Raw genomic sequence first — 57671 nt, forward strand, 5'->3', positions numbered from 1 at the left:
CCGCCTGCACACCAGACGGGACACGGGACCGAAGCGACCAGTACACGACCGGACCAGCCGGTCAGCACGCCCCGAAAGCGGGGCTGCGCTCGACCGACCGGACCGGTGCGCGGGACGCTCGTTGAACGACCCCGTTCCACCGGAACGGACCGGTGAGAGGGATGGTCTCCGGTGGCGTTTGCTCGGTCGGGACCGACCGGTGGAAGTGATGCCTCCCGATGGGCTGCACCTGGCCGGAACAGACCGGCGCAGACGCGAAGCCCCTCAGAGGAAGGGCACGACCGACAGTCGCGAAGGCCGAGAACCGAGAGCCGAGAGGCCGATGCGTGATGACCGAAGCGGGACACGGGAAGGGAGGCACGACGGCCATGACAGCCATGCCGACCATGACGAACGCGGGCTCGACCACGCCACGCCCCTGCCCCGCCGACACTTCCGCACGGGAGGCCCGGCAGCGCAGGCCACCGGCCCCGGCCAGCGCCACACCGCAGACCGACCCCAGCCTGGCACCTTCCGACCTGGCCCCGGCAACACACCCGGGACCGGTCGGCCACTGCTCGATCGCTGCGAGCCCGAACCTGCACCGACGACCAGCCCCACCCCGGCACACCACCCCAACCGACCTTCCCCGTCCCTCCGTCGCTGCGAGCCTGAACGACAACGGAAAAGCCACCAATCCCCGGCGGCGCACCCCGGACCGGCCCACCACCACTCCATCGCTGAGGGTGGGAGAGGCCGTCGGAATGAATCGGAATGAATAGGCGCGCTTCCCTGGCAGTGGGAAGTGCGCCGGGTCTTTCCGGGCCGGGCGAGCTAGGCGATGTCGCCGGATTTGATTCCGGAGAGCAGGCCGCCGAGGTCGGCGGCGCTTACGCGGAGGTGGGCGTAGCTGTCGGCGACAGGAGTCTTGGTGTCTCCCACGGCGACTTCGCCGCCGAGGACGGCGATAGCGACGCACTGCCCGTTGCTCCCGCTGTCGCTCCGGGAGCTCTCGACCTCACCCCGGCCGATCTCCGCCTCCGGCGCCCGCGCCCGACCCGCCGCTCGCATGTGTCCACGATCGTCACGGAACTCCAGATCAAACCCGCCTAGATCAGCGGCCCCGCAGCAGGTCCGACTTAGGTCGGCCCGCTTTTGCCGCCTCGATACCCGTTGCGGTGCTGAGCCTGTACTGGCGTGCTCGCCGCATGGAGCGACGAGGGAACCGGCCGAGGAGTGCTGAGACAGCGGAGCACCGCGAATTGACGGTGCCTCTGGCAATCCGTGACCTGACACGGGACGACCTGGCCGATTGCGGATGGTCGGGCGGACCGCTCCATCTCGCGGCCGTGGCCGGTGAACTCGAGCGGGCCGAGGCGCGCGAGGTCGACTATCTGGCGGTCTGCGCACCCTCGGGGAGCCCGGTGGCGATCGGTGGGGTCGACTTCGTCCCGTTCGCCGACGCCGGCTACCTGTGGCAGCTGGCCGTGCACCCGCTCTTGCAGCGTTGCGGCATCGGCACGCTGCTGGTCGGCGCGTTGGAAGACCGCATCCGGGCTCGCGGGCGCTTCCGTGCGGAGCTGCGCTATGAGGAGCACGAGGCGGGGAACCGCGCCTTCTACGAACGGCTCGGCTACACCGCCTACGGCACCGTGGCCGACGGTTGGGACCAGCAGCTTCCGGGCGGTCGGATCGAGCGGTACGAGACGACCTGTGTGCAGATGCGACGCGAGCTGCAACCACTGGCGTCAGCCTCATGACCGGCACGTGCTCCCAGACTTGCACATGATTTCGCGAGTCTGGATCGCGGCACGCGTCCGCCTGCTGAAGCGTCCGGATCCTTCCCTTTGATACTGCGAGCGGGGCACGGGTTCTCCACCCGTGCCCCGCTTCGCTCGCGTCCTGTCAGATCAGGTTCTTGAGATCCTTCGCGATCAGGCCCGCCGCCACTCCGGAGTTGGGGCAGCCTCCGAAGTGGTGGAGCGCCACGACTTCATGCGTGTCCCTTGACAGCACCGGGGAGCCGGAGGAGCCGAACTCGGTGTCGCAGTAGTAGGACACGTCGCTGGCGGCCACATAGCCGTCGTAGACGGCGTCCTTGACCACGCAGTTGCCGCCGTCCACCGACGACTCCATGGCGATCTCGGTCGGGCGTCCGGCCGGGTGCTGGGGGATGTAGATCGCCTCGCCGCGGGTCGCCGGTGTGTCGGAGAGCTCCAGGGAGCCGAAGCCCTTGACGGCCTTGAAGTCGTCCACGCTGAAGAGCGTGTAGTCGAGGTCCTTCGACGTCGCCACGACCCGCTTGCCGCCCACCTTCACCGGTTCGGTCTCGCCGCTGCCGTCGCAGGAGGTGCAGCCGTAGCCGAACCAGACCTCGGTGCGCTGGGCCTCCGGAGTCTCGGAGAAGCAATGATGGTTGGTGAGCATCCGGTTCCGGTCGCCGACGCGGAACGCCGTGCACAGGATGGTGCCGTCGATCAAGAGGCGCGCTACGGGCTCGGCATGGTCGACCACGTCCGGATAGGAGTTCTCGTAGCAGGGCGAGGGCTTCTTGTCGTCGTCGGTGCAGATGCTCTCCTCGGGGCGGTCCCGGTCGTGCTTGTCGTCGATGACGGCGTCCAGGACCTCCTCGGGGAAGCCGTACGCAGCCTTGTCGACCACCGCGCCCAGCACCGCCGACGTGGACTGGCGGGCGGTGCGGTGGAGCTCGACGATCGCGGTGTCGCCGTTGATGGACGTGGCCCAGTCGTCGACCATCGACTCCTCGTAGCGGTAGGACTCGGCCCCGTCGGGGCTGGAGACCGTCACATAGTCGGTGTCGGTGAGCAGCAGGCGCTCGAAGTGGACCTTGACGTAGCTGGCCCCGGGCTCGGAGAGCTCCACCGTGTTCGACTCGATCGGGTCGGCGTACGTCAGCGACTCGGCGACGTCCACGGTCTCCCCGACATCGACCAGGCCCAGCAGCGAATCGTCGACGGGCAGTTGCTCGACCGCCTGGCCGAGGCCGCCGTCGGTCTGCTGCTCGGCGAGGGCCCCCGGGACCACCATGGCCGCCCCCGCCACCGCCAGCGTCCCCGCGAAGCCCGCGAGGGCCAGCTTGCGGCGTCCCCGTCCGCTCGCCCGCACCCGTCCCGGTCCTGGTTTCCGCACTCGTGCCGCCACCGCCGGCTCCTTTCGTGAGAGATGTATCGGTGGTTCAACGAATGAATGGGGGAGAAGTTGCGCCTCTCCCCCGTGGGACCGGGAGACTCAGGACACGGGCCTCCTGCGAAGGGCGCGTTGCCGACTCCCTTGCCTGCCTACCGACAGCGGCCCCGGATGTCATTGAGACCCGCCCGGGTCACCAGGACCAGGAGCTTGTCTCCGGCCTTGACTCGGAAGGACGGGGTCGGGTTCCAGCTGACGGCCTTGGAGGTGAGGCCCTTGCGAATCGCCAGCAGTCGGATCGAGCCGAACGCGGTCACGTTCCCGGCGTAAGCGTCGTCCAGTAGGGACCCCTCCTCTACCGTGACCTCCGCGATGTAGGCGTTGTGCTCCCGGACCGGGATCGTCTCCAGGATCTCGTCGTCGGTCAGCGCCCGCGCGAACGAGGCCGCCGCGACCTGTGGCGCGCTGTAGGAGTGGTGCGGTGAGGCGGTGCCGGGCGGGGTGCCCTTGTTCAGGTTCTGGCGCACCAGTTTCGCGAAATCGTCGTTGTAGATCCGCATGACGGTGCGCAGGTCGGAGCGGAGGTCGATCCCGGCCAGCGCGGTCTCGAGGTTCGCCGAATCCTGGCTGGCCATCGTCACCAGCGACCGGCACTTTTCGATCTCCGCTTCCCGCAACGTCTCCGGGCGGCTCGCGTCGCCGATGAGGACCTGCGCTCCGGCTCTGCGAGCGGCCTGGACGCCGGGAGCGTCGCGGTCCTTTTCGATAGCCACCACCTGGATGTTCTGGTCGGGGTCGTTGCGCAGCGTCTCGACCACGCGGGTGCCGAGGTTGCCGAGTCCGACCACGACGACGTGGTCGCGCACGGCCCTGAGCATTCGCCCTTCGGAGAGCGCGTAGCGGCGCTCGACCACGACTTGGACGATCGCACCGGTCAGGACCGGGACGATGAGCGCCCCGCTGAGGACCAGGACCGCGTGGGTGACCTTGAGCCACCGGTGGGCGGCCATCTCGGGGTCGAGGCCGCTGCCGACCAGCATGGACACCAGGTAGACGGCGTCGCCGACGCTGTCGACCGGGTTCGCCTGGCTCTGGTAGTGCATGAGGATCGCGCCGCTGGTGACGAGGGTGACCGCCAGCAGCCCCGCGGCGAGCACGAGCCCCCATTTGCGCTTGAGCGTGGATACCACGGCGTGTCTGCTCTGGCGCCAGAACTGGAGGGCCTTCTCCCACTTGGGGCGGATCCAGCTGCGCCGGCCCGAGGGTTGGAGGCACAGGATCCGCACGGACTCGTCCCGGTCCTCGGGGAGCATCTCCATGCGGCCGTAGCCGTTGGCGACCACCCATTGGGATTCGGCCCGTTCGTGGGGCACACGGGTGAGGTAGAGCCGTCGGCCCCAGATCAGGATGTCGCCGGGAGGGATCTGCTGGAGTGCGGCGGCCGCGTAGGTGCGGGCGACCATGTCGGCGTCGGACTCGACGAAGACGCCCTCGCCGCCGAGGAGGTTCTGGATGTGGTCGCGCAGTCCCTTGTTGTACATGCGGATGATCAGGCGCGCCGGGGTGTCGTCTTCGAGGTCCCGGGAGAGTTCGCGGACGCTGAGCGCGAGGTGGAGGTTCTCGACGTCGTCCTGGTTCATCAGGGCTACCGCGTAGGCGTGGTAGAGGCCGGCCTTGAGAATGGTCTCGGGGGTGACGCGCCGGGCCTTGACGATGTTGAGGCGGCTGTTGTCCTCCGCCTCCCGCTCGATTTCGGCGCGCTGGGTTCCGGGGGTGTCCGAGAGGAGGGCGACGACTCGGAAGGAGAACCGCCCGGTCAGGTTCTTTATGAAGCGCAGGGTCAGGCCGTTGTCGCCGACGACGATGATGAGACGTTCGGACTGCGAGGCCTCGTCGGGGGGAGGACGCCTCAGATCGGGGTACATGAAAGCAGTTTACGGACGATGGGCGAATCGCTCGGTCCCCAGCGTCCCCGCTTGGGGGACAATGGCAGTGCCGGGCATTGAGCGGCTACGGGCAGTCCTCCCCCGCTCGGGGGACAGGGACTCTCAGGCGTCGCGTTCGATGCGTTCGATGAGCTTGTCGACGTCGGCCTCGTAGTCGTACCAGTCGACGTCGTGGACGAAGCCGAGTTCGGAGTTGATCCAGCGGACGTCGTCGGCGGTCTCGATGGTCCAGGTCTGGACGTCGGTGAGCTGCGGTTCGGCGCGGCGCAGCTCGGTGAGCAGCCTGGCCTTCATGGACATGGCGAGGCCGTAGGAGCGGTGCGCCGGGTCGACGACGGTGTCGTACTGGTCGGCGCGGGTGGGCCGCTGGGCGGCGACGACGAGTTCGGTGAGTCCCACGACGTGGCCGAAGGGCTCGGCGAGGGCGACGACGATGTGCGAGCGCATCCCGCGCCGCTCCAGTGTGGCCAGTGAGTCGCGGAGGCGGTCGGCCTGGGCCGAGCCGCGCCATTCGGGGACGACGGCCACGTCGGCGTTGGCGCGCAGGTTCGCCTTGACGCCTGCGTAGGTGTCCAACAGGCGCTCGGGGACGCCACCGGCGTGGTATTCGAGCCGGTATCCGGCGGCCAGGCGCCCGGCGGCCTGCTCGATCTTCTCCCAGTCGACGTCGGCCCAGCGCAGCAGGTGCCGCTGCTCGACCACGGCCCGCTTGAAGCCGACCCGGTCGTAGAAGCCGACGGCCGGGGTGGTGGCGATGACCTCGACCGACAGGGTCCGGCAGCCCTCGGCCTTGGCGCAGGCGGCGACGGCGCGCAGCAAGGCCTTGCCGACGCCGTGGCCGCGGGCGGACGGGCGGGTCGACATCTCGACCACGCCGGTCCCGGCCTGGTCGCCGCCGAACATGATGAGGCTCGCGTGGCCGATGAGGTCGCCGTCGTCGTCGCGGTAGAGGAACGCGAAGCGCCGGTCGTCCGGGAGGGTTCCCACGAGGTAGTCCCGCAGCCGGTCGGTGCGCCACCTGGGCTCGGCGGGCATGTCGGCGGCGGTCATGTCGTTGAGCACCGAGCACCAGTCCCGGATGTCATCGGCTGTCATTTCGCTGGGCACGAGCTGCTTCAGGGGCATCTCTCATCCTTACCCGATATCGGCACCCCGCGGAACCCCAAGCCGGTACCGCGCTCCGGCGGCGCGGCCGTAGTGGCCCGGGCCGGATTGCTGGGGCCGCCGCTCATGCGGTGCTCTGCTTGCCGTATTCGTCGGCTCGGTCGTAGACCTTCTGCACGTAGGTGTCGACGTGGTTGTAGCTGAAAACGGCGTCGTACCAGTCGGCGGGCGTGGTCATGTCGTGCTCGTCGTGGCACAGGTAGTTCGCGGCCGCGACGGTGGCGTCGTCGATATTGTGCGGGTCGGTCTCGCCGTCGCCGTTGCCGTCGGCACCCCAGCGCTCCCAGGTGTCGGGCAGGAACTGCATGGGGCCCATCTCGCCGTAGGTGGAGCCGATGATGTCGGTCAGCGTGGTCCCGTCGGACTGGATCCGGTTGCCGCCGGTGGTCCCGTGGTTGGTCTCGGTCGCGCCGATGCCGGCGAGGGTCGTCCACGAGAGGTTGCAGCCGGGATTGAGGACGGAGGAGACGAGTTCGGCCCGCCCGTACGCGACGAGCGCCCGTTCGGGAATGCCCAGAGTGGTCAGCGACCCGGCCCAGGTGTCGAGGTCGTTGGCCACATCGGAGGGAGTGGAGGCCGAGTCCGAAGGCGACGGCGGCTCGGATCCCGGGGCCTGGTCGGGTTCGGCCGGGAGCCCGGCGGCCGGGGCGTCCTCGGGGGTGAGCACCAGCGGGGCCTCCTCGGCCTCCGGCTCGGGCTCGGACCCGTACGACCAGGCCGGGCCCGCCGTCGGGACGAGGTAGTAGCCGGCCCCCAGCGAGGCGGCGAGGGCCAGCGCGGTCACCGCGCACTGCACGGCCAGGCGGCCGACGTGCGACCGCAGGCCGCGGAATCCGGCCCGGATGCCGCGCCCGGTCGCCTTGAGCGCCTTCCAGGGCAGCGAGGCGAGCCTGCGGGGGAGGTCTGCGAACCGCACGGAAACGGGTGTCCCTTTCTGTTCTTCAACTCTTCACGTCGTGGGCCCGGTCCCGGCGGGCCCGAACTCGAAATCGCCCGGGCGCGGAGGCGGCGGGGCCGAAACGGCAACGGTGGCAAGTATGCACCCGGTGCCGCGGCGGCGGTGCCGGCCGACGCGATCGCCTCCGAATGAATGCTGCACGTGAGTATTCCCTATGTTCGATCGCGGCGGCAACGCCTGCCCTCGAACAATCTTGTTTCTGTCCGAATAAGCCCGCTACCGGCGACGGGGCTCGATCGTTTCCCCACCGGGCCCCGGGGCGGGACCGCGCCGCGCGGGTCCTGGGACCGTCGACCGTCGGGATCGAGCACTGCCACGAGCAGACCACGGGATAGTCCGCCTCACGTTGAGCGCACAGGGCCCCGGGCCGCCCGAAGGCGTCTGATTCCCCGTCACATCCGGTAACCGACTGAGATGGGGGAGACACAGTGAGGCCGCTGGGCTTGTGTCCGCGCATCAGCGCGCCACAGCCCGGCTTACGGGGGCTGAACGAAAGTTGATAGACAACGTGGACACGACTCAGGCAATCCTTACCGACACAGCCTATTCGACCTTGACCACCGCACCGTTTCCCGCCGCCGCCGGCCAGCTCAGGCCACAGGTCGGCGCCTCCCTCCCCGCGGGGGAGGTGACGTTCATGTTCACCGACATCGAGGGCTCCACCCGGCTCGCCTCCGGACTCGGGGCCGAGCACTACCGCATCGTCCTGCACCGGCACCGGGCCCTCATTCGCGAAGTCCTCGCGGCCCACCGCGGCACCGAGATCGAGACCGAGGGCGATTCGTTCTTCGTCGTCTTCGCCGACGCCGCCGACGCCGCCGGTGCGGCCGTTGACATCCAGACCGCCCTGCGCGGCGCCGAATGGCCCGACCTCGGGCGCGGGGCCGGACCGATCCGGCCGCGCGTCCGCATGGGACTGCACACCGGTGAGGCCTGGCCGTCGGCCGGCGGCTACGCCACGCCGGAGGTCCACCGCACCGCCAGGATCTGCTCCGCCGCGCACGGCGACCAGATCCTGGCCTCGTCCCAGCATGTGACCGCCGCCGGGCTCGATCCGCATCGCAGCGTAGAAGTCTTGGGCGCCTTCGAACTGCGGGGTCTGCCCGGCGTCACGGAACTGGTCCAATTGGGAGCCCCGGGATTGCCGGTGGAGTTCCCGCCGCCGCCCATTCAGCCTCTGAAACACCATTTGCCGGCCGACCTCAAGATCCCCATCGACCGGCCTGAGGAGTACCAGGCGCTCGACCGGGCCTTTGACAAGTACCGCCTCGTCACCGTCACCGGCCTCCATGGCTCGGGCAAGTCCACACTGATCACCTCCTGGGCGCGGCGCCGGCTGCGCATCTGCGGTGGCGGCGTCTGGTACTGCCGCCCCGGTGACGACCTGGGGACCGCGATCCTGGAGGCGGTGGGCCGGCGACCCGATCCGCTCCTGCGGCCCCTCGAGTCGGCCATTTGCCACCTCAAGGGACGCTCGGACCTCCTCGTCATCGACGACGTGGAACGCGACCACGCCTGGGCCGTCGAGAAGCTCCTGCGCGAATGCCCCGACCTGAGGATCCTCGCCGCCGGGGTGCGGCCGCTCGAACTGCCCGGCGAGGCCAAGCGGGCGCTGTCGCTCCTGCCCCACGGTCTGGCGGCCGAACTCGTCTCCGGCCTGTGCGAGGACCGGGGAGCGGTGTGGAGCGCGGCCGAATGCCGGGGCCTGGCCGCCGCCGTCGAGGGCTTCGTGCCCGCCCTCAGCGCGCTGGCGGATTACACCGCGTTCGCCTCGCCGGCTGCGGCGCTGCGGCGCCTGCGGGACGACCCGCTCGCGATCCTCGACGCCGGCGGCCGGTTCCGGGCCTCGGTGGACGAGGCCATCGCGCTCATCTCGGGCCCGGCCCGGGAGGTGCTGCTGGAGCTCGCCGAACGCTCCGGCGGTGCGACGGTCGATGAGGTCCTGGACCTGTCGCGGCAGCGGGACGGGAGCCTGGAGGCCCTGGTCGAACTGGTCGACGTCGCGCTGGTCGTGATCGAGCGGCCCGCGATGGAGCAGGCCCTGTACCGGGTTCCCACGCCGGTGCGCTGGCTCCTCGGGGGCCCGGCCGAGGTGCAGCCGGCCCCCGTCCCACCGGTCGCGGCGGCGGTGCGCCTCTCCAGGCGCCTGGTCAACGTGGTCGACATCGGCCGGCTGGTGCGCACGGCCTCGTTAAGGGGGGACGACGCGATCCGGCGCGGGCGCGCTGCTGCCGAGAGCCACGAGTGCGTCCGCGCGGTCGTCTCACGCACCTGCGCGCCGTCATGTTCGCCGATTCCGGCACGAGTGCGTCCGCGCGGTCGTCTCATCCACCTGTGTGCCGTCATGTTCGCCGATTCCGGCACGAGTGCGTCCGTACGGTCGTATTAGTTGCGCAGTCGTATGTGTTGCGCTACCGCAACTCAGCAGAGCTACGGGTACCGGTGGGTGGTATGAGATTCTTGAGCGGTGACTGACTGGCAACCCGCGCCGCTTGAGACCACCACCTCCGCCGCCTATATCGAGCGTGCCGTCCGGGTCATTCCCGGCGGCGTGAACTCGCCGGTCCGCGCCTTCCGGGGCGTCGGCGGCGACCCGCTCTTCATCGCCGACGCGTCCGGCGCCCGCATGAGGGACGTCGACGGCAACGTCTACATCGACCTGGTCGCCTCGTGGGGGCCGCTCATCCTCGGCCACGCCCACCCCGACGTGGTCGCCTCACTCGTCCGCGCCGCCTCCAAGGGCACCTCGTACGGCGCGCCGACGCTCGGCGAGGTCGAACTGGCCGAGGGGATCGCCTGGCGCACCCCCTGCGAGCAGGTCCGGCTCGTCTCCTCGGGTACCGAGGCGACGATGAGCGCCGTGCGGCTCGCCCGCGCCGCGACCGGCCGGGACGCCATCGTCAAGTTCGCCGGCTGCTACCACGGCCACGCCGACTACTTCCTGGCCCAGGCCGGCTCCGGCGTCGCCACGCTCGGCCACCCCGACTCGCCGGGCGTCCCCGCCTCCGCCGCGGCCGACACGATCGTGGTGCCCTACAACGATATCGAGGCCGTCAAGGCGGTCTTCGCTGCCCATCCCGGCCGCATCGCGGCGATCATCACCGAGGCCCAGCCGGGCAATATGGGCGCGATCGAGCCGCAGGACGGCTTCAACGAGAAGCTCTACAAGGTCGCCCACGAAAACGGCGCGCTGCTGATCTCGGACGAGGTCATGACGGGCTTCCGCGTCGCCTACTCGGGCGTGGCCGCCCCCGCCGACCTCTACACCTACGGCAAGGTCATGGGCGGAGGCCTGCCCGCCGCCGCGTTCGGCGGACGCCGCGACCTGATGCAGCAGATCAGCCCCGTCGGGCCCGTCTACCAGGCCGGGACCCTCTCGGGGAACCCCCTCGCGGTCGCCGCCGGGCTCGCCACCCTGCGCAACTGCGACGAGTCCACCTACCGCAGGCTCGACGCCACCGCCGCCGCGATCCAGCAGATGGTGACCGCCGCCCTCACCAAAGCGGGCGTGCCGCATTACGTCTCGGCCCCGTCGAACCTGTTCTCGGTCTTCTTCCGGGAGGGCCCGGTGCGCAACTTCGAGGAGGCGTCGGCCCAGGACCTGGACGCCTACGGGGCGTTCTTCCACGCCATGTTGGAAGGTGGCGTCTACCTGCCGCCGAGTGCCTTCGAATGCTGGTTCGTCTCGACCGCCATCGACGAGGAAGCCCTGTCACACATCGAACAGGCTCTGCCGCGGGCCGCCGAAGCGGCGGCTAGTGTGCGCTCATGAGCGGCTCGAAGACCATCGTCCACCTGCTGAGGCACGGTGAGGTGCACAATCCCACCGGTGTTCTCTACGGACGCATCCCCGGCTTCGGCCTGTCCGACCTGGGCCGCGAGATGGCCCTGGCCGCCGCCGAGCGCCTCGCCGGGCGCGACGTCGTCCACGTCGGCGCCTCCCCGCTCCAGCGGGCCCAGGAGACCGCCGAGCCCATCGCGGCCTCCCACCGCATGGAGACGACCACCTACGACGGCCTCATCGAAGCGGGCAACTCCTTCGAAGGCCTCAAGGTCGGTGTCGGCGACGGCGCGCTCCGCCATCCCAAGTACTGGTGGCGCCTGCGGGACCCCTTCAGGCCCTCCTGGGGCGAGGCGTACATCGAGATCGCCCGGCGCATGATGACCGCGATCGAACAGGCCCGCATCGCCGCCGAGGGCGGCGAGACCGTCCTCGTCTCGCACCAGCTGCCGATCTGGACCGTCCGCCGCTTCATCGAGCGCAAGCGCCTGTGGCACGACCCGCGCCATCGCGAATGCTCGCTGGCGTCGATCACCAGCGTGGTGTTCGAGGGCGACAAGGTCGACCGCGTCGAGTACTCCGAGCCGGCCGCCCACCTAGTCCTCAAGTCCGAGTCCGCCAAGCGGGCCAAGGGGGCCTGACATGGGCGCGCGTCGCAGGACGCTGCTGGCGGCCCTCCCGCTGCTGGCGGTAGCCGCCTGCTCCGGCGAAGACGGCGACACCGCGAACCGCGTCAACGAGATCAACCGCGAACGCTTCGTCTCCGGCGACGGCTCCAACTACCGCTGGGACGACCCCGCCGAGCGTTTCGGCGCCCCCCGCCTGACCGGCACCGCCGTCGACGGCCAGACCGAGATCGACACCGACGAGTGGGCCGACTCGGTCCTGGTCGTCAACTTCTGGGGCTCCTGGTGCCCCCCGTGCGTCGCCGAGGCCCCCTATCTCGTCGAGGCCGCCGCCGAGTTCGTAGGACAGGACGTCCAGTTCCTCGGCGTCAATATCCGCGACACCGACGACGCCGCCACCGCGTACGAGCGGCGCTACGGCATCGAATACCCGTCCCTGTCGGACGCGCCGGGCAAGGTCGCCGACCAGTTCGTGGACTACGGGCTCTCGCCCAACGACATCCCCGCGACCATCGTCATCGACGCCGAGCAGCGCGTGTTCTCCATCTGGCGCGGCGAGATCGACGACGCCGAGACCCTCATCGCCGACATCAACAAGGTGATGGAGGCATGAACTTCGCCGAGACCGCCGCCTCCGGCCCGCTCCTGATCGCCTTCGGCGTCGCCGCCCTCGCCGGACTCGTCTCCTTCGCCTCCCCGTGCACCCTCCCCCTCATGCCCGGCTACGTGTCCTACGTGACCGGACTGTCGGGCACCGACCTCGCCGAAGGCGGACGCAAGGGCCGCATCCTCGCCGGGGCGGCACTGTTCGTCGGCGGCTTCACCGCCGTCTACACCGCCATCACCTTCACCCTCCAGACCCTCGGCCGGTCCATCAACGCGAACTCCGAGACCCTCGAATTCGTCGTCGGCATCCTCATGATCGTCATGGGGCTCATGTTCATCGGCCTCATCGGCGGCAAGCGGGGCTTCGCCCCCAGATGGCGCCCCGCCGTCGGCCTCGCCGGCGCCCCGCTCTTCGGCGCGGTCTTCGCGCTCTCGTGGATCCCCTGCACCTCGCCGGTACTGGCCGCCATCACCGGCCTCGCCTACATCCAGGACGGCACCGCCCGCGGCATCGGCCTCATGATCGCCTACTGCGTCGGCCTCGGAGCGCCCTTCATCCTCTTCGCGCTCGGCATGCACAAGCTCGCGACCACCCTCGACTTCCTCAAACGGCACGGCCGCGCCATCTCCATCGCCGGCGGCGCCATGCTCGTCGTCGTCGGACTCATGCTCGCCACCGGCGAATGGACCACCTTCATCAACTGGCTCCGCGCCACCGTGGGAGCCGGGGAGATCTGGCTGTGAGCACCACCGAAGCCAAACCGCGCCCCACTGGTCCCAATAACCCGGGGCCCAGGAAATCGAGGCCCCTCAAGCGGCTCAAGTCCTTCGGCCGCCGCTGGTGGCACCAGCTCACCTCCATGCGCACCGCGCTGCTCCTCCTGCTCGCCCTCGCGCTCGCCGCCATCCCCGGATCGACCTTCCCGCAGCGCTCCGTCAGCCCCACCGACGTCGACGGCTACTACACCGAGCACCCCGACCTCGCCCCGTTCCTCGACAAGCTGTGGGCCTTCGACGTCTACACCTCGCCCTGGTTCTCCGCGATCTACCTGCTGCTCATGGTCTCGCTCGTCGGCTGCATCATCCCGCGACTGCGCGTCCACCTCAAGGCGCTCCGCGCCGCGCCCCCCCAGGCACCCAAGCGGATGGAGATCCTGCCCTACCACCGCAGCCTCGCAGCGGGCGCCAACCAGGGCCGGGCCCGCGCCGTCCTCAAACAGCGCCGGTGGCGACACGTCGTCCGCGAAGACGACGACGGCACCGTCACCGTCGCCGCCGAGAAGGGCTACCTCCGCGAGAGCGGGAACCTGCTCTTCCACACCAGCATCATCTTCATCCTCGTCGGCGTCGCCGTCGGCAGCCTCTTCAGCTGGTACGGCAACCGGATCCTCTCCGAAGGCGCCGCCTCCGGCTTCTGCAACAACCTCCAGCAGTACGACGACTACGGCCTCGGCGCCTACGTCGACGAGACCGACCTGCCCCGGTTCTGCCTCCAGCTCGACTCCTTCAAGGCCGAGTTCACCGACGGCGGACCCACCGCCTACGACGCCCAGGTCAGCTACGAGAACGAAGACGAGACCGGCAGCTACAACCTGCGCGTCAACCACCCGCTCAGCTTCGACGGCACCGACGTCTTCCTCATCGGCCACGGCTACACCGCCGTCGTCACCTACACCGACCGCTACGGCAACACCCAGACCGCCCGGCAGCCGTTCCTCGCCATGGACGCCGCCCTCAACTCCGAGGGCGCCTTCAAGTTCCCCGACGCGAACTACAACCCCGACACCGGCGAGGTCGACCAGGACGCCGAGACCGGCTTCGACGCGATCCTCGTCCCCACCTACGACGACTCGACCCAGATGCTCATCGGGTCCGAACCCGAACTGAACAACCCCGTCCTCGCCCTCACCGCCTACCAGGGCAACCTCGGCCTCGCCGACGGGCAGCCCGAATCGGTCTACTCCATCAACGAGGACCAGATCGCCTCCGGCAACCTCGACCAGCTCAACGACGAGGTCGAGGTCATCGGCGTCGGCGACACCATGGAACTCGAAGACGGCTCCAGCCTCAGTTTCGACGCCGTCGAGCAGTACGCCGTCCTCCAGGTCCGCCACGACCCGGGCGGCCCCATCGTCCTGGCCGGAGCGGTCATCCTCCTCACCGCCCTCCTGCCGACCCTCGCAGTGCGGCGCAGGCGATACTGGATCCGCTGGAACCCGGACGGCACCGTCGAGACCGCCGGACTGGGACGCAATGACTTCGACGGACTCGACGAGGAATGCGACGAGCTCACCGCCCTGATCGCGCCCGACTTCGAGCCGCCGGGGCAGACCGAATCCGATGCAGACGAACCGATCGGGAGCAAGTCATGACCGGTGCCGAAGCGGCGAACGCCCTGTTCGTCGCCACCATCCTCACCTACGCGGCGGCGATGTTCGCCTACGCGCTCGAATACGCCTTCGACAAGCGGGCCTCCAAGGCCGTGGGCGAGAAGGAACTCGTCGCCGCCGGCAACGCGGTGATCGACCGGGGCACCTCGGCCGACTCCGCCGACTCCGGAGCCGAGTCCGCCCCGATCACCCCCTCCGCCGCGCGCGGCGCGGGCCGGATCGGCCTGGTCCTGACGTTCCTGGGCACCGCCGCGCTGGCCGCCTCGATCATCACCCGCGTCGTCTACACCGGACGGTGGCCGTGGGGCAATATGTTCGAGTACACCGTCGGCGTCGCCCTGGCGGGCATGGTGACCTGGCTGGTCCTCGTCTCGCGCGGTACCGTTCCGCGCCGGCTCGGACTCTTCGCGACCTTCGCGGTCACGATGGTCCTGGGCACCTCGGTGCGCGTCTACACCGAGGCCGGACCGCTGGTCCCGGCCCTGGACTCGTACTGGATCATCATCCACGTCACCGCCGCGATCGCCGCCTCCGGCATCCTCTTGATCGGCTGCGTCTTCGCGATCCTGCACCTGATCAAGCGCCGCTACGACCGCCAGGTCTCCGACGGGAAGCCGATCCGCTTCCCGCTCAACATCGCCGAGCGCCTGCCCGACGCGACCGCGCTGGAGCGACTGACGTTCAAGATCCACGTCTTCGCGTTCCCGCTGCTCACCTTCGGCATCTTCGCCGGCTCGGTGTGGGCCCACTTCGCCTGGGGCCGTTACTGGAACTGGGACCCCAAGGAGGTCTGGGCGTTCATCGCCTGGGTCGTCTACGCCGCCTACCTGCACGCCCGCGTCTCCGGCAAGTCCATGAAGGCCAACGCCCCGTGGATCGCGATCCTCGGCTACGCGGTCATGATCTTCAACCTGACCGCCGTGAACCTGGTCTTCGACGGTCTCCACTCCTACTCCGGGGTGTAGCGGCCGGGGCGCAAGGCCCGAAGCGGTCGGAAGCAACGAAACAGGGCCGGGAGCCTCCCGTTTCGGGGGAGGGCCCGGCCCTTCGTGATCAGTACGCCGTGGACCGCCAGAGTCGCTACTTGGCAGTGGCGAGGAAGGCACGCCAATCGGCGGGGGAGGCATCGAGGATCGGCGAGGCGTCCCCGAGCTTCGTGTCCCGGACCTGGACGACGTCTTCGAGAGCACGGGCCTCAACGCAGTCCCCACCGTTGTTGCCGCTGCGAGATGACTTCTTCCACTCACGGCTCAGGTATCGGGCCTCGACGCAGTTGCCGCCGGTATTGCTGCTGCGGGAGGACTTCTTCCACTCACTTGTCAGCACGTGAATCGCTCCACTCTTCTAGCCCCATCACCACCGAGACGGTGGCAGAGAAAAGCTTACGACACCAGGCCACCTTGTCGCTCTCGGCGTGGTACTGCCCCCCGAAGAGATTCTCCATGTAGACAAGGTCGGGGTCGCGGTCGTCATCGAACGACAAGATCTGATACGACCAGCTCGTAGAAGGATTGATCGCCTCTCGGAGTGCGATATGGATGTCCACGCCCTCGACCCGGTTCCTCTGCACGAGGTTGTCGATCTGGTCCTCGTAGAAGTCGGCACCCTTGAATCTGGTCAGCGCCACCTCGGACATGATGATCCGCATCCGCGGTGGACCGGCCTGCCGACCGAACAGCGAGTCGGCGCGCTGCAATCGGAAGCCCACCGCCTCCCGACGCTTCTCGTCATTGAGGTTGGGATTGGTCGCCAGCACCGCCTCGGCGTAGCCGGGGGTCTGAAGTGGTCCCCACACGTAGGCGTCTTCGTGGATATCGATGGTCGCGGCCAGCAGTTCGATCTGCGTGAACCGCGCGAATCCCTCTGGCGCCGACTCCTGCCAGTTGGCCGGGTTGCCCTGGCGAATCCACTTCGCCTTGGCCGCCGCATCATCGATGACCGCTTGCGGCGCACCGTACTGCGACAGCCAGCCGATGACGATGCCGGGCTCCATGAATTGGAGCTTGCCGCTCTCATAGCTGCCCAGGATGTCCTTCGAAGTCCCGAGGAACCAGATCGCCTCCTCCTTGGTGAGGCCCTTCCTCTCGCGGTACTTGATGAGGGTCCGGGCAAGTTCGCGCTGCAAGAACTTCTCATTCGCCATCGATCCATGATGACGGGTAGGTGCGACATCACGGAAGGTCAACGAGACCGCGACATTTTCGGTCGGAAATCCCGCTGCGGCCATCCCGCACAGGGGATTCCGCGCGGTCCGTCCATGCGGGATAGACGATCTTGTGTCGGTCCTTGAGCAGGCCATACGTTGGGTTTCACTAGCGGTGCGGGTTCCGCACAACGGAAGGAGATCCACCGTGAGCGACACGGATCGAACTGGAGGCCCGAAGCGGGTGTCCTCGGAGCGGGGCCGGTTCAGCGATGGGACACGGGTGTTCAACGTGCATGCGTCGGGTCAATCGGCGCCGGATTCGTTCCAGGTCAGTGTGGACTGCGAGCAGGTCGACATCGTCCTGGTCGTCTCCGGCCTGAACACCGGTCAGCTGCACGCCACCTGGGGCGAGGGGTGGCGGACCGCTTCGGAGGACTGGCGGCGCTGGTTCGAGGACCAGGCGTTCATGGCCTTCTACAACGGCCAGCGCCCACCGAAGGGGAAGGTGCGCTTCTGTAATGGCTAAGACCGCTTTCGATCTCCCGCCCGGCGGTGAGAGGCGCATCGGCACGTTCAAGCGCGGCCCGGCGACCTTCATCGTCTTCCAGATCACCGGTCACCCGGCGCCGAAGCGCTGGCGGGTGGACTGCGATGACGGGAATGGGCCCAATGAGGTCTGCATCTTCTCGAACAAGCCCTGCGAGTCGACCAGATGGCGCGGCGCTTGGAACGGCGACGAATGGTGCACGTGGATTGAGGCGCAGGCCCGCGAACTCATCGCAGGCCACGCCCCCACGCCCCGGTGACCCCGATGGACCGCCTGTTGAGCCCGGCAATGGGAGGGGCGCGCTGGCGGGGTGCGGGAGTGCGGATGGTCGCCGTGCACTGAACTGCATCAGCGATGGAGAGGTGGGTCCATTTCGGGGGTTCGTTGCCGGGGCGGGGCGGGAGTTCGGTTGGGCTTCAGACGGTCAGCGATGGAGGGGTGGGGGGATTGGCGGGGGTCCGAAGCAGGGGCGGGCGGTGTACGGGGGAGGCCGGAGCTTCGCTGATCTCGGTTCCGGTTCCGGTCCCGTCCGCAATGGGTGGTGCGGATGCGTATCCCCGGGTGCGGGTGCGGGCGCCGGTGCGATTGAGGCCGTGGCGGTTCGGGTGTGGCTTGGGCATGGTGGTGGCCCGTTCCCCTTGGTGAAGAACGGGTCGGTGGGGTTCTCTCGCGGTCCCCGGCGGGTGTGCCGGGGCTCGGTAAGAAGGGGGGAGGTCCGAGGTCTTCGGTGCCGGGCAGTGGGCCCGCTGTTCCAGCCCTGGTCCCTGACAGTGCTGGAGCTTTGGCCGGTCCCGGTGGTGACGTTGTGGCGGTGGGTGTCTCGGTGTCGGTGAACCTTTGGCGGGCTTGGGTTCGCGCCGCGAGGGCGGCATCGACTGCCGTCCGCCATTCGGTTTCGGTGGCAATGGCGTTCAGTTCGTGTTCGAAGGCCGGGGCGTATTCGGAGGCGTCGAGTCCTGTCGGCAGCCCCGAGGCGGCGGCGCCGCTGGTGTAGTCGGTTTCCCAGTCGGCATCGGTGTTCCCGGTGGGAGTGTGGGTGATCCTTGCCTGGCCGGGTCCGGTCTTCTCCACTTTCCATTGTCGGGTGTGGATGCGGCCGTGGTGGAAACGGCAGAGCAGGATCAGGTTGTCCGCGTCGGTCTTGCCGCCATCGATCCAGTGGTCGACATGGTGACTCTCGCACCAGGAGACCGGTCGGGTGCATCCGTGCCAAGCGCATCCGTCTGGTTGCTCGGTTTCGAGCTTGCGGCGCAGCGCCGTATTGGGGAGGCGTTCTTCACGGCCGAGCTCGACCGCTTCACCCTTCTCGTAGTCGAAGACAACGGGAATCACTCCGGCTTCGCAGGCCAGGAGGCGGGCTCGGGAGACCGAGACGGCCCGGCCATCCAGGGTCGGGGTCCGCTCAGGCGAGGCGGCGAGGTCGACCTCGCCGCGCAGCACTTCGACGTCGGCGACCAGCGAGAGGGTCGCGGTGTGGCCGTGGCGCCGGGGTGCGGCCGGGTCGGTGCCGTAAGAGGCCAGGACCTGGTGAAGGGCTTCGGCGTTGCGGTTCGCGGCGGCGGGCAGGAGGCCGTCGGCGTCGGCCTGGTCTTGGCTCGGCGGGGGTACAGCGGTCTTGAAGAGGTTGTCCAGCAGCGCCCCGGTGGCTTCGGTGAGTCTGCCTTGGAGGTCCCACATGCGGTCGGGCCTTTGGGTGGCTTCGACCCAGGCGAGGGTCTGCTGCGACGCTTCATCCTTCAACGACTGGTCGTCGAGGAGGTCGGCGCAGAGGCGGTCCAGGTGCTGGACCAGGTCGGCGAAGGGCGCGTGGGTGCAGTACTCGCGGACGAGCTCTTCCGGTGTCGCGCAAGGCACCGAAGCGTCAAAGGGGGATTCGATGGGCCCGGCCGGGTAGAGGGTGCGGGCGTGGCGGGTCAGACCTTCGCGCTCCAAGCGCCGGGCCGCGTAGGCGACCGCGTCGATGCGGGCCGTGCCTTCCCGGGCCGCTTTGGTCAGCACCTTGAACTTGGGGGCGAGGCGGGCGATGGAGGCGATCGCACCGGCGACCGAGCGGTGGAAGTCGAAGCACTCAATGATCCAGTCCCGGATACCGGAGAACCCGTCCCGGCTCCGATGCGTGCCGGAGGAGGTATAGGCGATGACATCACGGAGGACCTCGGCCTCGATCGCGCGGGACTGCGAAGCGAGGGCATCGATCCGGCCGTGAAGCGCGGCAGCGGTCGTCTCGGGGAGTCCGGGGCCCAGAGCGCGTTCGGTGCTGGCTGCCATGTCGTTCACCTCCCCTGAATCCGTACTGGTGTGCTGATTCAAGTATCCGCAAACTGACCCACGGCGGCATCACCCACACGGGTAGAAAACATTCATGTTTCCCCCAAATCCCCAGCGCTGCAAAGGGAAACGCCCCGCCGTCCTCGGCCGGTTGTAGCGGGGCGCCCGCTTCGGCGACGAACCCCGGAGGCGAGCCCACCTCTCCATCGCTGATGCAGTTCAGTGCACAGCAACCATCCACAATCCGCACTCTGCCGATGCGCCAGCGACCATTGCAGGCCTCCCCGGGCTCCACCCCGAACCACTCGTACTCCGAGGTGTAGCAACCGAGCTTTACGTAGCGGGCTCTATATATAAGGCATGGAAACAGCGAGGCCCCGCCGTCCGGCGGGGCCTCGCTCTGCTTGTCGTGCCGCCTACCGGCGCGGGGCTTCCCGGCGGGTCAGGTCGGCTTCGGCGAATGAGCGGGGACGGCGGGTCATCGGCTGGTCGGGGACGATCGGCCCGGTGGCCGAGTTCATTCCCCGCGGTGCGGGGACATCGCCCCGAGGCTGGCCGGCCCGCGGGGCGACCGGGATGGCCGTCGTCATGTCGTCGTCATCCAGCTCGATCCCGAGCTGCTCGCGCTTGGAGATCGTCTTCGGCGTGGTTCCCATGAGCGCGAACAGGAGCACGATGATGCCGATCGTGGCGACGCCGAGGATCGGCAGGATGAGCATGATCGGGTCGATCCCGCTCACCGCGCCTCGGCCCTCGTCGTAGAGGGTGACCCGCACCCCGGCCATGCCGGTGTAGTGCATGCCCGAGATGGCCGAGGCCATCACGACGGCCGCGGCACTCTGCCACTTCCAGCCGTCCAGGTACATGCCGCACGCCAGGGCCGCCGTGGCCGCGACGACCGCGATCACCACCGAGGCCATGAAGTACGTGCGGTCGTAGGTGATCTCGCCGGAGATTGAGATGGCCTTCATGCCGGAGTAGTGCATGACCACGACGCCCAGGCCCGTCAGGGGCCCGGCGATCAGGATCTTCGCGATGGTGTTGCGGCGGCCCATGCCGGCGATGAGCAGGCCGAGGAAGACCGCCCCGGTCGAGGCGACGAGGCTCAGGGCGGTCATGGCGGGGTTGTAGGCGATGTCGGACTCGATGACCTTGAAGCCGATCATCGCGGTGAAGTGCATCATCCAGATGGCGGTGCCGCCCAGAGCGAATGATGCGAGGCCAATCCAGCGCAAGCGCTTCGCCGCCGACTTCACCGACCCGGACTGCTGACGCGCCTGCGTCATGCACATCAGGGCCAGTAGCGAGCCGGCGAACGCGAATCCGAAGCCCATGATGGGGTTGATCCAGCCATAGGTCAGGTGGTCCACGTGTTGCATCCGCGGTTTTCCTCCCCGGGCCGGTGCCCGTTTCTGGAATGTTGCTCATTTGCGATCTGCGCGATTCGAAACGTTATACGACTACAGTCTGGTGACGTTTGCCAGACTGACAGTTGGTTTTCCCTGGTCATCTGAGCTGCCATTGTGTCCGGTTTCCAGGTCGGAGCTCGGTGCGGCCAGGACGCCGAACACCATGCCGATGATCGAAATGGTGGCCAGCAGGAGGATCGGAAGCATGAGGACCAGCGGGTTCATGCCCTCGACCGGGTTGCCGAAGGGTCCTTCGACCGACATGGCCGCCATCCCTGTGTAGTGCATGCCCACCACCGCGATGCTCATGATCAGCGAGGCGATCAGCATGGTGCCCCGCTTGTCTACCACGGTCGTGAACCGCAGCGCCACGACCGAGGCGACGACGGCGATGGCGGCCGAGGCCGCCACGAGAGCCGGATCGTAGGTGATGGTTCCGGTGGTGGAGATCGCATACATGCCCGTGTAGTGCATCCCGACCACGCCCGCGCCGCACACCAGCCCGCCGCCGGCCAAGCGCGGCCAGCCAGCGCGCTTGGCCCCGGCGATGAACACTCCGACTCCGACCGCCAGGACCGCCAGTGCGAACGAGCCGGCGGTCAGCCCCACGTTGTAGGCGATGTCGGAGCCGATGACGGTGAACCCGATCATCGCGATGAAGTGCATCATCCAGATGCCGATTCCGCCGATGGCCAAGGAGGCCAGGAGGATCCAGCGGAATCGGGCGGTGGTGGTGGTGGCGGCGCGGGCGTAGCGGGCTGCCGACAGGCCGAGGTACGACCCGGCTGCGGCGAAGGCGAGGCCCATTACCGGATTGAGCCAGCCGTAAGTGAAGTGGTGGTGTTCGAGGACGGCGGCTAGCAGCTGCGCGTCCGCGGGATTGCCGGTCATGGGGCTACCTCCTGAAAGGCCTGTGGGTCAACGGTGCCTCATTTCGGGCGGAAGTCTGTCGCACAGGTTGTGCGGCTTTGTCGTGGATGGGTATCCGATATGGAAGATCTATCGCACCTGCGCGGCCTGAGGAAGATCGGAGGAATCCTCGGGTAGGGTCGGACGATCCGCTTCACGAAGCGTGATCGAACGGTCGCGCGAACCGGTCGCGGCAGTGGCCCGCGGGTCCGGTGTTGCAGGTGGAGGATGCGGACGCAGGGTGGGAGCGGTATAACGCATCCACATCGTCCGGACGGTGTTCGGTTGCTGGCCTGAACGGTCGGACTTCTTACCCGAACGGCCGAATACCGAGCATGCATGTGTCCGGTAATAGCTGGTTTCTTGGGAATCGCCCGGTAACTCAGTGGGTTACTCGGTCGACTTGGGAACTCCAGTACGCCCCTGGATTTCCCCGCCGGGATTCGTCATGATGGAATCTGCTGGGCTTCACATGCCGCCCCGGCCGCCCCCCGGTGGCGAGGCGGCAGCCGGCGCGCGCCGTCGGCCCGAGACAGCACCGGTCAATGTCCGGCGCCGGTCTGACACAGAGGACCACCCCAGGAGGCTAGACAAGGTGAGCAAGCGCAGCTCGAACCGAGCGGGTTCAGCGGCTCGACGAGGACCGCTCGGCCTGCCCCGCATCGCCGACATGCGAATCAGGTCCAAACTCGGACTGATTCTCCTGGTCCCGCTCGTGGTCCTGGTGGCCGTGGCCGGCCTGCGTCTGTACGACCGGGCAGGCCAGGTGTTCGAATCGGACGACATGGTGGACCTGGTGGAGTTCAACGCCTCCACCGCCGAGCTGCGCTACGAACTGCAGCGCGAGCGGAGCCTGTTGGTCACGTTCCTGCGCAAGGACGACAACCACATCGACGGGCTCGACATGGAGCAGTACGACGAGGAAGCGGTCGCCGAGCAGGAGGACAAGACCGACGCCGCCCTGGAGGACTTCAACGGCTCCTTCGCGAAGGTGCCGGGCCTGTCGGAGGACATCGACACCCGCGTCGCCGCCGTCGGCACCCAGTACACCAGCCTCCAGGTGATCCGCACCGCCGCCGCCGAGAACCCCGAGAACTCGTCGATCGATGCGACTTCCCGTGTGTACCAGCGGCTCATCGGCGAGCTGGTCAATATCACCGACGTGTCCTCGCGCATCGTGAACGACCCCGAGGCCGCCCGGAACCTGCAGGCCATCGCCGCCGCGACGACGATCCTGGAGACGCTCGAAGAGGAGCGGGCCATCGCCATCAACGTCGGCAACGGCCAGAACTTCATCAACAACACCCGTTGGAAGAACTTCGTCGCCTACACCGAGCAGCGCGCCATCGCCGAGGAGCAGTTCAAGACGGTCGCCGACCGCTCGGAGCAGCTGGAGTTCTTCTACCAGGCAGGCGGTCTGAAAACCGAGGAGGCCGCGGCCGCGGTCGAATTCGAGACCGCAGCGGTCGCCGCCGGGACCGAGCAGGACCTGGTGGTGAACGACGCCGTCATCAAGTCCTACGACGCGATCCTCAACAACGGCCTGCAGTACATCGACCAGGAGTCGAAGCAGGTCCTCGACGCCGCCCGGTCCGACCGGGACTCCCAGATCTTCCAGCTGCTGCTGGAGGCCATCCTGATCCTCGCCGCGTTCGTCATCGCGACGGTGATCGCCCTGACGATCGCCCGCAACATGGCCCAGGGCCTGCGGCGCCTGCGCGAGGGCGCGCTGGACGTCGCCCACGTCTCGCTGCCCCAGGCGGTGGCGCAGATGCGGGACGCCGAATCGATCGGCGGCAGAACGCCCGACGAGGTCGCGGCCGATACGGGCGCGGTGATCGACATCGATCAGCGCGACGAGATCGGCAACGTGGCGCACTCGTTCAACATCGTCCACACCGAGGCCATCCGCATCGCGGCCGAGCAGGCCGCCCTGCGCGCCAACGTCTCGCAGATGTTCATCAACCTGGCCCGCCGCTCCCAGAACCTGGTCGACCGGCTCATCGGCCACCTCGACCACCTGGAGCGCGGCGAGGAGAACCCCGACCGCCTGGCCGAGCTGTTCCAGCTCGACCACCTCGCGACCCGCATGCGCCGCAACGACGAGAACCTGCTGGTGCTCGCCGGGGCCGACTCGACCCGACAGGAACGGCACCCGGCTCCGGTCGGCGACATCCTCCAGGCCGCCCAGTCCGAGGTCGAGCAGTACACCCGCATCGAGTTCGGCAACGTCGAGGCGATCCGGGAGATCAAGCCCGCCGCCGTCAACGACCTGGTCCACCTGGTCGCCGAGCTCATGGACAACGCGACCGCGTTCTCCCCGCCGGAGGCGGCCGTCCTGGTCGAGGCGGAGCAGATGAAGACCGCCGAGAGCCCCCACGGGGCGATCCGGGTCCGCATCTCCGACATCGGGATCGGCATGCCGCCGGCCCAGATCGAGGACATCAACCGGCAGCTGTCGGAGTCCGCCGACGTCATCGACCTGGCCTCCTCCCGCATGATGGGCCTGGTCGTGGTCGCCCGACTCGCCAAGCGCCACCACGCGAAGGTGGAGCTGCGGCCGGGCGAGCAGCGGGGCACCGTCGCCGAGGTCGTCCTCGGCGAGGCCGTCCTGACCGAACCGCAGATGCCGCAGCGTTCGCCGCTCGACGGCGGCGAGACCGTGTCGCTGTCCGAGCCGGACCGCGGGCCCCGCGGCGAACTGGTCGCCGGCATGGACGCCTCGACCGGCGCCCTGCCGCGCGTGCCCGAGAGCCCGGCCGGACTGTTCGACACCGTCGCCCCCGCCGGGATGCAGTCGCCGCCGAACCCGACGCGGGAGGTCCCGCCGGCCTGGCGCTCCTCGGAGCCGACCGCGCCGCCGAACATCCCCCCGCAGCAGGGACCGACGCACCCGTCGGCCCCGGGCGCCCCCGCCCAGGCCCCCGAGCCGTACACCGGTGAGCTCCCGCTCCAGCAGCGGACCGCCCAGCCGAGCCAGTTCGAGCCGGCCGGCCAGGCCGCAGAACCGGGCTTCATGTTCCGGCCCGGCGGCCTCGCCGACGAGGAGCGCCCGAACGGCAAGAAGGTCATGGAAGTGACCGGGGAGATCGTCTCCTCCGAGCACGTGGCCCTGCCGAAGATCCAGCTGGAGGCGTGGACCCCGGCCGAGCCCGCGGAGGCGCAGCCGCCGTCGTGGCCCGACACGGCCGCCGGTTCCGGCACCGAGGCGCCCAAGCCGGCCGGATCCGACCGGGTCTCGGCGATCGACGCCACCACCGAGCTGCCGATCTTCCGAGAGGTCGAATCGGCCTGGTTCAAGGCCATCACCCCGGCTCCCAAACCGGTCGAATCGGTCACGGAGACCGCCGCGGAAACCGCTGCGGCCGAAGCGCCTCCGGCGCAGGTCAGCCCCGCTCCGTCCGCCCTGGACGCCCCGGCCCAGGCCGCCCCGGTCGAACCCGCGGAGGTGGCGGAGACATCGCCGCTGCGCTACGGTGAAGACTCAAGTGCGGCCGATACCTCCTCTCGGGCTTGGGAAGCGGCCCCTCCCTCCCCTCCGCAGCCCACGGAAGGCGCGAATATGCAGCGCACGCCCGCCGACGAGCCGTCTTCGACCTCGCCGCTGGAACGACGCCGCCTCCAGACGCCGTCCGAATCCGACTCCGCCGCCTCGTACGCCTGGCGCACCGCCGCCGACGACGGCTGGCAGCGAGTCGACAACGCCTTCGCCGAAACGGTCGATGAGACCACCTCGGCGGGACTTCCGAAGCGCCAGCCGATGGAACGACTCGTTCCCGGCGCCGTGGAGGAAAATCAGGAGACCGTCAGCGCGCAGAAACGCAACCCCGAAGGTATCCGGGGCCTGCTGTCGGCCTATCACCGTGGAGTGCAGCGAGGACGTGGCAACGATGGCAACTGAGTCGCCTGACCGCAACACGGCAGACGCTAAGGAGCGCAAACGATGAGCACTGGTGGAACCTCAGTCCAGGACTTGGGCTGGCTGCTGGCTGGATTCGCCGAACGCGTGCCCGGAGTGGCGCACGCCGTGGCGGTCAGCGCAGACGGGCTGCTGCTGGCGTCCTCGCGGGACCTCCCACGGGACCGCGCCGACCAGCTGTCGGCGGTCACGTCCGGTCTGGTGAGCCTCACGCAGGGGGCCTCGCGCTGCTTCGAAGGCGGCGCGGTGCTCCAGACCGTGGTCGAAATGGACCACGGCTTCCTGTTCCTCATGTCCATCAGCGACGGATCCTCGTTCGCGGTATTGGCTTCGAAGAACTGCGATGTGGGCCAGGTCGGCTATGAGATGGCGCTGCTGGTGGACCGGGTCGGGCAAGCCCTGACCCCTTCCGCCCGAAGCTGACCGAGTCAATGCCTCCCGGCGCCCTTACCTGGGTTTGTCGCATGAGGCGTCGGCACGGTAGGCTCCATTCGAGTGGAATGCAGCACGAGTGGGACGAGCTGAACAAACCCCTCCGTCGCACCCCCAGGCGACGGGACCGCTGGCTCCCCAGGCAGTGGTTTACGGATAACTGACAGGGCTGCCCGGCATGGGATTGTGGGATTCCGGTCCGGACGGTTGGAGGTAGAAATGGTCCTCGGTGGTGATGAGCCGACCGGCTCACTCGTCAGGCCGTACGCGGTCACGCGCGGCCGCACACGACCCCAATTGGAGATTGCTCTCGAAGCGCTGGTGGAGACCACCGCGCGCGGACGTTCAGGACAGTTCCTGGGCGGCAGGGAGCAGAAGGTGATCGTCGACCTGTGCGGCGGCCGACTGCAATCGTTGGCGGAGATCGCCGCGCGCATGGAAGTGCCCTTGGGCGTGGCGCGCGTGCTGGTCGCCGACATGGCGGCGGACGGCCTGCTGGCAGTGCACGCGCCTACCGGATTCTCCGACGACCACGCGGATGAATCCGTCGGAACCGAACTCCTCGAGCGCGTTCTCAGTGGACTCAGGAGGCTATAGACCCTAATGAACTCACCCGCAGACACCTCTCGTGTGACCTCTGCCAAGATCGTCATCGCCGGCGGCTTCGGCGTCGGCAAGACGACCTTGGTCGGCTCGGTCTCCGAGATCACCCCGCTGACGACCGAGGCCATCATGACCTCGGCCTCGGAGGGCGTGGACGACAACAACCTGGTGCCCGACAAGGCGACGACCACGGTGGCGATGGACTTCGGTCGTATCACCATCGACCAGGACCTGATCCTGTACCTGTTCGGCACTCCTGGCCAGACCCGGTTCTGGTTCATGTGGGACGAGCTGGTGCGCGGCGCGATCGGCGCGATCGTGCTGGTCGACACCCGCCGCCTCGCGGACTGCTTCTCGGTCATCGACTTCTTCGAGCACCGCAAACTGCCGTACCTGGTGGCGGTCAACTGCTTCGACGGCAAGCAGCTGCACGACCTCCAGGACATTCGGGACGCGCTCCAGATCTCGCCCGAGGTGCCCCTGCTCTACACCGACGCCCGCAACCGGGAGTCGACCAAGCAGGTCCTCATCAAGCTGGTCGAGTACGTCCTGTCCATGCGGCGCACCCGCACTGTCGGAGTCGGTTAACAGCCCACAATGCCCCGCGGCCCCATCCGCGGGACATGGTTGACCGATCCCGGATCGTCTAGGCTGACCCAAACTACCTGGACCATAAGCCCACAGGGGCCCGAGGCGAAAGCCTTGGGCCCCTGAAGCTTTTCCCGCGGCACCCGCCCCGCCGAAGGAAGCGCGCAGAAAGAGGCCCCGACGCCATCGCGTCGGGGCCTTCGCTATTTGCGGTATAACACGACCTTGGGGATCGATCCGGTGTTGGTCAGCGCCTCGTTGAGCAAGGGTCCCACCTGCATCGTGAACTGCCCGAGTTCGTAGCCGAGTTGTTCGCGGTCGCACTGGGAGACCGCCAGCAGCGTCAGGCAGATCTGCGGGCCTACCGGGGCCGCCAGCAGCACGCCCTCGGCCATCTCGACGATGACCTGCTGGGTGGGGCCGTGGTTCATGGTCCGGCCGGCGCCCTCGCCGATCGACAGGAGCCCGGACCCGATGGAGGCCAACTGGTCCGCGCGCTCCTTGGGGAGACCGGAGGAGACCGCCAGCGGAATGCCGTCGACGCTCACCAGGACCGCATGGGAGAGGCCGGGGGTGCGGGCCACGAGCGAGCCCAGCAGCATGCTCAGCGAGCGCTCGTAGACGCCCAGGTTGCTCATCTGCTGGCCATCCTCTCGGCCTGGCGCGCCGCCGCGGCGGCGCGGCCGCCGCCTCGGGCGCGGCCCCAGCCCTTGAAGTAACCGGCGGTGTTCTGAGCGAGCAGTTCGGGGTCGCGGTCGACCGGTTCGGCGAAGCCGGGGTCGTCGCCGCCGTCGACCACCGAGCCGGGCACCAGGTTCGCCTGCGGCTTGCGCTTGGGCAGACCGGTGGCGGTGGTGGCCTCCTCGGCCGCGGGGGCCTCATTGACGTCGCGGGCGGTGCGCCAGCCCTCGTCGCCGGGGAGGGTCCAGGTCTCGGCGTCGGCCTCCTCCTCGCCCTCGGGGCGCTGGAACCAGGCGCTCTTGGCCTGGCCGAAGATCAACAGGCCGTCGCCCTCGTCGGCGAGCGCCTTCTGGAGGTCGCCGACCGTCTCCTCCTTCGGCTGCCACGGGTGGCGCCGTCCGGTGTCGGCGGGAGGCTGCTGGCCGATGAGAATCTCCGAGGCCTCGCCCTGGGGGAGCTCGGGCGGCTGCGGGCGCCGGCGGCGGATCGACTGGGTGCGGCTGGTGGCCTCGCCGTCGACCGGCTGGGCCTCCGGCATCACCTGCGTCGCCTCGAGCTGGGTCTCTTCAAAAGCTGGGGAGACGATGCCGTGGAGCTGCGAGGCCGGGTCGAGCGCGCGCAGGCTCTGGCGGTCGGGGAGGTCGCCGGGGAGGCGGACCGTATCGTGCGTGCCGGCGCGGCGGCGCCGCCGCGGCTCGGCGGGCGCCTCCTCGGCGGCACCGAACGTAGGCGCCGAGACGGGCGCCGCGGCCGGTACGGTCTCGGGGCGCGGGCGCTTCGCCTGGATCAGGCCGATGAGGCCCTCCAGCGAACGGTCCCAAGCGGATACGGCCTCGGCGGTGGCGGACACCGACGGGGCGACCGCCGGGTCGTCGCCGCCGCCGATCTCACGGATCGCCTCGGTCAGGGCGCCGGCCATCGCGGCCACCTGGCCGGGGTCGGCCACGGTCGCCAGGTCCGCGGCGAGGTCCTCGGTCGAGATCGACTGGAGCGCACCGGGTTGGGGAAGTCTGGTCAAGATCGCGACCGCACTGGCCTCGCTCGGGTCGTCCCAGGCGGCCAGGGCGGCCGGGAAGACGGCGCGCAGCAGGCACGTGAGCGCCTCTGACGCCTCGTGACGTGCTCTGGAGGCCGAGGCCACGGTGTCGAGGATGGGGCGCAGGACGGCGATCTCAGGGCGGGCGGCGAAGGGCTGGCCGCCGACCTCTCCGGTGGCCATGCCGCGGGCGAGGGCGATGGCGTCGTCGAGGGCGTCCTTGGAGCGGGAGGCGGCGGCGTCGGAGCGGATCACGAGGTGTCCGGCGGCCGAGGCGAACTCGGCCAGCTGGTCGACATCGCCGGAGACGGCGACGGACACGGGGGCCGATCCCAGGGCCTGGCGGGCGAGCAGACCATTGAGGCGGACCCATCCGCGCGGATCGTCCCCGAACGTGTCGGTGGCGAGCAGACCGCCGCCGGCGGCGACGAGCGCGACCGCGCACGTGGTGTCGCCCTGGCCCGGAGGGGGGCCGTCGGACTTGTCGGTGGTGATGCCGCAGAAAACTTGCACCCGCGAAGCTCCTCTCGTAGGGCGCGCCCCTGAGGGCAAGGCCCTTTCGGCGTGGACCATCGCCCGGCCCGTATATCAGTCCGTTATCAGTTTTCCGCAGAATACTCGGATCCGCAAGCCGGAGCCTGGTGCGGGTCATCACCGGATTTGCGTCTATAGCACGCAAAACCGTCAATTCTCGGAGTATGCGATTGACCTATTCCAAAGGGGAATAACGGAGCGCAGACAAGTCGATCACAATGGGAGAGAATGGAAATGATCGGTCTATTCGGCCGAGTCGCCACTCGTCTCTTCGGTCGATTCGGCCCTGGCGGTGCCGCGCCATTCGACGGAACGGTTGATCTTGGCGATGACGGCGCGCCAGGCGATGGCGGCCTGCTCGGAGCCGGTCTTGCGGAGGCGGCGGCGGGCGAACGCGCCCCGGAAACCGCCGTCCACAATGAGGCGGAGGGATTCGTCGATGTCGTCGAGCGGGGATCCGGAGGTGAGCGCCTCGACGATCGACTGGTTCCGCAGCGCGAAACCGAGATCGCGGCCGACTTCGGCGGCCTTGATGAGCAGCTCGGGCTCCCAGGCGTCGTGTCCGCCGCGCAGATTCGCGACGACCAGGTCCATTTCGTAGGTGTCGGCTTCGTCACAAACGATGGCTTCGGCGGTGATGCGCTTCTGCAACTCGCCGTATTCCTCGATCACGGCGAGATCGTTGTCGTCCGATTCGGCGACGTACTCGGCGAGCGATTCCGGGTCGCGGAAGACCAGCAGTTTTCCTTTGCGCGTCAGGAATACCGGGACCTCTTCGGGGGCGGCGTCGAGCTCGTCGAGGAAGTCGATCTCGTCGGGGACCTCGTTCTCGTCCTCGTCCTCGGGGTTGTCGCCCACGTCGGGCCCGTCCTCGACGTCGTCCTTGGACTTGGTCGGCTCGACGACTACGTCCTCGCGCGGCAGCGTGTCGGACATCCGATAGGCGCGCAGGGTGTAACCGGAGTCCTTGCCCAGGTGGAGCTCCACCGGGTCGACGTTGGTCTCATTCCAGAGCTTGTCGGACTCGGCCGTGCGTGCCGAGCCGCCGGATTCGGCTGCCATGTCGGGATCCTCACGTAGTCGTCAACTGCGAGACAGCCTACGACCTTACGAAGGACGACATGGCAGCCGGTGCCGGGGTGGGTCAGTATCCGCCGCCCGCAGTGGCGGCCATGCCCGCCGGGTGCCACACGGTCTTGTACTCGATCCATTGGCGCAGCAGGTCAAGCGAGTCCCCGCTCCTGCCGGGGCGGCGCACGACCTTGAGCGTCTCGGCCGCGGCGGCCTCCAGCTCGGTCGCGAGGTCGCTGTCGTGGACGCCGGAGAGGTCCAGGCCGTTGACGTCGGCGTGGCTCGCCAGCGTCGGGGCCAGCTCGGAGGTCTTGCCGCTCAGCAGGTTCACCACGCCGCCGGGCAGGTCCGAGGTCGCCAGGACCTCGCCGAAACTCAAGGCGGGCAGCGGCATCGACTCACTGGTGGCGACGACGACGGTATTGCCGGTGGCGATCGCCGGGGCGATGGCCTCGACCAGCCCCAGCAGCGGGTCCGCCCCCGGCGCCACGACGGCGACGACGCCGAGCGGCTCGGGCGTGGTGTGGTTGAAGTACGGCCCGGCCACCGGGTTCGCGCCCCCGAGGACGGCGGCGACCTTGTCGGTCCAGCCCGCGTAGTGCACGAGCCGGTCGATCGCCTGCTCCACGGTCCCAAGGGCCGCATGGAGTTCGGCGCCGGTGGCGTCGGACAGCTCCTCGGCGTACTGCCCGGCGCGGCCCTCCAGCATCTCGGCGGCCCGGTAGAGGATCTGCCCCCGCAGGTAGGCGGTCTGTCCGGCCCAGGGCTTCTGCGCCTTGCGGGCGGCGGCGACCGCGTCGCGGACGTCCTTGCGGCTGGCCAGCGCGGCATTGGCCAGCTCGGCCCCGTCGGGGGTGGTCACCGGGTAGCTCCTTCCGGACTCCGAGCGGGGGAACTTGCCGCCCACGTACAGCTTGTAGGTCTTCTTGACGCGCAGACGCACGGGCTCAGTGCGCACGGGGTCAATGTGCTTAGACATCGAGGTAAGCCTCCAGTCCCTGGCGGCCGCCCTCGCGGCCGTAACCGGACTCCTTCAGGCCGCCGAACGGGCTGGCGGCGTCGAACTGGTTGAACGTGTTGGCCCAGACCACGCCCGCGCGCAGCCGCTGGGCCGCCCACAGGATCTTCGACCCTTTCTCGGTCCACACCCCGGCCGACAGTCCGTAGGGGGTGTTGTTGGCCTTGGCGATCGCCTCGTCCGGGGTGCGGAAGGTCAGTACCGACAGCACCGGCCCGAAGATCTCCTCCTTGGCGATCCGCATGGACTGCTGGACGCCGGTGAAGATGGTGGGGCGGAACCAGAATCCGGTCTCGGGCAGGTCGCACGACGGCTGCCAGACCTCGGCGCCCTCGCCCTCGCCGGCCTCGGTGAGCGCGGTGATGCGGGCGAGCTGCTCGGCGGAGTTGATGGCGCCGACGTCGGTGTTCTTGTCGAGCGGGTCGCCCACGCGCAGGGTCGCGATGCGGTCCTTGAGCCGCGCGAGCACCTCGTCGGCGATCGACTCCTGGACGAGGAGGCGGGAACCGGCGCAGCACACGTGGCCCTGGTTGAAGAAGATGCCGTTGACGATGCCCTCGACGGCCTGATCGATCGGGGCGTCGTCGAAGACGATGTTCGCGGCCTTGCCGCCCAGTTCGAGCGTGACCTTCTTCTTCGAGCCCGCGACGGCCCCCGCGATCGCGCGGCCCACGGCGGTCGAGCCGGTGAACGCGACTTTATCCACTGGGCTGTTGACGACGGCCGCACCGGCGGCGCCCGCTCCGGGGAGGATATTGACGACGCCCGGAGGCAGGTCGGCCTCCTGGCACAGCTCGGCGAACATCAGCGCGGTCAGCGGCGTGGTCTCGGCGGGCTTGAGCACCACCGTGTTCCCGCAGGCCAGGGCCGGGGCGATCTTCCACGACAGCATCAGGAGCGGGAAGTTCCACGGGATCACCTGCCCGATGACGCCGAGCGACTTCGGGTTCGCTCCGACGCCGGCGTAGGACAGCTTGTCCGCCCAGCCCGCGTGGTAGAAGAAGTGCTGCGCGGCCGTCGGGACGTCGAAGTCGCGCGTCTCCTTGATCGGCTTGCCGTTGTCGAGTGTCTCGGCGACGGCGAATTCGCGCGCCTTCTCCTGCAGGAGCCGGGCGATGCGGAACAGGTACTTGCCCCGCTCGGCGCCGGACATGGGGCCCCACACGGTCTCGTGCGCCTGGCGGGCGGCGGCCACCGCGGCGGCCACGTCGGCCTCCCCGGCCTCCGCGACCGTGAACAGGACCTCCTCATTGGAGGGATTGACCGACTTGAAGACGGCCCCGTCGGCGGCATCGGTGAACTCGCCGCCGATGAACAGGCCGTAGTGCTCCTTGATATCGGGGCGCACCGATTCGGGTGCGGGTGCGTAGTCGAACATGGCTTAGTCCACCGTCACGTAGTCGGGGCCGGAGTAGTGGCCGGTCTTGAGTTTCTGACGCTGCATGAGCAGGTCGTTGAGGAGGCTGGAGGCGCCGAAGCGGAACCAGTGGGCCGAGAGCCAGTCGTCGCCGAGGATCTCGTTCACCGTGACCAGGTACTTGATGGCGTCCTTGGTATTGCGGATCCCGCCGGCGGGCTTGACGCCGACCTGAACGCCCGTCTCGGCGCGGAAGTCGCGCACGGCCTGCATCATCAGCAGCGTGACCGGGAGGGTGGCGTTGACGCCGACCTTGCCGGTCGAGGTCTTGATGAAGTCGGCCCCGGCGTGCATCGCCAGGAACGAGGCGCGGCGGACATTGTCGTAGGTGACCAGCTCGCCGGTCTCCAGGATGACTTTGAGCCGGGCGTCGCCCGCGGCGGCCTTGACAGCCTTGATCTCGTGGTAGACCCGCTCCAGGTCTCCGGCGAGGAAGGCGCCGCGGTTGATGACCATGTCGATCTCGTCGGCCCCCTCGCGCACGGCCGACTCGGTGTCGGCGAGGCGGATCTCCAGCGGGACCTGCCCGGCCGGGAACCCGGTGGCGACGGAGGCGACCTTGACGCCGGAGCCCGCGAGGGCCGCCTTGGCGGTGGCGACCTGGGCCCCGTAGACGCAGATCGCCGCGGTGGACGGCGCGTCCCCGTCCGGCCGCACGGCCTTGGCGCACAGCGACCGGACCTTGCCCGGCGTGTCTGCACCCTCCAATGTGGTGAGGTCGATCATGCCGATGGCCAGGTCGATGGCCTCGGCCTTCGACTCTTTCTTGATCGAGCGGGTGGCCAGGCCAGCCGCTCGCGCCTCAAGGCCGACCGCGTCCACGCCCGGCAGCGACCGAACGAGGGAGGCGGCCTCGACGCCGCTCAGAATTGATCCCATGACCCGATGATATCCGTCTCGTGATGCGGTGCTCAGAGGTAGTTGCGACTGACTCACATTAGCGCGGCTAGCTGGGCGTTAAGGTTGGGAACCGTGGATGTACAGATCATCGAACACCCGCTCGCCGCAGAACGGCTTACCGCCATGCGAGACGAGCGCTCGGACTCCCCGCGATTCCGGGCCGCCCTGCACGAGCTCACGACGATGCTCGTCTACGAGGCCACGCGCGACGTGGCCGTGACCGAATACGAGATCAGGACCCCGGTGGCCCCTGCCAAGGGATTCCGGCTGGGCAACCCGCCGGTCCTGGTCCCGGTGCTGCGGGCGGGCCTGGGCATGGCCGACTCTGCCCAGGCGATGATCCCCGACGCGACGATGGGCTTCGTCGGCCTGGCGCGCGATGAGGAGACCCACCAGCCCTACCCCTACATGGAGTCGCTTCCGGACGACCTGTCCGGACGCCACGTCATCGTTCTCGACCCGATGGTCGCGACCGGCGGCTCGCTCCTGCGCTGCTGCCAGATGATCGCCGAGCGCGGCTGCACCGACATCTCCCTGATCTGCGTCCTGGCCGCGCCCGAGGGCATCGAGGCGCTCCAGGCGTCCGGTCTGGACATGCGCATGACCACCGCCGCGGTCGACCCGGGCCTGAACGAGAAGGCCTACATCGTCCCCGGACTGGGCGACGCCGGAGACCGCCAATTCGGCGCCTACCGCCGCTTCTGAACACGAACAAAAGAGGTGGGCCGGGCGCGAAGCGCCCGGCCGCTTTTTGTGTTGCGTTGTTGGCCTGGGACAGGGACGATTACGGCATGCCTGACAAACCGCCGCATCGACCTAATGGCGCTGCGATAATCGAGTACTACGCGACGAAGGAACCCGACCCTGAGTTCGCCGATATCCTGGAAGCAGTCCACCGGTCGATGAATCGCCCGGTCGACCTGCTACTTCCTGGAGTCGACGATGAAGTCGCGGCCGAGGCCGAGTAGGACTCCGTCTGCGGTCAGCAGCGTCAAACGATGTTGGTATGCCTGCGAAACGATCAGCCGGTCGAACGGGTCGTGGCGCGACAGTTCGGGGAATTCCCTGAGCCCTTCGGCATCGTCTGCGGAGATATCGAGCGGCTCGAATCCCTGAGCGGCCGCTTGCGCGGCGAAGTCGACGGGGATCTTCAGCTTGCCGAGCATCGACTTGATGGTCAACTCCCATACCGAGGCGACCGAGATGTGAGCCGATGCAGTATCGGTGATGAGCTGTTTCGCGGCGGCACCAAGGCGGGGGCTGTCGCTCATGGCCCAGATCGCTGTCTGGCTATCGAGCAGAAGCACCGGTGTCTCCGTAGAACATCTCCTGGATGTCGGGGTCGATGTCGAACACGCTGTCGTCGTACTCGAGTTGGTCCTTGAGCCCGCCGAATATCACCGTCTGCTCGTGGTGCGGGACCAGGTCGACCAGAGGCTTGCCCGACTTTGCGATGACCACGTGCTCGCCGTTCACGGCACGCTCGATCAGCCGAGACAGGTGCGTCTTGGCCTCATGGATGTTCACGACATAGGTCATGCTCCGATTATAGCGGACTAGACTTAGCCAAGTCTAGGTGAATCGGTGGGGGCCGGGCGCGCAGCGCCCGGCCCCCACCGCATCTTGATCGTCTAGTGCGGCACTCCCAGGAGGCCCGCGACCTCGGCCCGCAGGGCCGCCAGGGTCGCGCGGGCCCGCTCACGAGCCTCCCCCAGGTCGCTGCCGGCCTCCTCGCGGACTTCGAGGTAGGCCTTGAGCTTCGGCTCGGTGCCGCTCGGACGGGCCACCACCCGCGCGTTCGCCGTCTCGATGGTGACCACGTCGTTCTCGGGGAGCCGGTCGAGGTAGCCGGTGACCGGCTCGTCCAGCAGCGTGCTCGGGCGGTGGGACCGCAGGCGCTTCATGCACGCGGCGATCTCGCTCAGGTCCTCGACACGGACCGAGAGCTGGCCGGTCTCGTATACGCCGAATTCCTCGGCGAGCTCGTCGAGGCGGTCCTGGAGGGTCGCCATCCGCGCCGCCTGGCCCGCCGCGATCTCGGCGACGACCAGCGAGGCCGAGATGCCGTCCTTGTCGCGCAGGAACTCCGGGGCGACGCAGTAGCCGAGGGCCTCCTCGAAGCCGAACGCCAGGTCGGCGCCGGCCCGGGCCAGCCATTTGAAGCCGGTGAGGGTCTCCTCGTACTTCAGGCCGCGCCGCTCGCACATGGCCTTGAGCTGCGTCGTGGAGACGATCGTGGTCGCGTAGGTCCCGGTGTGGCCCTTGCGCATCCAGTGGTCGGCCAGCAGCACGCCGACCTCGTTGCCGGTGAGCTGGCGCCAGGCGCCGTCGCCCTGGGGGACGGCGACGGAGCAGCGGTCGGCGTCCGGGTCCAGGGCCAGCGCCACGTCCGCGCCCTCTTCGACCGCGAGGGCCTTGAGGAGGTCGATCGCGCCGGGCTCTTCGGGGTTGGGGAAGGCCACGGTCGGGAAGTCGGCGTCGGGCTCGGCCTGTTCGGGGACGAGGACGACGGTGCCGAAGCCGGCCTTGCGCATGGCCTTGACCAGGGTCTCGCCGCCGACGCCGTGCATGGGCGTGGCGACGGAGGCGAGTTTCTTCGGGTCGTCGGGGTCGACGATGGAGCTGATCGCGGCCAGGTAGTCGTCCACGATCGACTCGTCGAGGATCTCGCCGTCGTCGCCGAGCGGGACCTGGGAGAGCGGCCCGAGGTCCTCGATGGCCTGCTCGATCTCGGTGTCGGCGGGCGGCACGATCTGCGCGCCCGCGCCGAGCTCGCCGCCCAGTTCGCGGCCGAGGTAGACCTTGTAGCCGTTGTCCTGCGGCGGATTGTGGCTGGCGGTCACCTGCACCGCCGCCGTGCCCTCGAGCTTGGTCACCGCGTAGGCGGTGATGGGGGTCGGCAGCGGCCCGGGCATGACCAGGGCCCGGCGACCGGAGCCGGTGACGACGCGGGCGGTCTCGGTCGCGAAGTCGCGGCTGCCGTGCCGCGCGTCGTAGCCGATGACGACGGGACCGGTGGCGCCCTTGGCATCGAGCCAGTTCGCCAGGCCGGCGGCGGCGGCGCGGACCACGGCGAGGTTCATGCCGTTGGGGCCGGCGCGGAGCGGGCCGCGCAGTCCGGCGGTGCCGAACTTGAGGCGGGAGTTGAAGCGGTCGGCCAGTTCCTCGGCGGAGCAGGGGAGGGCGTCGAGCAGTCGGTACAGCTCGTCGCGGGCGGCCTTGTCCGGGTCGTCGGTGATCCAGGTGAGCACCTCGGCCCGGAGGGCGTCGAGGTCGGCGGTCTCGCCGTCATGCATGGCGTTGTTGTGCAGGGACTCCATGCTGAAATCCTCGCACATCCGGGCCGAAGCGGCCCGGTATCGGACGCGGTGTGGCCTCAACCTGCCTGGAAGGACCGCACAGCCTCGTCATACACCTCTTGTGATAGATCCCATGTCTCGGCATTGCCCGAGGCGAAGATGCCGTACGCGTTCCCGTCGCCGGCGTCCACGATGGCCCAGATCGAGTGGCGTTCGGCGCCGTCTTCGAGGTTGGTGCCGGTGTACTCCATGACCGAGCCGGAGAACCCGCCGAACTCGGTCTCCCCTAGGTGCTCCTGGTTGAGGTCCTCCATCTCGGCGCCGAGCTCGTCGTAGACGGACTGGAGGTAGCCGCCGGGATCGGAGGCGCCGCGGTCGGACCCGGAGTAGAACCGCACCCACTGGGTGTCGTCCTCGGGGTCGTAGTAGGTCACGAAGTCGTCGCCGGCGAAGCCTTCGGACCAAGTGGACGGATAGTTGACGCTGAAGCCGTCGCCCTCGTGCGTCGCGGTCTCGAAGCTCGGCTCGGTCGTGCCGCCGGAATCGTCGCCGTCGCCGTCGCCGTCGCCGGAGGATTCACCGCCGTCGGTGGGGGCTTCGGACGCGACGGGGTCGTCGCCGCCCGCGTCGCCGCCGTCGTCGCCGGCGAACTGCCACTGGTAGAGCGCGTAACCGAGCGCGAGCACGAGCAGCAGGCACACCGCCCCGATCGCGAGCAGCTTGACGCGGCCGCCTTTCGGTTCGCCGCCGTCGGCCCCGGCCCGGCCCGGCTCGGTCGGCGGGGGCGTGACCTCGCGGTATCCGGCGGAGGGCCCGCGGATGCCCGAGTCGGTGACGTTGGGGGCGACGCCGCCGGTGGGCATGGGGCCGGTGGCGCCGGCCAGTTCGGTGCCGAGCAGCCCGGCCAGCTCCTGGCGGACGGCCGCGAGCGTGTAGCGCTCCTCGGGCTCCTTGGCGAGCATGCCGCCGAGCAGCGGGGTGAGGGCGCCGGCTTGGCGGGGGTTCTCCGGCGGTTCGGTGACGACCGCGCGCATGGTCGAGACGGCGTCGCCGCGGTCGAACGGGGGGCGCCCCTCGACGGCGGCGTACAGGGTGACGCCGAGGCTGAAGACGTCCGAGGCCGGTTCGGCCGGGTGGCCGACGGCGCGCTCGGGTGCGATGTAGTGGGCCGAGCCCAGGACCTTGCCGGGAGTAGTGCCGCCGGAAGCCTGATTCATCTGGGCCGCACCGAAGTCGGACAGGACGCAGCGCCCGTCGGTGGAGATGAGGACGTTGCCGGGCTTGATGTCGCGGTGGACGATGCCCGCCTCGTGGGCGGCCTGGAGCGCCCCGACCAGGGCCAGCCCGATCTTGGCGGCGACGCGCGGGGGGAGCGGGCCGTCGTTGGTGAGGATCTCGGCCAGGCTGCGGGCCTGGAGCAGCTCCATGACGATCCATGGCAGCCCGGAGTGCTCGACCACGTCGAAGACCCGGATGACGGACGGGTGCGAGAGCCCGGCCGCGATCTGGGCCTCGCGGCGGGAGCGCTCGATGAGCTGGGTGCGTTCGGCCGGGTCGATCTCGGAGGGGAGGAACACTTCCTTGAGGGCGACCTCGCGGTGCAGCACCAGGTCGTTCGCCCGCCACACGGAACCGTTGCCGCCCTTGCCGACCAGGTCGATGAGCTGGTAGCGCTCGGCGATCATGTCGCCGGGCCTGGCGTAGTGGCCGGTGCCGGGGGTGTTGTAGCCGAAGGAGGCCTGGCTCTGCTGCCCATTGTCGGGGCCGACCGCGAAGCTCTCGCCGAGCCCGCCGTAGTTGCCGTACGACGCGGAGTGGCGATAGCTGGAGTCCCCGTAGGAGTCGCCGCCGTACGATGCGCGGTTGTAGGAGGACGAATCGGGGAAGCGGGCGCCGAAGCCGGGGTGGGGATCCTGGGCGGCGGGGTTCTGCGTCCCGTAGGATGAAGACCCGTAGTTGCCCGAGACCCCATGGGCCCCAGGGGCATCGTGCGGTCGCCGTTGAGACGGCACGGAACCGGAGCGGGGGTCCTCATAGGAATCGGGACCGCCGCGACCGTAACCTGATGAGTACGTCATTCGGCCACTCCTCGCGAGGCATCCTCACTAGTTTGCCGTGTCGTCACCACGCACCGCACGCCAGGTCACCACTTCTGGCACGAAAGTGTCGAACCCGTGCCGCCCCCCGCCCCCGTGCGCGCCGGGACCCGGGCCCGCAGGGGATCGAGCGTCACACCGAACCCCTCGACGCCATCGAGCACTAGGATCGTGGACATGGAGTCGTCATCGCAAGGCCGCGGCGGGATTGAAATCCGACCCGTCTACGGCCCCGCAGACACCGCACCAGAACTGGAGGAGCGGCTCGGCCAACCCGGGTCCTTCCCCTACACGCGCGGCGTCTACCCCACCATGTACACCTCCCGGCCCTGGACGATGCGCCAGTACGCCGGCTTCGCCACCGCCACCGAGTCCAACCGGCGCTACCGCGACCTGCTCGCGGGCGGCTCCACCGGATTGAGCGTCGCCTTCGACCTGCCCACGCAGATGGGATACGACTCCGACGCCCCCGAGGCCTCCGGAGAAGTCGGCAAGGTCGGCGTCGCCATCGACTCGATCGACGACATGCGGGCCCTGTTCGCCGGGCTCCCCCTCGACGAGGTCTCCACCTCGATGACGATCAACGCCCCCGCCGCGGTCCTGCTGCTGCTCTACCAGCTCGTCGCCGAAGAGCAGGGCGTCAGCCCCGCGGCACTGCGCGGCACGATCCAGAACGACATCCTCAAGGAGTACATCGCCCGCGGCACCTACATCTTCCCGCCCGCGCCGAGCCTGCGCCTGGTGTCCGACACCTTCGCATACTGCGCCAAGGAACTGCCGCAATGGAACACGATCTCCATCTCCGGCTACCACATGGCAGAGGCCGGGGCCACCGCCGCGCAGGAGCTGGCGTTCACCCTCGCCGACGGCATCGAATACGTCCAGTGCGCCCTCGACGCCGGCCTCGACATCGACGCCTTCGCGCCGCGCCTCTCCTTCTTCTTCGTCGCGCGCTCGACGGTCCTGACCGAGGTCGCCAAGTTCCGCGCCGCCCGCCGGCTCTGGGCCCACATCATGCGAGACCGCTTCGGCGCCAAGGACCCCCGCTCGCTCAAGCTCCGCTTCCACACCCAGACCGCCGGGGTCGAACTGACCGCCCAGCAACCCGAAGTGAACCTGGCGCGCGTGACCGTGCAGGCCCTCGCCGCCGTCATGGGCGGCACGCAGTCCTTGCACACCAACGCCTACGACGAGGCCATCGCGCTGCCCACCGACACCTCCGCGAGGCTGGCCCTGCGCACCCAGCAGGTCATCGCCGCCGAGACCGACCTGTGCGAGACCGTCGACCCCTTCGCCGGCTCCTACGCCGTCGAGGCCCTGACCGACGCGGTCGAGGCCGAGGCCTCCGAGCTCATCGACGCCGTATTCGCGCACGGCTCGGTCACCGCCGCGATCGAGGCCGGCTTCCAGAAGGGCGAGATCGAGCGCAGCGCCTACGAGACCGCCAAGCGCATCGACTCCGGCGAGCAGATCGTCGTCGGCGTCAACGCCTACACCGGCAACGGCGGCGACGTGCCCTACAAGCCGCTCAAGGTCGACCCCACTATCGAAGCGGCACAAGTGGAACGACTCCGCGAGCGGCGCTCGGCCCGCGACGGCGCGACAGTCGAGGCGGCCCTTACCGCATTGCGCGAGGCGGCCACCGGGACTGCGAACCTGCTGTACCCGCTGAAGGCGGCGCTGGCCGAGGGCGCGACTGTCGGTGAGGTATGCGCGACGCTCGCGGCCGAATGGGGCCGGTACGTTCCCCCCGACAGTTGGTAGTCCCTTTGTCACCGATAGCGGAAGCGCGCCGAATCATTTCGCGAAAGGAAAAACGCACAATCTGTCTGTCGCCGGATAGCGGTTCCCGATGAAAGATGGGGCGCGGACGCGTCACGAACTCCAAGCGCGTCCGTCTTATGTTTGAAAAGTGACTCAGAGCCCGTAACTCCTCCGGTGGGGCAGACGTTAACCACATGACGGTGTCATGGGACCGACAGGTCCAGACCCGTCGCGCGAAGGCGCGCAGCACCAATCACGCTGCGTGGCAGGCCAACACACGGTTCGTGGACGAATGCAAGGCAGGGTTTCGGCCACGACTCAGAGGGCATACCGCCTCCGAGACCGTTGGCGGCGCATCAATGTCGCTCAACCCGCCGCCCGCCGCGACGGAGAGCGATCGGGTTTAAGCTTGCCGGATCGCCCTCCTTTTGGCTCTGATTCACGAACGCGAATTGAGAGGCGCGAAGGAATGTACACGCTCACTGCGGAGAATGTCGTCGAAATGGGAACCGCCACAAAGTCCAATGAGGCATGTCGGCCCGAGTCGGGGTCAACTGAGGCCCTGGCGTCCGCGCCCGGCCTTATGGCGCCCGCTTTGCTGTCCTCTTTCGGAACTTCGCCCGGTCCCACCGCAACGGAGCCGCCCGCCATGTCGACATCGCTGCCCGAATTCCTTGATGCCTGGCTAGACGCCCATGAGCACGAGATCGTGGCCGCCCGCCGTCACATCCACGCCAATCCGCGTTTGTCCCGTCAGGAGCATGACACGGCCGAGTTCGTGGCCGCCCGCTTGCGCGAGGCCGGACTCAAACCGCAGCTCATCCCCGATGGCACCGGATTGACCTGCGACATCGGCGACGGCGACCACGTCGTGGCGATCCGCGCCGACATGGACGCCCTGCCGATCCATGACCCCAAGCAGGTGCCGTATCGGTCCACCGTGGATGGAGTGTGCCACGCCTGCGGGCACGACGCGCACACCGCGATCGTCCTCGGGGTCGGGCGCGTCCTGGCCGAGCTGTCCCGGCGCGGCGAACTGCCCGGCCGCTTCCGGCTGATCTTCCAGCCTTCGGAGGAGCAGTTCCCCTCCGGCGCGCCGACGATGATCAAGTACGGCGCGCTCACCGACGTGGCCGCGATCTATGCCTTCCACTGCGACCCGCAGTTCCTCGCCGGTCAGATCGGCGTGCGCAACGGCCCGCTGACCGCCGCGTGCGACGTCATGGAGGTCCGCATGTCCGGGCGCGGCGGCCACACCTCGCGCCCGCACCTGACGACCGACCTGGTCAACGCCATCGGCCGAGTGATCGTGGACGTCCCGGCCCTGGTCAACCGCCGCCTCGACCCGCGGCAGTCGGTCGCGATCGTCTTCGGCGCGGTCCAAGCCGGCGAGGCCGCCAACGCGATCCCGCAGCAGGCTCTGGCGCGCGCCACGGTGCGCGTGCACGGCCGCGAGACCTGGGCGATGATCCCCGACCTGGTGCAGGAGGTGACGCGGGCGGTAGCCAAGGCCTCCGGCGTCGAATGCGAGATCAGCTACCAGCGCGGCGTCCCGCCGGTCGTCAATGACCGCCTCGCCTCGGCGGCCTTCGCCGGCGCGACCGCCGCCGCGCTGGGGGAGCAGGCCGTCGCGGAGGCCCCGATGTCGATGGGCGGCGAGGACTTCGCGTACTACCTGGAGCAGGTCCCCGGAGCGATGGCCCGTCTCGGCGTCGGCCGCCCGGGCGAGCGCCTCGACATCCACCAGGGCAGCTTCGACATCGACGAGGCCGCCCTCGCCCACGGAGTGAGGGTCATGACCCACACGGCCCTGGCGGCGGCATCGGGCCCGGGTTTCTAAAGCCCGGCAGCGAACCGCGTTCGGCCCGGGATCCTCAGGGCCGTAACTACATCGGAAGGCGGGGAGGCGCGACGCGCCTCCCTGCCTTCGCGCATGAACGTGAATGGCGAGTCCCGGCAAATCGGACTTCCGGAGCGCCCCCGGTTTCGAGGCTACGCGTCGGGTCCGACGGGGCTCGTCATTCGCGATGGGCCGCCCCGGGCCCGTCACTCTTCGGCGATGGGGCGCTTTCTCAGCGTTTCCACGTAATCCTGCGGGGCGCCGGCTGCTTCCGCGGCTCTGAGGATCTCGTCGAGATACCACTGGCTCGGAAGTCCGCCCTCGAAGCCCTCGAAGACGTACAGCCACACCGGCCGGTTCGCCTCCAGCGTCACCGCCTGGGAGTGCATCTTCCGGTAGAGGCCCGAGTTGAGGCCCTCCAGCTCATCGAGCACGGCCTTGTCGGCCGGGTCCAAGTCGTAGAGCGACACGAAGACCCGTTCGCCGGGCGATTCGACAACCGTCGCCACCACCGACTCCCAGCCCAGGTCCGCCCCTGCGAACGTCAGACGCCAGCCCTCAAGCCAGCCCGTCCCCACCAGCGGCGAGCGCGGGCAAGTCGCCCGCATGCGAGCTGGGTCTAGATTCGATCCATACGCGGCATAGAGATGCACGACTCGAAGATACCCTTAAACCTGCCCGCACTGAAGCATCCCGAACACCGAAAGGCGCGCCAGTGACACGTGTAGCGATCATCGGCGGTGGCCCGGCCGGATACGAAGCCGCGCTAGTGGCCTCCCAACTCGGCGCCGAAGTCACCCTCATCGAGTTCACCGGGGCGGGCGGCTCCTGCGTTCTCTCCGACTGCGTCCCCTCCAAGACCTTCATCGCCGCCTCCAACGTGCTCACCGAGATCCACGAGAGCACCTCGATGGGCATCGGCGCAGTGGACACCACCATCGACGCCACCGCCGTCAACAGCCGGGTGCGTCGCCTCGCCACCCAGCAGTCCGCCGACATCGCCCACAAACTCACCGCCGCCGGCGTCAAGATCGTCTACGGGCGTGGCGCCCTCCGCGTGGACGACCGCGCCAACTACGTGCACGAGCTGCGCGTCATGCCGATCGACGGCGAACCGTACGACACCGACTGCGACATCGTCCTCATCGCCACCGGAGCCACCCCCCGCACCCTCCCCTCCGCCCCCGTCGACGGCGAGCGCATCTTCACCTGGCGCCAGCTCTACGACCTCAAGGAACTGCCCGAGCGCCTGATCGTCGTCGGCTCCGGCGTCACCGGCGCCGAGTTCGCCTCCGCCTACCTGGCGATGGGCTCCGCCGTCACCCTCATCTCCTCCCGCGACCGCGTCATGCCCCACGAGGACGCCGAGGCCGCCGAGACCGTCGGAAAGGTCTTCGCCCAGCGCGGCATGGACATCCGCAACCACTCCCGCGCCGCCGCCGCCCGCCGCACCGACGAGGGCGTCGAGGTCGAACTCGAAGACGGCACCGTCATCGACGGCAGCCACGCCCTCATCTGCGTCGGCTCCATCCCCAACTCCGACGACCTGGGCCTGCACGCCTACGGCATCAAGGTCGACGACCGCGGCTTCATCCCCGTCGACAAGGTCTCACGCACCAACGTGCCCGGCGTCTACGCCGCCGGCGACGTCACCGGCGTCCACGCGCTCGCCTCCGTCGCGGCCATGCAGGGGCGCATCGCGATCTGGCACGCCCTCGGCGAGGCCGTCCGCCCGCTCAAGCTCGCCAACGTCGCCGCCAACGTGTTCACCGACCCCGAACTCGCCTCCGTCGGCGTGTCGCAGTCCGAAATCGACTCGGGCAAGGCCGACTGCCGTGCCGTGCTGCTGCCGTTCGCGTCCAACCCGCGCGCCAAGATGGTCGACCGCACCGAGGGCTTCGTGAAGCTCTTCGCGTGGAACGCCTCCGGCATCGTCGCCGGCGGTGTCATCGTCGGGTCGCGTGCCTCCGAGCTCATCACTCCGCTCGCGCTGGCGGTGGAGCAGCGCCTCACCGTCGAGCAGGTGGCCCGAACGCTCACGATCTACCCGTCCCTGTCGGGCTCGGTAGCCGAGGCCGCCCGCCAGCTAATGGAGTATTAGCCCGGTCCACCCGGTCCACCTGATCCCTCGGGCGCTGCCGCCGGGAAGCGCGCGGCCCGCCGGCCTTAGCCGGCACCACCGCTCACGCCGTCGGAGACAACCGGCGGTCCGCCTGCGTATTGAGTTGTGGCCACCGGTGCATGGAGTACCTCCCTTCAGTTCATTGAGTACTGGCTCGATGCTGACACGCGAAACCTGAAGGGGACCTGAACCGCATCGATTCAGGTCCCCTTCAGGTTCATCGAGCTATTTTTCTATCAAGGGGTCCCCCATGGCTACCTGCTTTGGCGCGTCCTCATTGCGGCCGTTCGCTACCCGAAGGTCTCGACGCGCAGGTGCCGGATCAGGTGGACGTCCGTGGCGCCTCCGGTGGAGGAGGCGAAACCGAGCTTGAAGGTGTCGGGCGCGGCAGTCGGCATAGTGGTCTCCAGGACCCGCTTCCAGCCGCTCGCCTCCTCGCCGCCGAGGAACTTCATGTCGACGCTCACCGTCGGGTGCTCGTCGCCGGTGACCTTGAGCTTGACCACTCGCTTCGCGGAGTCCAGCGAGTCGGCGTTGATCCGCTCGGAGAACGTCGAGCCGTACAGGTCGCCATTGTCGACGGTGCCGATGACCTCGTCGGTCGCGCTGGTGGCCAGCAGGCAGTAGCCTTCGGTGCCCTGGCCGGGACCGCGCAGCGCCACGTTGTCCGGCGCGCGGTTGAAATCGGTGTGGAGATGCTCGGGTGCCTGTTCGTCACCGGTGCAGCCGTTGCCGCGTCCTTCGGTGTCGGCCGAGAAATTGCCCCAGGCGTCCAGGCCCAGGCCGAGGTAGCCGCCGTCGACGCCGTCCTGGTCGCCGAGCTCGTCTCCCTCGAATTTCAGGCGCTGGGCGTAGCCCAGGCTCCCGCCGTACGCCCCGACCTCGGTCAGGTCGGTCTCCCCGTCGGCGATGAAGAACGAGATGCCGTCCGCGCCCGTGCCTCCGTACTGGTACTGGGAGAATGTGACCTCGAAGCCGCCCTGGTTCTCCAGCGCCTTGTTGTAGAGGATGCCACCGCCGGAGTAGGTGGAGGCGTCGGTGAGCTGGAGATAGCCGGGCTGCTTGCCGGCCTCCGGGACCGGCCCCGTTTCGTCATCCGGGGCGCAGGCGGCGACGGCCGAGCCGTCGGCCGAATCGTCGGTGGCCCCGCTCAAGCAGGTCTGGCCCAGCGCGATGAAGTTGTCATCGTCGACGCGGCCGTCGTTGAAACTGGCCTCGATAAGCAATTCCTTCTTCTCGACGGTGGTCTGGGCCCCGGCCGACGCGGGCAGCGCCGCCAGCGCGGCGGCGAGCATGACCGAACCGGCCCCGAACATGGCTGAACGTTTCACAGAAATTCCCTCTCTCGCAGGACCTGAGGCGCCGACCGGGCAGGTCGGTGCCATGGCGACCGTCGACATCGGAACGTGATATCGACTACAGAGTGAAGTTATATGAGAACCGTGCGCAAGTCCGGTCGATTGGTCCATTAGGACGCCGGCCCGGCCATGGAGTCCGCGCCGAGCCGGTGTCCCGATCGGGACCCCCAAGCACCCCTAGGGGGTTCGTGAACACCCCTAGGCGTCTCGCCGCCGCATCGCGAGCCAGCCCGCGCCGAGCGCCGCCGCCGTCCACAACACCAGGATCCCGATGCCCGTCCAGGCCCCGTAGTCGCGCCCGAACGTCGGGTCGCCCGGGATCGTCATGTGCATGATCACCATGCCCACCTGATCGGGGAAGTACTGGATCACCGGCCTGATGGCGTCGAGGTTCCCCAGGCCCTGCCCAGAGAGGAACAGGATCGGCAGCAGGATCGCGAGCGTCCACACCGTACTGCGGGTCAGGACCGTGATCGCGGCCGCGAACACGCACATCAGCGTCAGGCTGATCCAGCCGCCCAACAGGGACTCGATCGTCTCCCAATCGGTCCACCCGGCCGCCTTGTCGCCCGCGAGCCCCTGCACGATCGCGAACGCCGCCAGTTCGACCGGGAGCACCGTGACGGCCACGGCCGCGCCGACCACGGTCATCTTCGCGGCGAAGAGCCGCCCCCGCGAGGGCACCGCCGCCAGCGACGCCCTGATGGTGCCGGTCGAGTACTCCGATCCGACGGACGCGACCGCGAAGGTGACGAGGATCAGCTGGGTGATGAGCAGTCCCATGAACGTGGCCGAGAGCGTGTCGCCGCCGTAGAAGGAATCCTCGAGGGAGCCGCCGACCAGCCGCGCGAATCCGAGCGACAGGACCGCGAACACCGTCAACGTCACCGCGGTCGAGCGCACCGACCGGACCTTCACCCATTCGGCCGAGGCCGCCTGCCCGAGCGCGCTCATCGGGTATTTCCTGTTCGACTCGTGCCGCTTCGATAGTCGACCGATTCGCTCGTCAACGTCATGAACGCCTCCTCCAGGCTCGCGCCGCTGTGCGACGCCAGGAACTTCTCCATCGGCTCGTCCACGAGCAGCCGCCCCCGTCCGATCACGACCAGGTGCTGCGCCGTCAGCGCCATCTCGGCCATGAGGTGGCTGGAGACGAGCACGGTGCGGCCCTCGGCGGCGAGCCGCTTCATGAGGTTCCGGATCCACACCACGCCTTCGGGGTCGAGGCCGTTGACCGGTTCGTCGAGGATGAGCACCCCCGGGTCGCCGAGCAGTGCCGCGGCCACGCCGAGGCGCTGCTTCATGCCCAGCGAGAACGTCTTGGCGCGCTTCCCGGCGGCCCCGGCCATCCCAGTCTCCTCCAGGACCTCGCCGATCCGCCGCTCGCCGATGCCGTTGCTGCGCGCCAGCCAACGCAGATGCTCGCGGGCGGTGCGGGTCGGGTGCAGGTCACCGGCCTCCAGCAGCGCGCCGACCTCGTGGAGGGGCCGGGCGAGGGACGCGTACGGGCGTCCGTTCACGGTGGCGTGGCCGCTCGTGGGCCGGTCGAGGCCCAGGATGAGCCGGATCGTGGTGGACTTGCCCGCGCCGTTGGGGCCGAGGAAACCGGTGACGCGGCCCGGTTCCACGGTGAAGGACAGATCGTCGACGGCAGTGCCGCCGCGATATCGCTTGCTCAGATTGCTCACTTCGATCACGTTGCAACCGTAGGAAAAGCGGCGGTCTCCCAGAAGTCGCCGATGGTCGCCGGAATCGGCGACGAAAGTGAACGCCGCCGATGCGTACCCTGGCCCTATGAGAGGTCTCCTCGCGGCGATCGCCGTGGTCTTGGCCGAATTCGCCGTGCTCGCCGCCCTGCCGGCCGGGCCGCTGCCCGCCGGGATCCTGGCGCTGCTCGCCGCGGCCGTGGTCGTCGCGCTGTGGCAGCGGTACCGCCGGGCCGAACGCGAAAAGGAGGTCGCGGTCCACCGGGAGCGGCTGCGGCTGGCGCGCGACATGCACGACCGGATCGGACGGCGGCTCGCTCTCGCGGCGGTCCAGGTCGCGGCCCTGGAAGTCCGCGAATCCGACCCCGGGCGCCGCTTTGAGACGCGGCAGGTCGGGGACACCGTGCGGGCCGCGGTCGAGGACCTGCACGGCCTGGTGTCGGTGCTGCGCACCGGAGCCGAGGCGGAGGCGAGGTTCGATGCGGCCGCGGCGACGACGCTCGCGGCGGCGTTCATCGAGTCCGGGGTGCCGGTCGAACTGCGGTTCGAGGGCGAGCCGGGTCCGCTTCCGGAGGTGGCGGCCCGGGCGGCCTATGCGGTGCTGGAGGAGGGGCTCGCGAACGCGGCCAAGCACGCGCCGGGCGAAGCGGTGCGCGCCGCGGTGACGTGGGAGGCCGACGCGTTGCTGGTGACGGTGGAAAATGCCCTGGCCGAATCGGCGCCCGCCGAGAACCCGCCTGGCGGGCATGGGCTCACGGGCCTGCGCGAGCGGATCGACGCGGCGGGCGGGCTCCTGGACTGCCGGGTCGCAGACGGCCGGTTCCGGGTGAGCGCCATGCTGCCGCTGCCCGCCACGCGGACGCCGCGCTCGCGGGCGGCCCGGACGGCGGCGATCGCCACAGTGGTGCTCCTGCTCGTGCTGCTGCCGTTGACCACGGTCGCGGGGACGCGGCCGTGACGAGCGTGGTGATCGCCGACGATGAGCCGCTCGTGGTCGAAGGCGTGCGGACGGTCCTGGAGGCGGCCGGGATCCGGGTCGCGGCGACCGCCCACAACGGACGCGATGCGCTCGCGGAAGTGGAGCGGCACCGGCCCGACATCGCCCTGGTGGACCTGCACATGCCCGGACCCGGAGGCCTGGAAGTGGTCGAGCGGCTCGGCGCACTCGCGTCCCGGACGCGGGCGCTGGTACTGACCTCGTTCGGGGATCAGGAGAACGTGCTCGCGGCCGTGGAGCGCGGCGCGGCCGGGTTCGTGCTGAAGACCTGCGCGCCGGAGGAACTGGTGAGCGCGGTCCGGGCGGTCGCCGCCGGGGAGGCGTACCTGTCGCCCGTCGTGACGCGGATGGTGCTCGGCCTGGTGGCCCCGGAGTCGGCGCCGCGCCGCCGCGACGCGGTGGCCCGACTCGAGCGTCTGGCGGCCCGGGAGCGGGAGGTCTTGGACCTGCTGGCCAAGGGCCAGTCGAACGCGGAGATCGCCCGCGGCGTCCACATGAGCGAGGCGACCGTGAAGACGTACGTGAGCCGTATCCTCGCGAAACTGGAGTGCGCCAACCGAGTTCAGGCCGCGCTCATCGCCAGGGACGGGCGAGGCCGATAATCTCGCCCGCGCCCCGCTACCAGCTGCTCGGGACCGGCGTGCCCTCCGTGTATCCCGCCGCCGACTGCACGCCCACGGCCGCCCGGTCGTGGAACTCGCCGAGGCTCGTCGCCCCCGCGTACGTCGCCGACGAGCGCACGCCCGCCACGATCGAATCGAGCAGGTCCTCCACGCCGGGCCGCTTCGGGTCCAGATACATCCGGCCCGTCGAGATGCCCTCCTCGAACAGCGCCTTCCGGGCCTGCCCGAACGCCGAATCGGTCGCGCTGCGCGCCTTGACCGCCCGCGCCGAGGCCATCCCGAAGGACTCCTTGAACGGCCTGCCCTCAGCGTCGTAGTGCATGTCGCCGGGCGACTCGTGCGTCCCGGCGAACCACGAACCGATCATCACGTTCGAAGCTCCGGCGGCCAGCGCCAGCGCCACGTCACGCGGGTGGCGCACCCCGCCGTCGGCCCACACGTGCTTGCCGTGCCGCCGCGCCGTCGCGGCGCATTCGAGCACCGCCGAGAACTGCGGCCGCCCCACGCCGGTCATCATGCGGGTCGTGCACATCGCGCCCGGGCCCACGCCGACCTTGACGATGTCGGCGCCGGCGTTGATGAGGTCGTTCGCGCCCTCGGCCGTGACCACGTTGCCGGCGGCGATCGGCACGTTCGGGGCCGCGTCGCGCGCGAGCTTGAGCGCGTCGAGCATCTTCTCCTGGTGCCCGTGCGCGGTGTCGACCACGATCACGTCCGCCCCGGCCTCGACCAGCGCGCTGGCCTTGCCGCTGACGTCGCCGTTGATCCCGATGGCGACCGCGATGCGCAGGCGCCCCGAAGCGTCGGTGTTCGGCCGGTAGATCGTGTTGCGCACCGCGCCGGCGCGGGTGAGCACGCCGTGCAGGCGGCCCCGCTCGTCCAGGACGGGCGCGAGTTTGACATTGGCCTCGTCGAGGATGTCGAAGGCGTTCTCGTCGGAGATGCCGGCCGGGAGGGTGATGAGCCGGTCGGAGGCGACCTGTTCGAGCTGGGTGAACCGGTCGACGCCGCGGCAGTCGGCCTCGGTGACCACGCCGAGCGGCCGGTTCTCGGAGTCGACCACGATGACCGCGCCGTGCGCGCGTTTGGGGAACAGCGCGATGGCCTCGGCGACGGTCGCGGTGGGCGGCAGCGTCAGGGCCGTGTCGCAGTCGAGCGGGCGGGACTTCACCTTCGCGATGACGTCGGCGACGACGCCCGTCGGGATGTCCTGGGGGATGACCGCGAGGCCGCCGCGCCGGGCGAGGGTCTCGGCCATGCGCCGGCCCGAGACCGCCGTCATGTTGGCGGCGATGATCGGCACGCTGTTGCCGGTGCCGTCGTCCGTCGACAGGTCCACATCCAAACGCGAGGTCACCGCCGAACGGCCCGGGACCATGAAGACGTCGGCGTAGGTGAGGTCGTGCCTGGGCTGGTCGTCGATGAAACGCATGGTGGCCCCCTGAGGATGGACTGGTCTGGTACGGCGCGGTTCGCGCCCCGCGGCTTCGGTGCCGCCGGGCACTCTAACGTATTTTCAACCGGCCGTAGCAGTGCTTGTGGTGCTACGCACAGCGACTTCCATTGTCCCTCGGAAACGGGCGTCCTGTAAGTCTGAGATCTGACAGATCGAGTCACCGGCGGCGACCACGTCGCCCATGCCGATCGCCAGGCCGGAGACCGTCCCGGACTTGTGCGCCTCGATCGGCTGCTCCATCTTCATGGCCTCCAGGACCACGATGGTGTCGCCCTTGACGACGGACTGGCCCTCGGTGCACGCGACTTTGACGATGGTGCCCTGCATCGGCGAGGGCAGGGTGTCCCCGCCGATCACCGGGCCGGAGTCGGCCTTCTTCTTCGCGCCGCGCTTCTTCGGCTTGTTCGACGGCCCGGGGTTCAGCAGCCCGGCCGGGATCGACACCTCCAGGCGCTTGCCGCCGACCTCGACGACCAGGCTGGTGCGCTCCTCGGCGTCGGATCCGCCCGCGGCGGCCGCGTCGAAGGGGTCGAGGGTGTTGTCCCACTCGGTCTCGATCCAGCGGGTGTGGACCGTGAAATCTTCTGCGAACGCCTTGTCCTCGATGACCGCGCGGTGGAAGGGCAGGACCGTGGCCAGGCCCTCGACCTCCATTTCGGCCAGTGCGCGGCGGGAGCGGCGCAGGGCCTCGTCGCGGGTGGCGCCGGTGACGATCACCTTGGCCAGCAGCGAGTCGAAGTTGCCGTCGATGACCGAGCCGGCCTCGACGCCGGTGTCGACGCGCACGCCCGGGCCGGACGGGAGCTTGAGCCCGGTGACGATGCCGGGGGCGGGCAGGAAGCCGCGCCCGGGGTCTTCGCCGTTGATGCGGAACTCGATCGAGTGGCCGCGCGGCTCGGGGTCCTCGGTCAGGTCGAGGACTTCGCCGTCGGCGATGCGGAACTGCTCGCGGACCAGGTCGATGCCGCTGGTCTCCTCGGAGACGGGGTGCTCGACCTGAAGGCGCGTATTGACCTCCAGGAAGGAGATGGTGCCGTCGGTGCCGACGAGGAATTCGACGGTCCCGGCGCCGTGGTAGTCGGCCTCGGTGCAGATCGCCTTGGCGGCCTTGTGGATCGTCTCGCGCTGCGCGTCGGACAGGAACGGCGCGGGCGCCTCCTCGACGAGCTTCTGGTGGCGGCGCTGGAGGGAGCAGTCGCGGGTGCCGACGACGATCACATTGCCGTGCGTGTCGGCCAGGACCTGCGCCTCGACGTGGCGGGGCTTGTCCAGATAGCGCTCCACAAAGCACTCGCCGCGCCCGAACGCGGACTCGGCCTCGCGGACGGCCGAGTCGAACAGGTCCGAGATCTCGTCCCGGACGCGGGCGACCTTGAGGCCGCGGCCGCCGCCGCCGAAGGCGGCCTTGATCGCGACGGGCAGGCCGTGCTCGTCGGCGAAGGCGATGATCTCCGAGGCGTCCTTGACCGGCTCCTTGGTGCCCGGCACCAGCGGCACGTCGGCGCGCATCGCCAGGTGGCGGGCCGTGACCTTGTCGCCGAGGTCGCGGATGGCCTGCGGGGTGGGCCCGATCCAGGTGAGCCCGGCGTCCATGACGGCCTGGGCGAACTCGGCGTTCTCGGAGAGGAAGCCGTAGCCGGGGTGGACCGCGTCCGCCTCCGAGCGTTCGGCGATGCGGATCAGCTTGTCGATCCGCAGATAGGTGTCGGCGGCGCTCACGCCGTCGAGGGCGAACGCCTCGTCGGCCAAAAGCGTGTGGGGTGCATCGCGATCGCCGTCGGCGTAGACGGCGACGGACTCGAAGCCGGCGTCCCGGCAGGCCCGGATGACTCTCACCGCTATCTCGCCGCGGTTGGCGATCAATACCTTGCGCACGTTCCGCAGTGTAGTTCCCACAGATTCCAGGCCGGGGGCCCGGCGACGTTGGACGTGCCGCGGAACTGGTCTAAAACGGTCGTTCTTTGGTGGTTCTCCACAACTACGTTTGTGGATTTTTTGAGGTGATGTACCGAACGGTCGTTCAGGGCCCTACTTGAAGCCCTGCTGCCACTCGCTGACGGCAGGGTTTGAGAAGCGATCGGAGCGGATCGCCTCGCGCCACTGCTGGATCTCTTCGGGATCGGGCTCTCCGGTGATCGTCAGGTCCCCGGACTCGATGCGGTCGGCGGTCTCCTCGCACCATTCGGCGTCCACGGCCATCAAAGCGGTGTGGCGCTTGAGCATCGCGCGCACATGCGGGGGAACGAACCGGTCCTCGCAACCCTCGGTGAACTCACCGGTGGTCGAGGCCAGCAGCATGGTCAGGCCCTCGATTCGGGAGTAGAGGGTCTCGGCCCGCTGGCGCAGCATCGCCGTGTTCTCGGCCGGGCTGAGCACGGTCGCGAAGGACCACGCGGTGTGGAACGGGTCGTCGATCTGCTCGACCTCCCAGAGCTTCTCGCGCACCAGCCGCTGGAACTCGGTTTCTCCTGTCACGGTGATTCGATACGTCGTCCGGGCGGGGCGCGCGTCCACCGACTCGGTGGCGACCGCCTCGATCAGGCCGTCGGCGGTCAACCGCTTGAGCGCGTGGTAGATCGAGCCCGCCCCGATCTCGTTCACCCCCGGCATCCGCCACGAGTCGAGCTCTCGGCGCACCAGGTAGCCGTGAACCGGGCCGAGCCACCGGACGAGGCCGAGTACAAGCAGTCGCGTGCTCCACATACGGACCATAGTACTCCAACGTTGACTATCGATTTTTCCACCAGGAATCCAGTTTGCACATGCTCAGTGCTCGCCTATATAGTCAAACTTGAACAAGGAATGCCGCTCGCGATAGCGGCAGCGAGACCAACACCGAAACCACCCGTGAGGTACCCATGCTCATCGAGACCAAGGGGCTGAAGAAGGTCTTCAAGTCCCGCGGCAAAGCAGTCGAGGCCGTACGCGGCGTCGACCTCTCCGTGAAAGAGGGCGAGATCTTCGGCCTCCTCGGCCCCAACGGCGCCGGCAAGACCACCACAATGCGAATGCTCTCGACGCTCATCGAGCCCACCGAGGGCCAGGTGTCCGTCTGCGGCCACGACCTCGCCTCCGACCCCGCCGCGGTCCGCCGCGACATCGGCTACGTCGGCCAAGAGGGCGGCACCTGGGGCGAGGTCACCGCCCGCGAGGAACTGATCATGCAGGGCCGCCTCTACGGCATGTCCAAGAAGCAGTCCTCCGCCCGCGCCGAGGAAGTCCTGGAGTCCTTCCAGCTCTCCGAGTTCGCAGGCCGCACCGTCAAGACGTACTCCGGCGGCCAGAAGCGCCGCCTCGACATCGCGCTGGGCATCATGCACCAGCCCAAGATCCTCTTCCTGGACGAGCCGACGACGGGCCTGGACCCGCAGTCGCGCGCCCACATGTGGGACGAGGTCCGCTCCCTGCGTGAGCGCGGCACCGCCATCTTCCTCACCACCCACTACCTCGACGAGGCCGACGCCCTGTGCGACCGCCTCGCCATCATCGACAACGGCGAGATCGTCACCGAGGGCACGCCCCTCGAACTCAAGAAGGAAGTGGCCGGCGACGTCGTCGCCATCGGCCTGACGGGCAACGCCGCCGACGCGGCCGACCTGCTGCGCCCCAAGGACTTCATCCGCGAGATCGAGGCCGGCGAGGCCGACCCGACCACCGAGGTCGCGATCCTGCGCATGTACGTCGACGACGGCGCCGCCGCGCTCCCCGAACTGCTGCGCCTGCTCGACGGTGCCGCCAAAGACGGTGCCGACATCGCCATCGCATCCATCGAACTGCACCGGCCCAGCCTGGACGACGTGTTCCTGAAGCAGACCGGCCGCTCCCTGCGAGAGGAGAACTGACGTGAAGACCCTGCGCGACACCTGGCTGGTCTACTCCAGGTCCATGAAGCTCAACCTCAAGCAGCCGGTCTGGCTCATCGTCATGCTGGTCCAGCCGCTGTACTTCCTGTTCCTCTTCGCCCCGCTGCTGGAGGGCATGGACGGGCAGCCCGGTTTTGAGGAAGGTGCGATGGAGACCTTCGTACCCGGCCTGATCATCATGATGGCGCTCTTCGGATCCGCCTTCGTCGGCTTCGGCCTCATCGCCGAACTTCGCCAAGGCGTCATCGAGCGCATGCGCGTGACCCCGGTCAGCCGCATCGCCCTGATGCTCGGCCGCACCCTCGCCAGCGTCACCACCACGCTGTTCCAGTCGCTGGCCCTGGTCCTGCTCGCCGCGCTGACCGGCAAGCTCGAAATCTACTGGCCCGGCGTGTTCCTCATGCTCGTGATCGTCCTGCTCACCTCGTTCATGCTCGCCGGACTCTCACTCGGACTCGCGATCGTGCTCAAGAGCGAGGACGCGATGGGCCCGGTCATCAACACGCTGGTCCAGCCGATCATGCTCATCTCCGGCATCATGCTGCCGATGGTCATGGCGCCGCAGTGGCTCCAGAACGTAGCCGACTTCAACCCGTTCTACTACGCCGTCCAGGCCTCCCGAGACCTGTTCGCGGGCCACCTCGACACCGCCGCCGTCTGGCAGGCCCCGGTCATCCTCGGCGCGCTGGCCATCGTCCTGGTCTGGTGGGCCACCAGGAAGTTCGCCCGGGCGGTCGCCTAGGCATACGAGCTACAACCCAAGAGAATCCAGGAAACACCGGACCGCCGCGGGCCACTCGCTCGCGGCGGTTTCCTGCTCAGCGCCGCAGGAACGACGCCAGCTCCGCCCGGAGGTTCAGACTGGGGTAGGTCTCCCGCTCCGCGATCAGGCCGACCGCCTCCCGCGCCAGACTCAGATCCTCATCGCCCGCCGCGTCCCGCAGCAGATCCAGGTCCGCCTCCACCCGGATGCCCGTGAAGACCTGGTCGGAGTTGATCCGGTCCATCTCCACGAACGCGGCCGGGACGGGCCGCTGGACCTGGCCGCTGAACGACAGCAGCCCCAACGCGATCAGGTGCCCGATCCGCGCCACCGGCACGAACTGGCCCGGCAGGATCTCCAGCCGCTCGGCCGCCCGCGCGATCTCCCCCTCGATCCGCGAATCCGCGAAGCACAGGTCCACGTACAGCTCCCGGTCGGAAGAGCCCTCGTCGACGAGACTGGCCTCGGCGATGCGCCCGCTCTCGGGACGGATGATCTCGAAATCCTCGGGCCCCATCGGGTCGTCCTCCGCGCCACCGTCCAAACGCTCGAACGAGGCCCGCTCGGTCAGGGTCAGCAGATGGTAGCCCGAATCCGTCAGCCCTTCGAGGATGTCCTGCACCACTTGCTCATCGGTGACGGGCACGATCACGGTCGCATGACTCATGTACCGGGGTTCGACCCGCGCCGAGACCGCCAGGCTCCCCGCCAGCGCCCACGGCGCCTCCAGCGAGTCGAAGGCGTCGGCGAGGCGCGCGTAGGCGCGTTCGAGGCTGTTCACTTGCGGCGCCGACAATCCCGCCGCCTTCCCCGGGCCGGATCGGCTCATGTCGGGGAATTCGACGCCGTCGCTCATCCAGTTCATCAGGGCGCCACGCATCTCCCACTCGCCCATGCCGGGCCGGGCCCGCAGCAGCTTCATGCGGTACATGCGAAGCCGGGTCTCATCCGCCTCGACGGCGATCCTCAGCCGTTCGGCCGGTGTGAGTGATGCCATACGGCAAGGGTAACGCCGGCCGTCGGATTGTGCCTCATACGAATTGACGCGCCGCCATGGCCCGAAAGGGCCGTGGCGGCGCGTCGTCTCGCGTGCCTGTGGCTTACAGCGTCTCGACGCCTTCGATGCCGCGCATGGCACCTCGCGTGTCGAGGACCGGGACGCCCTCGGGCATCGCGTCGGGGGTGTACTCGGCGTGCTGGGTCAGCAGGATGATCAGGTCCGCCTTGGCCGTGGCCAGGTCGCCGACCCGCTCGACCTCGTGGCCGCCCACGGACCAGGACCCGACGTGCGGGTCGTGGTAGGCCAGTTCGGCGCCCGCGTCGAGCAGCTTCTTGGCGACCGGGGACGACGGCGACTCGCGCTGGTCGGCGATGTCGGCCTTGTAGGTGACGCCCAACAGCAGCACCCGCGCCCGGCTCAGCGCCAGGCCGGCGCCGTTCAGCCGGGACATGGCCCGGTTGACGACGTACTCGGGCATCCGGTTGTTGATCTCCTGCGCCAACTCCACGAAGCGGAACGGGTAGCCGAGGGTCCGGACCTTGTAGGACAGGTAGTTCGGGTCGATCGGGATGCAGTGCCCGCCGACGCCGGGGCCGGGGTAGAAGGCCTGGTAGCCGAACGGCTTGGTCTTGGCGAGGTTGATCGCGTCCCACAGGTCCACGCCGAGTTCGCGGCAGAAGACCGCCATCTCGTTGACCAGGGCGATGTT

Annotated in this window: 50 protein-coding genes and 1 pseudogene (1 of these 51 running past the window's edge); 22 read left to right on the top strand and 29 right to left on the bottom strand. The window is 69.0% G+C overall.

Annotated elements, in window-relative coordinates; all coding sequences use genetic code 11:
- Positions 1 to 813 precede the first annotated feature (813 nt).
- Entirely contained in the window at positions 814 to 1050 is a 237-nt protein-coding gene (locus FAB82_RS01080) for a DUF397 domain-containing protein (RefSeq protein WP_136532694.1), read from the bottom strand.
- Between the two features lie 197 nt (positions 1051 to 1247).
- On the opposite strand from FAB82_RS01080, the gene FAB82_RS01085 reads away from it, so the two are divergent.
- Positions 1248 to 1739, top strand: coding sequence for a GNAT family N-acetyltransferase (locus FAB82_RS01085; protein WP_211116296.1), 492 nt, complete (start codon positions 1248 to 1250; stop codon positions 1737 to 1739).
- Between the two features lie 145 nt (positions 1740 to 1884).
- On the opposite strand, the gene FAB82_RS01090 is transcribed toward FAB82_RS01085, so the two are convergent.
- From FAB82_RS01090 to FAB82_RS01105, 4 genes are all read right to left on the bottom strand, one after another.
- On the bottom strand, positions 1885 to 3141 hold the full coding sequence (locus FAB82_RS01090) for a trypsin-like serine peptidase (protein WP_136532696.1): 1257 nt from the start codon (positions 3139 to 3141) through the stop codon (positions 1885 to 1887).
- 137 nt (positions 3142 to 3278) lie between these two features.
- Positions 3279 to 5051, bottom strand: a complete 1773-nt coding sequence (locus FAB82_RS01095) for a potassium channel family protein (protein WP_136532697.1) — start codon at positions 5049 to 5051, stop codon at positions 3279 to 3281.
- A gap of 123 nt (positions 5052 to 5174) precedes the next feature.
- Complete coding sequence (locus FAB82_RS01100) at positions 5175 to 6197, bottom strand: GNAT family N-acetyltransferase (RefSeq protein ID WP_136532698.1); 1023 nt, start codon at positions 6195 to 6197, stop codon at positions 5175 to 5177.
- Between the two features lie 103 nt (positions 6198 to 6300).
- A complete protein-coding gene (locus FAB82_RS01105; RefSeq protein WP_136532699.1) occupies positions 6301 to 7152 on the bottom strand; it encodes a lytic transglycosylase domain-containing protein in 852 nt (283 codons plus the stop codon).
- 595 nt (positions 7153 to 7747) lie between these two features.
- Between FAB82_RS01105 and FAB82_RS01110 the strand changes: the two genes are divergently transcribed.
- From FAB82_RS01110 to ccsB, 7 genes are all read left to right on the top strand, one after another.
- Entirely contained in the window at positions 7748 to 9583 is a 1836-nt protein-coding gene (locus tag FAB82_RS01110; protein WP_136532700.1) for an adenylate/guanylate cyclase domain-containing protein, read from the top strand.
- A 78-nt stretch (positions 9584 to 9661) separates the two neighbouring features.
- Positions 9662 to 10966 (top strand): glutamate-1-semialdehyde 2,1-aminomutase, encoded by a 1305-nt coding sequence (hemL, locus tag FAB82_RS01115; RefSeq protein WP_136532701.1) that lies wholly within the window; start codon positions 9662 to 9664, stop codon positions 10964 to 10966.
- Complete coding sequence (locus tag FAB82_RS01120; protein WP_136532702.1) at positions 10963 to 11616, top strand: histidine phosphatase family protein; 654 nt, start codon at positions 10963 to 10965, stop codon at positions 11614 to 11616. Before hemL ends, FAB82_RS01120 begins: the two co-directional genes overlap by 4 nt.
- Position 11617: 1 nt before the next feature.
- Positions 11618 to 12214, top strand: coding sequence for a TlpA family protein disulfide reductase (locus tag FAB82_RS01125; protein WP_136532703.1), 597 nt, complete (start codon positions 11618 to 11620; stop codon positions 12212 to 12214).
- Positions 12211 to 12951 carry a cytochrome c biogenesis CcdA family protein gene (locus tag FAB82_RS01130; protein WP_136532704.1) on the top strand — a complete coding sequence of 247 codons (741 nt, stop codon included), beginning with the start codon at positions 12211 to 12213 and terminating at the stop codon, positions 12949 to 12951. Before FAB82_RS01125 ends, FAB82_RS01130 begins: the two co-directional genes overlap by 4 nt.
- Positions 12948 to 14579: a cytochrome c biogenesis protein ResB gene (gene resB, locus FAB82_RS01135; protein ID WP_246039396.1), complete on the top strand. Its 1632-nt coding sequence runs from the start codon at positions 12948 to 12950 to the stop codon at positions 14577 to 14579. The genes FAB82_RS01130 and resB overlap by 4 nt, the downstream gene beginning before the upstream one ends.
- Positions 14576 to 15562 (top strand): c-type cytochrome biogenesis protein CcsB, encoded by a 987-nt coding sequence (gene ccsB, locus FAB82_RS01140; RefSeq protein ID WP_136532706.1) that lies wholly within the window; start codon positions 14576 to 14578, stop codon positions 15560 to 15562. The genes resB and ccsB overlap by 4 nt, the downstream gene beginning before the upstream one ends.
- A gap of 115 nt (positions 15563 to 15677) precedes the next feature.
- On the opposite strand, the gene FAB82_RS01145 is transcribed toward ccsB, so the two are convergent.
- Both FAB82_RS01145 and FAB82_RS01150 read right to left on the bottom strand, forming a co-directional pair.
- Positions 15678 to 15923, bottom strand: a complete 246-nt coding sequence (locus FAB82_RS01145; RefSeq protein ID WP_211116297.1) for a DUF397 domain-containing protein — start codon at positions 15921 to 15923, stop codon at positions 15678 to 15680.
- Positions 15910 to 16824 (bottom strand): helix-turn-helix domain-containing protein, encoded by a 915-nt coding sequence (locus FAB82_RS01150; protein WP_136532707.1) that lies wholly within the window; start codon positions 16822 to 16824, stop codon positions 15910 to 15912. The genes FAB82_RS01145 and FAB82_RS01150 overlap by 14 nt, the downstream gene beginning before the upstream one ends.
- Before the next feature lie 124 nt (positions 16825 to 16948).
- On the opposite strand from FAB82_RS01150, the gene FAB82_RS01155 reads away from it, so the two are divergent.
- A complete protein-coding gene (locus FAB82_RS01155) occupies positions 16949 to 17269 on the top strand; it encodes a hypothetical protein (protein WP_136532708.1) in 321 nt (106 codons plus the stop codon).
- Entirely contained in the window at positions 17262 to 17549 is a 288-nt protein-coding gene (locus FAB82_RS01160) for a hypothetical protein (RefSeq protein ID WP_136532709.1), read from the top strand. Before FAB82_RS01155 ends, FAB82_RS01160 begins: the two co-directional genes overlap by 8 nt.
- 89 nt (positions 17550 to 17638) lie before the next feature.
- On the opposite strand, the gene FAB82_RS01165 is transcribed toward FAB82_RS01160, so the two are convergent.
- The 3 genes from FAB82_RS01165 to FAB82_RS01175 all read right to left on the bottom strand — a co-directional run bounded on the left by FAB82_RS01165 (position 17639) and on the right by FAB82_RS01175 (position 21858).
- The gene (locus FAB82_RS01165) at positions 17639 to 19558 is read right to left on the bottom strand and encodes an HNH endonuclease signature motif containing protein (RefSeq protein ID WP_136532710.1); all 1920 of its coding nucleotides are present in this window, start codon (positions 19556 to 19558) and stop codon (positions 17639 to 17641) included.
- Positions 19559 to 19974: 416 nt separating this feature from the next.
- Complete coding sequence (locus FAB82_RS01170; RefSeq protein WP_136532711.1) at positions 19975 to 20937, bottom strand: MHYT domain-containing protein; 963 nt, start codon at positions 20935 to 20937, stop codon at positions 19975 to 19977.
- An 81-nt stretch (positions 20938 to 21018) separates the two neighbouring features.
- Complete coding sequence (locus FAB82_RS01175) at positions 21019 to 21858, bottom strand: MHYT domain-containing protein (RefSeq protein WP_136532712.1); 840 nt, start codon at positions 21856 to 21858, stop codon at positions 21019 to 21021.
- 613 nt (positions 21859 to 22471) lie between these two features.
- On the opposite strand from FAB82_RS01175, the gene FAB82_RS01180 reads away from it, so the two are divergent.
- The 4 genes from FAB82_RS01180 (at position 22472) to FAB82_RS01195 (ending at position 27418) form a co-directional block, all read left to right on the top strand.
- Positions 22472 to 25777, top strand: coding sequence for a nitrate- and nitrite sensing domain-containing protein (locus FAB82_RS01180; RefSeq protein WP_168801363.1), 3306 nt, complete (start codon positions 22472 to 22474; stop codon positions 25775 to 25777).
- A 42-nt stretch (positions 25778 to 25819) separates the two neighbouring features.
- Entirely contained in the window at positions 25820 to 26218 is a 399-nt protein-coding gene (locus tag FAB82_RS01185; RefSeq protein WP_026925472.1) for a roadblock/LC7 domain-containing protein, read from the top strand.
- A 228-nt stretch (positions 26219 to 26446) separates the two neighbouring features.
- Entirely contained in the window at positions 26447 to 26824 is a 378-nt protein-coding gene (locus FAB82_RS01190; protein WP_136532714.1) for a DUF742 domain-containing protein, read from the top strand.
- Between the two features lie 6 nt (positions 26825 to 26830).
- Complete coding sequence (locus FAB82_RS01195; RefSeq protein WP_136532715.1) at positions 26831 to 27418, top strand: GTP-binding protein; 588 nt, start codon at positions 26831 to 26833, stop codon at positions 27416 to 27418.
- A 203-nt stretch (positions 27419 to 27621) separates the two neighbouring features.
- Here the strand turns inward: FAB82_RS01195 and FAB82_RS01200 are convergent, their stop codons facing one another.
- The 6 genes from FAB82_RS01200 to deoC form a co-directional block, all read right to left on the bottom strand.
- Positions 27622 to 28056 carry a roadblock/LC7 domain-containing protein gene (locus FAB82_RS01200; RefSeq protein ID WP_136532716.1) on the bottom strand — a complete coding sequence of 145 codons (435 nt, stop codon included), beginning with the start codon at positions 28054 to 28056 and terminating at the stop codon, positions 27622 to 27624.
- A complete protein-coding gene (locus FAB82_RS01205) occupies positions 28053 to 29648 on the bottom strand; it encodes a hypothetical protein (RefSeq protein WP_136532717.1) in 1596 nt (531 codons plus the stop codon). The genes FAB82_RS01200 and FAB82_RS01205 overlap by 4 nt, the downstream gene beginning before the upstream one ends.
- Positions 29649 to 29912: 264 nt before the next feature.
- Positions 29913 to 30731 (bottom strand): DNA primase, encoded by an 819-nt coding sequence (locus tag FAB82_RS01210; RefSeq protein ID WP_136532718.1) that lies wholly within the window; start codon positions 30729 to 30731, stop codon positions 29913 to 29915.
- Positions 30732 to 30813: 82 nt separating this feature from the next.
- Positions 30814 to 31719: an aldehyde dehydrogenase family protein gene (locus FAB82_RS01215; protein WP_136532719.1), complete on the bottom strand. Its 906-nt coding sequence runs from the start codon at positions 31717 to 31719 to the stop codon at positions 30814 to 30816.
- Positions 31712 to 33136 (bottom strand): aldehyde dehydrogenase family protein, encoded by a 1425-nt coding sequence (locus tag FAB82_RS01220; protein ID WP_136532720.1) that lies wholly within the window; start codon positions 33134 to 33136, stop codon positions 31712 to 31714. Before FAB82_RS01220 ends, FAB82_RS01215 begins: the two co-directional genes overlap by 8 nt.
- Positions 33137 to 33139: 3 nt before the next feature.
- On the bottom strand, positions 33140 to 34054 hold the full coding sequence (gene deoC / locus FAB82_RS01225; RefSeq protein ID WP_136532721.1) for a deoxyribose-phosphate aldolase: 915 nt from the start codon (positions 34052 to 34054) through the stop codon (positions 33140 to 33142).
- A 93-nt stretch (positions 34055 to 34147) separates the two neighbouring features.
- Between deoC and upp the strand changes: the two genes are divergently transcribed.
- Entirely contained in the window at positions 34148 to 34780 is a 633-nt protein-coding gene (gene upp, locus FAB82_RS01230; protein WP_136532722.1) for a uracil phosphoribosyltransferase, read from the top strand.
- Between the two features lie 218 nt (positions 34781 to 34998).
- On the opposite strand, the gene FAB82_RS01235 is transcribed toward upp, so the two are convergent.
- The 4 genes from FAB82_RS01235 to FAB82_RS01250 form a co-directional block, all read right to left on the bottom strand.
- Positions 34999 to 35382, bottom strand: coding sequence for a type II toxin-antitoxin system VapC family toxin (locus tag FAB82_RS01235; RefSeq protein WP_136532723.1), 384 nt, complete (start codon positions 35380 to 35382; stop codon positions 34999 to 35001).
- Positions 35366 to 35614 carry a type II toxin-antitoxin system Phd/YefM family antitoxin gene (locus tag FAB82_RS01240; protein WP_136532724.1) on the bottom strand — a complete coding sequence of 83 codons (249 nt, stop codon included), beginning with the start codon at positions 35612 to 35614 and terminating at the stop codon, positions 35366 to 35368. The genes FAB82_RS01235 and FAB82_RS01240 overlap by 17 nt, the downstream gene beginning before the upstream one ends.
- Positions 35615 to 35706: 92 nt before the next feature.
- Complete coding sequence (locus FAB82_RS01245; protein WP_246039398.1) at positions 35707 to 37395, bottom strand: phospho-sugar mutase; 1689 nt, start codon at positions 37393 to 37395, stop codon at positions 35707 to 35709.
- Between the two features lie 56 nt (positions 37396 to 37451).
- A complete protein-coding gene (locus FAB82_RS01250) occupies positions 37452 to 39452 on the bottom strand; it encodes a serine/threonine-protein kinase (protein WP_136532725.1) in 2001 nt (666 codons plus the stop codon).
- 195 nt (positions 39453 to 39647) lie between these two features.
- Here FAB82_RS01250 and FAB82_RS01255 point away from each other — a divergent pair, with 195 nt between their 5' ends.
- Both FAB82_RS01255 and FAB82_RS01260 read left to right on the top strand, forming a co-directional pair.
- The gene (locus FAB82_RS01255) at positions 39648 to 41234 is read left to right on the top strand and encodes an acyl-CoA mutase large subunit family protein (protein WP_136532726.1); all 1587 of its coding nucleotides are present in this window, start codon (positions 39648 to 39650) and stop codon (positions 41232 to 41234) included.
- Between the two features lie 583 nt (positions 41235 to 41817).
- Complete coding sequence (locus FAB82_RS01260; RefSeq protein WP_136532829.1) at positions 41818 to 43074, top strand: amidohydrolase; 1257 nt, start codon at positions 41818 to 41820, stop codon at positions 43072 to 43074.
- Positions 43075 to 43280: 206 nt separating this feature from the next.
- On the opposite strand, the gene FAB82_RS01265 is transcribed toward FAB82_RS01260, so the two are convergent.
- Positions 43281 to 43727 carry a gamma-glutamylcyclotransferase family protein gene (locus FAB82_RS01265; RefSeq protein ID WP_136532727.1) on the bottom strand — a complete coding sequence of 149 codons (447 nt, stop codon included), beginning with the start codon at positions 43725 to 43727 and terminating at the stop codon, positions 43281 to 43283.
- On the opposite strand from FAB82_RS01265, the gene FAB82_RS01270 reads away from it, so the two are divergent.
- Positions 43703 to 45175, top strand: a complete 1473-nt coding sequence (locus tag FAB82_RS01270; RefSeq protein WP_136532728.1) for an NAD(P)H-quinone dehydrogenase — start codon at positions 43703 to 43705, stop codon at positions 45173 to 45175. The two genes, FAB82_RS01265 and FAB82_RS01270, sit on opposite strands and share 25 nt — an antisense overlap.
- A gap of 311 nt (positions 45176 to 45486) precedes the next feature.
- Here the strand turns inward: FAB82_RS01270 and FAB82_RS01275 are convergent, their stop codons facing one another.
- From FAB82_RS01275 to FAB82_RS01285, 3 genes are all read right to left on the bottom strand, one after another.
- On the bottom strand, positions 45487 to 46527 hold the full coding sequence (locus tag FAB82_RS01275; protein WP_136532729.1) for an L-type lectin family protein: 1041 nt from the start codon (positions 46525 to 46527) through the stop codon (positions 45487 to 45489).
- A gap of 225 nt (positions 46528 to 46752) precedes the next feature.
- The gene (locus FAB82_RS01280) at positions 46753 to 47508 is read right to left on the bottom strand and encodes an ABC transporter permease (RefSeq protein WP_136532730.1); all 756 of its coding nucleotides are present in this window, start codon (positions 47506 to 47508) and stop codon (positions 46753 to 46755) included.
- Positions 47505 to 48251 carry an ABC transporter ATP-binding protein gene (locus FAB82_RS01285; protein WP_246039401.1) on the bottom strand — a complete coding sequence of 249 codons (747 nt, stop codon included), beginning with the start codon at positions 48249 to 48251 and terminating at the stop codon, positions 47505 to 47507. The genes FAB82_RS01280 and FAB82_RS01285 overlap by 4 nt, the downstream gene beginning before the upstream one ends.
- A 97-nt stretch (positions 48252 to 48348) precedes the next feature.
- Between FAB82_RS01285 and FAB82_RS01290 the strand changes: the two genes are divergently transcribed.
- Both FAB82_RS01290 and FAB82_RS01295 read left to right on the top strand, forming a co-directional pair.
- Positions 48349 to 49218 carry a sensor histidine kinase gene (locus tag FAB82_RS01290; RefSeq protein ID WP_136532732.1) on the top strand — a complete coding sequence of 290 codons (870 nt, stop codon included), beginning with the start codon at positions 48349 to 48351 and terminating at the stop codon, positions 49216 to 49218.
- Positions 49215 to 49859 (top strand): response regulator, encoded by a 645-nt coding sequence (locus tag FAB82_RS01295; protein WP_136532733.1) that lies wholly within the window; start codon positions 49215 to 49217, stop codon positions 49857 to 49859. Before FAB82_RS01290 ends, FAB82_RS01295 begins: the two co-directional genes overlap by 4 nt.
- A 16-nt stretch (positions 49860 to 49875) precedes the next feature.
- On the opposite strand, the gene FAB82_RS01300 is transcribed toward FAB82_RS01295, so the two are convergent.
- The 3 genes and pseudogenes from FAB82_RS01300 to FAB82_RS01310 all read right to left on the bottom strand — a co-directional run bounded on the left by FAB82_RS01300 (position 49876) and on the right by FAB82_RS01310 (position 54039).
- On the bottom strand, positions 49876 to 51312 hold the full coding sequence (locus FAB82_RS01300; protein ID WP_136532734.1) for a GuaB1 family IMP dehydrogenase-related protein: 1437 nt from the start codon (positions 51310 to 51312) through the stop codon (positions 49876 to 49878).
- Positions 51313 to 51474: 162 nt separating this feature from the next.
- Positions 51475 to 53211: pseudogene (locus FAB82_RS01305) on the bottom strand (acetyl/propionyl/methylcrotonyl-CoA carboxylase subunit alpha); the annotation flags it as partial.
- Positions 53212 to 53364: 153 nt separating this feature from the next.
- A complete protein-coding gene (locus tag FAB82_RS01310; RefSeq protein ID WP_136532736.1) occupies positions 53365 to 54039 on the bottom strand; it encodes a PadR family transcriptional regulator in 675 nt (224 codons plus the stop codon).
- Between the two features lie 155 nt (positions 54040 to 54194).
- Here FAB82_RS01310 and FAB82_RS01315 point away from each other — a divergent pair, with 155 nt between their 5' ends.
- The gene (locus FAB82_RS01315) at positions 54195 to 55178 is read left to right on the top strand and encodes an ATP-binding cassette domain-containing protein (RefSeq protein ID WP_136532737.1); all 984 of its coding nucleotides are present in this window, start codon (positions 54195 to 54197) and stop codon (positions 55176 to 55178) included.
- Position 55179: 1 nt separating this feature from the next.
- Complete coding sequence (locus FAB82_RS01320; protein WP_136532738.1) at positions 55180 to 55941, top strand: ABC transporter permease; 762 nt, start codon at positions 55180 to 55182, stop codon at positions 55939 to 55941.
- A 76-nt stretch (positions 55942 to 56017) separates the two neighbouring features.
- On the opposite strand, the gene FAB82_RS01325 is transcribed toward FAB82_RS01320, so the two are convergent.
- Both FAB82_RS01325 and FAB82_RS01330 read right to left on the bottom strand, forming a co-directional pair.
- On the bottom strand, positions 56018 to 56959 hold the full coding sequence (locus FAB82_RS01325; protein ID WP_136532739.1) for a hypothetical protein: 942 nt from the start codon (positions 56957 to 56959) through the stop codon (positions 56018 to 56020).
- 103 nt (positions 56960 to 57062) lie between these two features.
- On the bottom strand, positions 57063 to 57671 hold the end of the coding sequence (locus tag FAB82_RS01330; RefSeq protein ID WP_136532740.1) for a nucleotide sugar dehydrogenase. The gene runs 717 nt beyond the window's last position; the window shows 609 of its 1326 coding nt (coding positions 718-1326); the start codon falls outside the window, past its right edge; the stop codon is at positions 57063 to 57065.

Source organism: Glycomyces buryatensis, assembly GCF_004912275.1.
GTDB classification, from domain to species: Bacteria; Actinomycetota; Actinomycetes; order Mycobacteriales; family Micromonosporaceae; genus Glycomyces; species Glycomyces buryatensis.

Coding starts and splice junctions, on each gene's coding strand:
- FAB82_RS01240 (WP_136532724.1), bottom strand. CDS start 35,614: ATGACCTATGTCGTGAACATCCATGAGGCCAAGACGCACCTGTCTCGG.
- FAB82_RS01210 (WP_136532718.1), bottom strand. CDS start 30,731: ATGGCAGCCGAATCCGGCGGCTCGGCACGCACGGCCGAGTCCGACAAG.
- FAB82_RS01290 (WP_136532732.1), top strand. CDS start 48,349: ATGAGAGGTCTCCTCGCGGCGATCGCCGTGGTCTTGGCCGAATTCGCC.
- FAB82_RS01175 (WP_136532712.1), bottom strand. CDS start 21,858: ATGACCGGCAATCCCGCGGACGCGCAGCTGCTAGCCGCCGTCCTCGAA.
- FAB82_RS01200 (WP_136532716.1), bottom strand. CDS start 28,056: ATGAGCAACCTGGGCGTCTACGAGCGCTCGCTGAGCATGCTGCTGGGC.
- FAB82_RS01280 (WP_136532730.1), bottom strand. CDS start 47,508: ATGAGCGCGCTCGGGCAGGCGGCCTCGGCCGAATGGGTGAAGGTCCGG.
- FAB82_RS01215 (WP_136532719.1), bottom strand. CDS start 31,719: ATGTCTAAGCACATTGACCCCGTGCGCACTGAGCCCGTGCGTCTGCGC.
- FAB82_RS01125 (WP_136532703.1), top strand. CDS start 11,618: ATGGGCGCGCGTCGCAGGACGCTGCTGGCGGCCCTCCCGCTGCTGGCG.
- FAB82_RS01100 (WP_136532698.1), bottom strand. CDS start 6,197: ATGCCCCTGAAGCAGCTCGTGCCCAGCGAAATGACAGCCGATGACATC.
- FAB82_RS01300 (WP_136532734.1), bottom strand. CDS start 51,312: ATGCGTTTCATCGACGACCAGCCCAGGCACGACCTCACCTACGCCGAC.
- FAB82_RS01315 (WP_136532737.1), top strand. CDS start 54,195: ATGCTCATCGAGACCAAGGGGCTGAAGAAGGTCTTCAAGTCCCGCGGC.
- FAB82_RS01310 (WP_136532736.1), bottom strand. CDS start 54,039: ATGTGGAGCACGCGACTGCTTGTACTCGGCCTCGTCCGGTGGCTCGGC.
- deoC (WP_136532721.1), bottom strand. CDS start 34,054: ATGGGATCAATTCTGAGCGGCGTCGAGGCCGCCTCCCTCGTTCGGTCG.
- FAB82_RS01255 (WP_136532726.1), top strand. CDS start 39,648: ATGGAGTCGTCATCGCAAGGCCGCGGCGGGATTGAAATCCGACCCGTC.
- FAB82_RS01260 (WP_136532829.1), top strand. CDS start 41,818: ATGGCGCCCGCTTTGCTGTCCTCTTTCGGAACTTCGCCCGGTCCCACC.
- FAB82_RS01190 (WP_136532714.1), top strand. CDS start 26,447: ATGGTCCTCGGTGGTGATGAGCCGACCGGCTCACTCGTCAGGCCGTAC.
- FAB82_RS01080 (WP_136532694.1), bottom strand. CDS start 1,050: ATGCGAGCGGCGGGTCGGGCGCGGGCGCCGGAGGCGGAGATCGGCCGG.
- FAB82_RS01195 (WP_136532715.1), top strand. CDS start 26,831: ATGAACTCACCCGCAGACACCTCTCGTGTGACCTCTGCCAAGATCGTC.
- FAB82_RS01245 (WP_246039398.1), bottom strand. CDS start 37,395: ATGGAGTCCCTGCACAACAACGCCATGCATGACGGCGAGACCGCCGAC.
- FAB82_RS01165 (WP_136532710.1), bottom strand. CDS start 19,558: ATGGCAGCCAGCACCGAACGCGCTCTGGGCCCCGGACTCCCCGAGACG.
- FAB82_RS01250 (WP_136532725.1), bottom strand. CDS start 39,452: ATGACGTACTCATCAGGTTACGGTCGCGGCGGTCCCGATTCCTATGAG.
- ccsB (WP_136532706.1), top strand. CDS start 14,576: ATGACCGGTGCCGAAGCGGCGAACGCCCTGTTCGTCGCCACCATCCTC.
- FAB82_RS01325 (WP_136532739.1), bottom strand. CDS start 56,959: ATGGCATCACTCACACCGGCCGAACGGCTGAGGATCGCCGTCGAGGCG.
- FAB82_RS01185 (WP_026925472.1), top strand. CDS start 25,820: ATGAGCACTGGTGGAACCTCAGTCCAGGACTTGGGCTGGCTGCTGGCT.
- FAB82_RS01095 (WP_136532697.1), bottom strand. CDS start 5,051: ATGTACCCCGATCTGAGGCGTCCTCCCCCCGACGAGGCCTCGCAGTCC.
- FAB82_RS01130 (WP_136532704.1), top strand. CDS start 12,211: ATGAACTTCGCCGAGACCGCCGCCTCCGGCCCGCTCCTGATCGCCTTC.
- FAB82_RS01160 (WP_136532709.1), top strand. CDS start 17,262: ATGGCTAAGACCGCTTTCGATCTCCCGCCCGGCGGTGAGAGGCGCATC.
- FAB82_RS01220 (WP_136532720.1), bottom strand. CDS start 33,136: ATGTTCGACTACGCACCCGCACCCGAATCGGTGCGCCCCGATATCAAG.
- FAB82_RS01120 (WP_136532702.1), top strand. CDS start 10,963: ATGAGCGGCTCGAAGACCATCGTCCACCTGCTGAGGCACGGTGAGGTG.
- FAB82_RS01150 (WP_136532707.1), bottom strand. CDS start 16,824: ATGGCCGCAGCGGGATTTCCGACCGAAAATGTCGCGGTCTCGTTGACC.
- FAB82_RS01170 (WP_136532711.1), bottom strand. CDS start 20,937: ATGCAACACGTGGACCACCTGACCTATGGCTGGATCAACCCCATCATG.